The sequence below is a fragment of the Endobacterium cereale genome (assembly GCF_009617585.1).
GTDB lineage: Bacteria > Pseudomonadota > Alphaproteobacteria > Rhizobiales > Rhizobiaceae > Neorhizobium > Neorhizobium cereale.
On the sequence record NZ_WIXI01000043.1, the window covers coordinates 57,672 to 115,342 of the forward strand.

Sequence of the window (57,671 nt, forward strand, 5' to 3'; positions counted from 1 at the left end):
GACGAGCTGCAACGAAATCTGCGAATTCGGGTGCGACCTTCTCATCGAAGAGAAGATTGGTACGACTGCCGGATTTCTCCATCACCGCCAGTTTTACGCCGCTTGTTGCTTTGATCTGTTCCGGCTTTTCCTTCTCGATCTTGACCGACAGAGCCGTCATGACCTTGACGAAACGACTATCGGAATCCGACTGAAGGAATTGCGGGTTCTGCAGAAGTGCGGACAGTGCCGGCGATTCCGGCATGGCCGTCAGACGTTCCGTCAGGGCGATCCAGCGCGGACGACCTGTCTTGGGCGCCGGACCAATCGCTTCGATCAGCGAACGCGGCAGGCCATGGGCAACCGACATCAGGCGAGACAACTGGGTCTTTTCCATGCCAAGTGCCGACATGATGATACGGCGATCAAAACCCTTCTCTTCGAGAGCCAGCGCAAACAGGCCACGTTCGATATAGCTGAGGTCTGAACGGGCAGAGTTTTCCTGACCCTGAATAACGACAAGTTCTTCATCGGACAGGTTCTGAACGACAGCCTTGACCGGACGATCCAGTGCCCGAAGAACACGCACGCGACGGTGACCGAAAGCGATCTGATAATGATCTGCCTTGGTCGGATGCGGACGAACCAGGATCGGGCTTTTCTGGCCGGACTCGCGAATGGCGTCGGTCAGCTTCTGGTAGTCTTCGCCATCATCGGGAAGACGATCGTTGACGAAGGAGCCTTCGATCTTTTCCGCCGGGATTTCGATCACAGCAGAACCGGCGGCGATAAGGGCACGAGCCTGATCTGCGGCATTTGCAATCTGGCCCAGAGTGCGACCCATGGCGCCAACGGCACCGGAACGGATGTGCTGCAGCTTGGCGTCAGGTGTCGCATCCGGCTGAGCGGCATGATCGGGCGCAGAGTTGCCAGCTGGCAACTCATGATCCCGACGCGACAACATGGCTTTTAACGTATCCTTGCGGCTCATACTGCCCTACCCCAGGCCTGACGGATCAGACCTTCTATCTCGCTGTTCACGCCATCCAGCGATTCCATGGCGCGGTCATAGGTGTTTTTCGAGAAGTTCTCGCGACCGACTTCGTAAAGCGTTTGCTTGGAAAGTCCGGCATCGGAGATCGCTGTCGACTTGAGTGCAGTGTTGGTGAGGACGCGTTCGCGAAAAAGCGAACGCATGAAACCCACCATCTGTGTCTGTGGACCATCCGAAGGCTCGTAACGGGTCACGACATACCGGATGAAATCGTAATCGAGATCACCACCGGATTCCTGCACGACGCCGAGAAGATCGGAGGTCATCAGCAGGAACTGGCACATGGACATGACATCGAGCATCTGCGGATGCGCGGTGATGATCAGGCCGGTGGAGGCGCAAAGCGCGCCAAGGGTGAGGAAGCCGAGCTGCGGCGGGCAGTCCAGAACCATCACGTCATAATCATCGGCGACGGCGCCAAGCGACGAAGCAACACGGCCGAAGAAGGGCTCGGCACCGCGTTCCGCAAGCGCACGCGGCGTATCATGTTCGTATTCCATCAGCTCCAGATTCCCGGGCACGATATCGAGGCCGGGAATGTAGCTCTTGCGGATGATGTCTTTCATCGGACGACGCTGGTCGTCGTAGCGGATCGCCGCATACATGGTCTCGTTGGCGGCAATATCATATTCCGGCTGGTAGCCATGCAGGGCCGTCAGCGATGCCTGCGGATCGAGATCTACCGCCAGCACGCGATAACCCTGGAAAGCCAGATATTGCGCGAGGTGCGCGGCGGTAGTGGTCTTGCCGCTGCCGCCCTTGAAATTGACAACGGCCATGACCTGGCAATGTTCGCCATCCCGACGCCGCGGCACATATCGCTTGTTACCCTTTGCGTTCTCATCGAGAACGTTGCGGATCTCATTGATCTGGTCGAGAGTATAATAGCGCCGGCCGCCATTATTGATGGTCGGCTGGGGTCCCTTGCCGTTCAGCGACAATTGGCGAAGATAGGCATCCGCGATGCCGATCAGCTTGGCAGACTCCACCGATGAAAACGAGCGGAGCATTTTCTGCGCAACAGGAGGAAAGAGCGCAGCACGCATTGCCTGCAGCTCTTGGGACAGCGCGGCGCCATCGCCCGCGATGACTTCCGTCATCGGTCGCTTGGCTTCTTGCGCTTCCGCAGGCTGACTACGTGTCTTGGCCATAACTACGATAAATCTCCAGAGTGTCGGAATATTCCGTAGTGAACCATGGCCTGAGTCGCTCTGAGTCGCAAGGCCTTTAGGGTTAACGAAGGGTTAACGGCATTTGCTCCACGATTCGTTCAATTCGGGATGTTTGATGCTGCGAAGGATAAAGTTGCCAGCTGGCAACCGCGGCGCCCGCGATCAATACAGTTCGTTGGCTAGGCCTGGTGCGGTTTTCCGCATTTGCCGATTGCTCATAATCGCATTAGTGTGGTGCATCCGAGATTGAGCACATCATCTTAATGGTATCATCAGACGATTCTCAAGTGGAAGCCTACCGTGATTTTGCCGACCTGGCGTCGGTCCCACGAACGCGCATCTTCCACCATCATCCGTTCATCGAACGGCTGCGCCGTGCCGTTCATTTCGATTTCATCGCCGTCAGCGGCCTTGATATCGACCGCTTTCGTTTTGGCAATGGCCAGTCAATCGATACCAACCTGCCGCCGGGTTATATCGAGACCTATGCAGCGGAAAAACTCTATCTTCGCGATCCGCTTGTGGCGGCTTCGTTGGCATCCTCAGGCAATGTGCTGTGTGACGCCGATGTCTTTACCGATACGCCGCCACCCGAACGGCTGCATCAATTGATGTCCAGTTTCGGTGTACGAAACCGGACGCTCTTTCCGTTAAAGCGCGGCGAGCATCTCTATGGCGCCATTACCTTCATGCGCACCACCCGGTTTGATGCAGATGAGATCGATTTTCTAAAACGCATCTGCGAGGTCACCCATGTGGCCATGACCAAGCCGCTGATGGACCGATTTGCGACGGATACAATGCGGCTGTCTTCCGGCGAACTGATATGCCTGCGGCTTGCAAGCCACGGTCTGACGAGTGAGCGGATTGCCGCCGAAAGCGGTTATCAGGTTGATACGGTCAACACCTATATGAAGAGCGCGGTCAAGAAGGTCGGAGCGACCAACCGCACCGAGGCCATTGCAGAGGCCATTCGGCGGCGGCTCATCGAGTGATTGTGGCGACGGTCGATCTTGTTTCTGGTGCAATACGCGCGCCATGCGCCCGGAATGTGTCTGTGTGGGGAAGGGGAAAGCGGCCATCTCTTTGGAAAAGAGACCTGCGGGCGTGAGAGTGGCTGGAATTTTTTACGGTTTTCGGCTATCAATCACAGGCTATAACGGTTCTTATCTCTCGACGTGAGTCGTTCTGACTATGGCCCGAATAGGCCGAAAGATGTGAGTCTGAGTGCTGAAACCTATGGCCTCGTTCACTTTCATTTCAGATAAAATGGCCTTTTAAAACATTGCCTTCACAGTTAGCGCAAAGACAATGAAAGATACCTGATAGGGTAGGCCTTCCACAAATCTTTGAAGCGGTTTTGTCGCCCTGCCCTTCATCTCGCTCATGTCGTTATCATCATTTGACCAGTTAGCGCCGGTCATCAGCGCTGGAATTGATGAGCGTGTTCGCAGAGTTGGTTTCCGATAATGCTGGTGGACGTTGAGCGAGGATGTGCTTGGGTGAGATGTTTGGTGGGCCGAAAGGTGCTCAGGTCCCGCTCAGCTATCGCATCCAATGTGAGAATCGATTAGCGATAGTGGCCATGCGCTACGATCTCGACCGGCTTCCTTTTCAGGATTTGATGGCCCCTGTTGCAACGGCAACGGCAGTAATCGCACGGCTCGACGAGCGGCTGTTGCGTTCGCGTGAGTCCCAAGGATGGATTTCCCGATCGCATTTTTCCGATGCCTGCGCATCGCTTTGGGTGGACGGCGAGTTGGTGCATCCGGAGGATCTCATCCTGCACGATGCCGATATGGGCGCTCGCCGGCCAACGCATGAGTTGTCGATCGCCCGCGATATCTTGCGCACGCGACGACGCATTCTATCGCATCCGGCGGATTGGGCCGTTTCGTCCGACGGGCTGAGACGTTTGCGGAAGGGCGGCGACGAGAACGCCGAATTGTCCCTGGAGGTGAAATCTTTCTCTCGGCAGGCGGGCAACGAGGCGCCAGCCGACGAGGATGATCTGCTTGCGGCAGAACTCGCGGCGATCGACAACGTGTTGGCGCGCAGCGAGGCCTTGCTGTTGGAGGCAAGGAAAACCGTCTCGGGCAGGGCGGATGACGAACGCGCTCCGCTTGTATATGAACCGGATTGGGACGAAGACGAACGGCTGGCGGCATGGCTACAGGTTCTCAAACAAAGCGAGGGGCTGCCGACAGCTCTACGTGCTGCGGTGCTGCTTGATGGCTGGAATGTTCTTCAGGTGCTTCAGCACGCGCCATGGCTCGGGCGATTGCTGACGGCCAGCATCCTGCGAAGAGACGGATTGAGCAGTGGTTATCTCTTGCCGATCAGTGTCGGATTGAAGCAGATGCCACGTCAGAAGCGTGGGCACCGGGCTCGCGATGTCCGGCTTGCTGTTCTCATCGATGCGATGACGAATGCTGCGGAATTCGGGTTGAAGGAGCATGACCGGCTGTCTCTGGCGCGACAGCAGATGGAGCATCGGCTGATCGGAAGACGGGGCTCGTCGCGTCTTCCGCAGTTGGTCGATCTCGTTCTGGAAAAGCCATTCGTGTCGATGGCGATGATTGTCGATGCCTTATCGGTCACGCCGCAGGGCGCGCTGAAAATGGTCGGCGAACTTGGGCTGAGGGAGTTGACGGGCCGGGGGCGTTTTCGCGCCTGGGGTATCCTTTGAATGTGCTGATAACCGCTGCGGTCCGCGCATGATTGCGTGAGGTCAAGGACACGGTTCCTGACTGATCGCACATAGCCCTTATGAAAGCTGATCGTTCAAGAGTTGCCAGCTGGCAACTTCGCAAGAAGCGGCCCATGCAAGGTCCGATGTGGGGGGCATGACGAAGGCCGTGTTTGCAAATCGTCCCGATGTTCTCGTGATAGGCGGCAGCATGGCGGGCTTGTGTGCGGCAATCACCGCCAGGCAGGCAGGGGCGACCGTCGGGATCGTGGAGGCTTCACCGCAATATATGCGCGGCGGCAATCTCAGGCATGCTCGCAACATTCGCCTTCCACATGAGGGACCGACACACTATTCCCCCGGAATATATCGAGGGGCTGAGTTTGAGCAGGAAATAATCGAGATTGCCGAAGGAGCGGGAGACCTCGAATTGATCCGGACGCTGGCAGTTCGAGCTGCTGATCTGGCGTGCTGGTTGGCGGATCAGGGCGTTGTTTTTCAAACGGATCATCTTCCTTATTCACGCCGAACGGCATTTTTTCTGGGTGGGGGAAAGGCCGCGGCGAACGCTCTTTATGCAAGAGTGCACGCGCTCGGCATCGACGTGGCCTACGAGTGTCCGATGACTGAACTCGACATGCTCGATCTTCCGGCTCGTGCTGTCATCTTGTGCAGTGGCGCCGGGCAGGCGGGGCAAGGGCATGCTTTCATCAATCGCGGCACGCCTTTTAACTGCGGCTCCCTCGCGGACAATCTTATCCGTGCCGGGGCAGAAACCGGTGGCAGGTCGGACGCAGCTCATCTCGTGGCGATCGATGCGCGTTCGCCGCCGCATGACGGCGGCATAGTCACCCGCATCGACGGCATGGAGGTCGGCATGATGGTTGATCAAAACGGACAACGTTTCGCCGATGAGACCGAGGTGACAGGCCCCCGCCGCTTCACTCGTTGGGGGCAGCTCGTCGCGTCCCTGCCCATCCCGAAAGCGACGCTGGTTCTGGATGCCGAAGGTCGGATAAAGGTGCCCGTCCTGGCCTTCCCGGCAATGGCGGCATCCACACTTGATGTGATGGCGGGAATGATCGATGTCGATGCCACGCTACTGAGGCGTTCGGCCGAAGAATGTGGGAGGGTGAAAACGGCTCCGTTCTTTGCCTATCCGGTTGCGCCGGGCCTCACCTTTGCCTGTCATGCTCTTCGGGTCGACCGTTCGACCCGCGTGAAAATGCGGGACGGAACGGTGCGTGAAAATCTGTTTGCTGCCGGCGCAATCATGGCCGCCTGTCTTTTGAATACCGGCTATCTTTCCGGAATAGCCCTGACGATCAGCGCCGTCTTTGGGCGGATCGCGGGAGAAGCGGCGGCCCGTCATGCACTCGGATGAAACGCTGCTCGCAGAGGCCAGGCGGGTTCTGACCATCTGTGCGGTCTGTGATTATTGTAGCGGTTTTTGTGAGGTATTCCGTGCGATCGGCAGACGGACGGATTTCTTGCAAGGCGATATCAATTACCTCGCCCATCTCTGCCACGACTGCGGCAATTGCCTTGACGCCTGCCAGTATGCCCCGCCGCATGTTTTTCAGATCGATCCTCCGCAGGTTCTGGCAGAGGTGCGTTCGCAGTTCTGGCCACCGGCACAGGCATGGCTTTGTCTTGTGTTTGTACCGCTGACACCATTGCTCACCTATCTGCTCGTGCCGACGGAAATCCTGTTCGGGCATCATCGTGGTGCTGGTGCATTTTACGCGATCTTGCCTTGGTCCGTCCTGTGTCTCGGCGCGGGGTTTGTTCTTCTGGGTTCACTGGCCTCACTTTGCCTTGGCGTGTTTCGCTTCTGGAGAGACAGCGGCGGCGGCAATCCGCGAGGTGCCATCCTGATGGCGATCAGGGACATCCTGACGCTGCGCAATCTGGAAGGTGGCGGCATAAGCTGTGAGCACGGATGGGTGAGACGTTGGGCGCATCAGGCGCTTGTTGCGGGCGTCTGTTTCTGTTTCGCATCGACGTCAGTCGCAACGATCTACCATCACAGCCTCGCCTATCTGGCACCTCACCCCTATCAGAGCGTTCCGGTCTTGCTCGGTAGCGGTGGCGGCGTCCTGATGATGATCGGCTGTGCCGGCCTCTGGTGGGAGAAGCTGCGCCGACATCGTCGCAAGCGGATTTCCACTGCTGCCGAGCATCTTCTCCTCGCGTTGCTGATGACGGTGTCGGTCAGCGGCTTTGCGCTTTTGATCTGGCGGGACAGCAAAATGATGGGTGTCCTGCTCGCCTTCCATTTCGGCACTGTGCTCAGCCTCTTCCTGTTGATATGCGCAGGCAAGCTTGGGCACGGCGCTTATCGGGCGGCGGCCCTGCTGCGCGCTGCCATGGAACGCAGACCACGCTGAGGCCGATGCCGTGGAACCTTGGTACAGCCTTTTCGTTTGCGTCTAGATTGTTGCATCGCAGCGAAGGAATTCCATCATGGAACTGAATGGGCAAGTGGCACTGGTAACAGGCGCAGGGTCTGGAATCGGCAAGGCTGCAGCGATCATGCTGGCAGCCCAAGGGGCAAGTATCGGCGCTCTCGGACACACCCGGTCGGAGCTTGAAGGCACGGTTGCGGACATCCTCAAGGCGGGAGGTCAGGCAATTGTTCTGGAGGCGGATGTGGCTGCGGAAGATGACATGCGCGAAGCCGTAACCCAACTCGTATCGGCTTTTGGTCGGCTGGATATCGTGGTGGCCAATGCCGGGATCAATGGTGTCTGGGCACCGATCGATGATCTCAGGCCGGATGAATGGGACAAGACCATTTCGGTCAATCTACGTGGCACCTATCTGACGCTGCACACAACCGTTCCCCATCTCAAGGCGCAGGCTGCGGGCTCCGTCATCGTCATCTCATCCATCAACGGAAATCGAACCTTCACGACGCCGGGTGCCACTGCCTATTCCGCAAGCAAGGCTGCGCAAGTGGCAATGGTGCAGCAACTCGCTCTGGAACTCGGCAAACATCATGTGCGTGTCAACGCCGTCTGCCCGGGTGAAATCGAAACAAGCATCGACGACAATACGCGGCAACGCCATGTTGATGAGACCGCCATACCGGTCGAATGGCCGGCAGGGCAGGTGCCGATCAGCGACGGCTCACCGGGACGAAGCGAAGACGTCGCAGAGCTCATTCTGTTTCTGGCGTCTTCACGATCGAAACATGTGACGGGCGTGCCGATTTATGTGGATGGCGGGCAGGGGCTTTTGCGCTGAAAATGCGGATCGTTGCCCAAGTGGCTGCAAGCTCTTGTAGAGAGGCCCTCAAGCTCGGCGATACGGCGCTTGCCTCAACGATCCAGAAAATCCTGCCATTGCCGTTCGCCCGACAGGCAGTCCGCCTTGAGCTCGTTGGCGATGCGATGAAGCTTGGGAGAGGGGAGAATGTTGCTCACCTCCATCACCATCTTGCGTCGTATGGCGATGGCAAAGTCCTCGATCTTGTGGACCGGCAGGACAAAGGAACCTGGACCACCGGCGACACAATCCGAATAATAGCGATCAAGCCCACCTGCTGTTCCTGACGGCCTGAGCATGATGGCCAGACCATTGATGACAATGCCGGACTCAATTGCCCTGTCTCTGACTGGCAGCACCGGCACGCCGATATTGTTCGGTCCGTCTCCCGAGACGTCTATGACCTGACGCATGCCGCGGTAATTGTTGGAGATGATGGATGTCGCGCCGTAGCTGATTGCTGCGGAGATCGACGTGCGTCTCTGGGTGGCGACCGGCCGGGCGGCCAGCTTTTCGGCAAAGGCCTTGGCGTCCTCGGCGGTTTCGATGATCTGCCAGTCGATGACGGAGGCCTGATCGACTTCGCCGGCCCATTCGTAATAGCTGATGGCGATACGCCCCAGCATGCCGCCCTTGACCGCGGTGATGAATTCAGGGTGAGACAGTGCCTCCACATAGCCCTGTCGCTGTATCTGGACTTCTTCGTAGTCCATCGAACGGGAGACATCCACGGCAAGTGCCAGTTCGACATCTACTTCGCCGCCCGCTGCAGCCATGATGATGGGAGAGGCGGAAAGCCCCATGAGCATCGCAATCGTGACCAGCATTTTCACTCCGTCACTGCGTTAATCTATTAGAAGAGTAACACAGAAGACGGGCAGCGCTAATCCTCGCTGTCAGGGCCGTTTCACGAAACGGTGACTTTCGAGCAGAATTGGCGCCACTGGTTTTCCGTCGGGATTTTACTGCCGTACTTCTTCAAGGGCCTGAGGACGGCCAAGGCCGTGTTTCAGGGCTTCCAACAGGCAATCGGAAATAGCCTGCCGCAATGCATAGGTATGGTTGCTGGTACGCTTGTGGTCGAGCGACTGCGCCGCATCGACAAGGCTCAGACCCTGGTGAACCACGATCTGATGTGCTCTCTGGAAAGCCCAGGACTCAATTGTACTACTTTGCTCGTTCAAAGCAGCCTCGCTAAATCATCTAGCCAATATTGATGCGAATCATTTCGCATCTGGAAAATAACGCAGCTGTACTCTGGGGGGAACGTGATTGGTAAATATTACCAAAAATGGCGAATTACTTTTCGCAGCAAAAACAAGCATGTACAATTTATAACAGGCAATAAATGTGGCAGTTTTCGTGTTTCGCAAAAATGATATCTAATCTGTATTTTGTATAAATACGGAATTTACAAATATAGATCAGATGATTTCAGGCTGCACTCGGGCATGGGCTTTCAAAAACAAGGGCATGCCGGTGCGGCCTTGGCCACACCGGCTTCGGTTCACTTCTTCACGATGACCCAGACGGCATGGATGATGCCGGGAAAATAACCGCAAAGGGTCAAAAGGATGTTGAGCCAGAAATGCAATCCGAGGCCGACCTGTAGAAAAACACCGACAGGAGGCAAGAAGATTGCGAAAAGAATGCGGATGACGTCCACTTCAAGGTCCTTTGCTGAAACAAATTCAGACCCTTAACGCACAAGGCAGCGTTTGGTTCATCAGCGGACGATGGTGGCCGTCTCTTTATTTCTTGAGAGCGTCATCCGGATCGCGACCCGGGCGCGGTCGGTAGCGCGGGATTGTCCAGCTGTAATAGAGCGCGCCACCACGCAGCGCGAAGGCGGCGGCAAAGCCGACTGCTGCGCTGAGATAAAGCGGCACACCCTGCGCGTGGCACAGCACGAAGGCGCTGGCGCCTGCCAGTGCGGCGGTAATATAGATTTCCGGACGCAGCAGCACGGACGGCTCGTCGGCCAGGATATCACGCAACACGCCGCCACACGTGGCGGTCAGCATGCCGGTGACGATGGCGATGATGGGCGACCCCGTAGTTTCAAGACCGATCAGCGCGCCCATGACACTATAGGCGGCAAGGCCGATGGCATCGAGCCAAAGCAGAAGCTTGTAGCGCCATTCGACGAAATGCGCCGTGAAGAACACCAGAATGCCCGTGGCGACGCAGACGAGGATATATATCGGCTCCTTCACCCAGAATACCGGCAGCCTGCCAAGGATGAGATCGCGTAACGTTCCGCCGCCAACGCCGGTCACGGCCGAAAAAAACAGGAAGCCGATGATATCGAGTTGCTTGCGTGATGCGGCAAGGGCGCCTGCGGCGGCAAAAACGACGACACCCGCATAGTCCAGAAGGGTCAGCACGCCGCTCTCCTTGTTAGCCGAAACATTCGGCATTCATCTGATGGCCTGCTTTATGCGTCAGCTCGCGGATAGACAACCGGCATGCATGTCGCATGGGCACTTTGCCAAATGAAAAGGCATTTTGGGCTCCGGCGTCCGCAACGAAAAACGACCGGTGGCATGTGCCGACCGGTCGTTCGATCATCTCATTCCTGAAGCCGCTTTCAAGCGGGAGGGACAGGAATGTTATTTCGGCAGCTGGTCGGCGACCTGCTTGATGGCATTGGCGACGGTTTCGCAGAACTGCTTTTCGGTAATGTTCTGTGCCTTTACCGTCGCAGAGATTTCCTGGTTCACGCCCATGGCGGCAACGGTGCCCTTTTCGCCGGTCTTTTCGGCTTCGTCACCCTTGGCGGTGTCGGAAGGAGCCGGGATGAGAGCGATCAGCTTCGTCTGTACGGTTGCCGCTTCGCCATCGATATGACCTTCGTTCTGGCAATATTTCAGAACACCAAGCTGGTTGCGAGCCGAGATATAGGCCATTTCGATCTGCTCGTTGGTTGCCTGCGCGAAAGCCGGTGCAGCCAGTCCGAGTGTAACGAGACCGGTCAAAACAATTTTCTTCATCTTTGTTTCCTTCAAAACCCCTAGGCCGACATTTACGAGTGTATGTCAGCGGGCCGTTAATTAGGGGAATGATCGGTTTCGGCTAGGTTGTTGCCCGGCTTTTCCGGCGAATGTGCAAACCAGCGGCTGACGCGCCGTCCCATGCCGTCGAGATAGGTCAGCACAACAGGCACGAAAACCAGCGTCAGCAGGGTGGAAGAAATCAGCCCGCCGATTACCGCATGCGCCATCGGTGCGCGCTGTTCGCCACCTTCGCCAAGCCCCAGCGCCATCGGCAGCATGCCAAAGATCATGGCGAGCGTGGTCATGATGATCGGCCGCAGGCGCACCGCACCGGCATCAGCCAGGCTCTGGCGCAGTGTCTTTCCTTCCCGCACACCGAGATTGGAGTAATCAACGAGCAGGATGGCGTTCTTGGTGACGAGGCCCATCAGCATGATGAAACCGATCATGGAAAACATGTTGAGCGTCGAGCCGGTGAACAAAAGCCCGAGCAACACCCCGATCAGCGAAAGTGGCAGCGTCATCATGATCGCGATCGGCTGGATGAACGAGCCGAACTGCGAAGCGAGGATAATGTAGATGAAGATGATGGCGAGAACGAGCGGCCACCGAAGGAGATACGATAGCCGACCGGTATATCCATTTTTGCGATGGCGGCGTTGAGGTCCGTGGTGATGTCACCGAGTGCCCGGCCTTCGACATTGCTGGAGATCCGCACGTCGCGCGACAGATCCTTGCGGGTGATGGCATCGGGCGCGGTGCTTTCCACCACGTCGGCCACCTGATCGAGCAGGACGGTGATCGGCTTGCCGTCGTCGTCGGTGCGGCCGGTAGAGATGGTGAGATTGCGCAGCTGGGCTGCATCGCGACGACCTGTTGCCGGAAGGCGCAAGGTCACGTCGTAAGATTCGCCGTCCGGTGCGTTCCAGACGGATATGGCATCGCCGGCCACCAGCGGCCGCAGCGTATCGCCGATGGTGGAGATGGAGACACCGAGATCGCTCGCCGCCTCGCGACGCACCCGCACCGCCAACGTCGGCCGCACGTTTTCGATCGAGGATTCCACCTCCGTTGCGCCCGGAATGGCGGCAAGCGCCGTGGTGATTTGGTCGGAGATGCGGCGCAGTTCCTGATCGCCATCTCCGAGGATCGAAAGCTGCAGCGGTTTCGACGATCCGCCCATGCCGGAGGATTGGCCAACGGAGATTTCCAGCCCGGCGACGCGGGTAAGCCGCTGCCGGATCGGGTCGATACTTTGCGCTGTGGTGACCGATCTATCGGCGCTGGGCACAAGCTGGACCGCGACGCTTGCCTGATTGAAACCGCGTGCTCCGCCGGAATTGATGGTGGAATAGGTGGCGGAGACATACGGGAATTCGCGCAATGCCTTTTCGACCTGCGTCACCTTTGCGGCCATATAATCGAGTGAGGAACCCTGTGCGGCTTCCAGCGACACGCTGATTTCGCCTTGGTCGGCAGGTGGCAGGAATTCGGCGCCAATACGGGGCACGAGCAACAGGCTGCCGACGAACATGGCAACAACGATAGCGATGGTGGTTTTGCGGTGGTCAAAAGTCCAGTGGATCAGCGAGCGATAACGTCCGGCCAGCCCTTCGAACCAGCGGTCGAAACGTTCGACGGCGCGGCCAAGGAAACCGCGCTTGGCGCCCTTCTGGCTTTGCGGATCATACCACACGCTCGACAGCATCGGATCGAGGGTGAAAGACACGAACAGTGAGATCATTACGGCAGCCGCGACGGTAACACCGAACTGCAGGAAGAAACGGCCGATCAGGCCGCCCATGAAGGCGACCGGCAGAAAGACCGCGACGATGCAGAGCGTGGTGGCGAGAACGGCAAGGCCGATCTCATTGGTGCCGTCGAGCGCCGCCTTGATATGGTCCTTGCCCATCTGCAGGTGGCGCGTGATGTTTTCACGCACGACGATCGCGTCGTCGATCAGGATGCCGATCGACAGCGACAGCGCCATCAGCGTCATCGTGTTGAGTGTGAAGCCGAGCGCGTAGATGACCGCGAACGTGCCGATGACCGAGATCGGCAGCGTCAGGCCGGTAATCACCGTGGAACGCCAGGAATTGAGAAACACGAAGACGATCAGAACGGTCAGCACGCCGCCTTCGATCAGCGTGCGCTGCACTTCCGAAACCTGCGCGGCAATGGCGCGGGAATTGTCGCGGGTGATGGTGAGTTCGACGTTTTCCTTGGCAAGCTCGGTATTGAGGGTGGTGATTTCCTTGCGCAGTGCCGCCGCCACTTCGACAGTGTTTGCGCCCTGCACCTTGACGATATCGAGACCGAGCGACGGCACGCCCTGATAGGTGGCACGGCTGGTGACTTCGGCACCGGTATCGAGAATGCTGGCGACATCGGAAAGATAGACGGGGTAACCGCCGCTCTGGGCGACGATGATGCTGTTGAAGCCGGCAGCATCGGGGATGCGGCCTTCCACGGTGACGATGCGCTGGTTGATGCCGGAAATCAGTGTGCCGGCGGCGCGGTCCTGGTTCTCGCGGCGAATGGCATCCATGATCGTCGAAACGCCGACGCCGTAAGCTTCCAGCCGGTCGGGGTCGACAACAACGAGCACCTGCCGCTCACTGCCGCCGACCAGCGAAATCTGGCCGACACCACCGATGACATTCAGCCGGTTGGTGATGACACGGTCGGCAAGCGTGGTGATTTCCGACAGCGTGCGGGTGGGGGAGGAGGCCGCGATCGACAGGATCGGCTGATCATCCGGGTTAAAGCGGGTCACCTGCGGCGTATCCACTTCGTCCGGGAAGGAGGCTTCGAGACGCGCCACACGGTCGCGCACTTCCTGTGCCGCCACCTGGCTGTCGACATCGAGTTCGAACTGCACGACGACGATCGAACGTCCCTCGTAGGATTCCGAGGTGATCGTATCGATGCCGCCGATCGTGTTGAGCGAGGATTCGATCGGCCGCGACACTTCGCTTTCCACCGAGGCCGGCGAGGCGCCGGTATAGGTGGTGGCGACCACGACGATGGGAAGATCGGTTTCCGGGAACTGATCGACGCCGAGGCGCGAGTAGGAGAAAAGGCCGACGACGAGGATCGTCACCATCATCATGGTGGCGAAAACGGGATGGCCGACGCTGATACGGGTGAGAAACATGTCAGATGCCCTCGACGTTCACGGCAGTGCCCGCAACCAGATCCGGAAGCGGTGCCGTCACGATCGTTTCGCCCTCTTCGATGCCTGAGACCTGCACGAGGTTGCGATCCGTCCAGCTGGTGCCGAGATTGACCGGCAGGCGGCGCAGCGCATTGCCCTCGACCTTGAGGACATAAGTGCCCTCGCTGTCGTGGCGGATTGCAGCAGCGGGCAGGGCGATCACGTTCTTCTGGTCATCGACCTTGAGAATGCCGGTGGTGAACATGCCGCCACGCAGCAGGCCTTCATTGTTGTCGATGGCAATAAAGACACGCACGGCGCGGGAACCGGCAACGGCCGTCGGCGAAATGCGCATGACCTTGCCGGCAAAGGTGCGGCCGGCGAATCCTTCCACCGATAGTTCGACCGGCTGATCGAGCCGCACCAACGGGATACGGCTGGTCGGTACGCCGGCATCCACTTCCATGCGGCTGAGATCGACGATCGTCATCAGTTCGGCGTTGAGCGCCACGGTCTGACCTTGCTCGACCGGGCGGGTGGAAACGACGCCGTCGAATTCGGCGCGCAGTTCTCCATAGGCAAGCGACCGTTCGGAATCGGCGACCTCGGCCTGTTTCGACCGCAGCTGCGCGCGCAGGTTCAGCAGGTTGGCACGCGCTTCAAGCCGCGTCGCATCCGATGCCGCACCGCGTTCGCCAAGCGCCGTGTTTCTTTCCAGCACGGATTCGGCCAGCTCAACCTGCGCGTCGAGCGCATCGATTTCGGCCTTGCGGGCGGTGACGGCCGAGGCCAGAGCCTCGGTATCGAAACGCACCAGAAGATCGCCTTTCTTGACGACGTCGCCGATCTGAACCGGCAGTTCAACGATGGTCGAGGAAACCCGCGATGTCAGGTTCGAACGGCGGATCGGCGTCAGCGAACCGGCAACACGCACTTCGGTGGCGATATCCTGCCGAACGGTCTTGCTGACATCGACCGGGGCCAGTTCCAGCGGGCCATCCGGCTTCTGCTGCTGGGCGCCAGCGACATTCACGGAAAGGAGAACGGCACTGACAACGGCCGTCAATCTTGCGAGGCTGAAAATGACTTTGGTCGTCATGGTCTGTCCCTTCAGGGCGATGAATGGCTTGGTACGCCAAAAACATTGGGGGTAATCGGATCACAGATCGGCAGGGTGCTGGCCTTGCGGATGGCCTGCGCCATCTCCTGCGCGATCTGCTCGGTGGTGAATTGCTGGCCGTGTTCGATCGCAGCGATGCTGATCGTCTCGTCGATCAGGCGCATCGCCGCGGCAACGGTTGCTGCACACAGGCGAACATCGAAATCCTTCTTTGAGCGATCGAGGCGATCGGCGATGATGCCGATCATGTCCTGCTCCACCTGATGCGAGGCAGATAGCCAGACCGCGCGCAGTGCCGGTTCCGCCTCCATTCGGGTCAGCAGCCGCACCACCAGAATTCCATCGATCATGTCCTGCGGCGTCGCATCATCCAGCCGGCAACATTCGTGCAGATGCGCATCGATCGAAACATTGCGAGGCCACTGTCGCAGCTTGGTGTGAAAACGCAGGGCAGTGGACAGGAACAGCGGCTCGACACAGCTTTCCTTGCTGGCGAAATAACGCCAGACCGTACGCTCCGACAGGCCGGAAGCGGCGGCAATCTCTGCGCCACTGGTTTCTCCAAGACCGTTGTCCAGAAAAAGCCTTGCGGCATGGCGCGCCACGGTCAGACGGGCATCATCACGTCGGTTGTTCATGTCCCTGCGCCAGCATTGCCTGTTGTCACTAAAAGACGGCATTAGTGGCAGTTAATGACAATTGTGAGGCGTGCTCATTCCTACCGAAAATGGTTTTCGAATGCACTGTTCGGAGACGCCTTGGTTTGCAGTGCATCCGGCGTTTCATGCGGTATTTCTCTTTGATGTGAATCAAATCGCAGGGTCTGAATAAAATTACTGATGCCACAGCGAGTTTTAGCCTGGGAGGGGGGGGTATATTGCTGGGTATTTTCCATGACGAAACAGGACCTTTCTTCCAAAAGGCAATTTGCGCACGACCACGAGATTACATTCGACTTTGCTGAACTGTTTTTTTCGCGCACGGATGAACGCGGAAAGATACGGGCCGGAAATGACGTCTTTCAGCGCATCAGCGGGTTTCACTGGCAAGAACTTATGGGCAAGCCGCACAATATCGTGCGCCATCCCGAAATGCCGCGTGCCGCCTTCAGGCTTCTGTGGGATCGCTTACACGAGAACAAGCCGACAGGCGCCTATGTAAAGAACCGCGCCAGCGATGGTCGCCAGTACTGGGTTTATGCGATCATCACACCGATCGACGGTGGTTATCTTTCGGTGCGGATGCGGCCAAGCAGCGCTCTTCTGCCCATCGTGTCGCAGGAATATGCCGATCTGTTGAATGTCGAGAAAAGCGAAAACCTTTCGCCGCCGCAGAGCGCGCAGCGGCTGCTGCAAAGGCTGGCCGCACTCGGCTTTCCGACTTACGACACGTTCATGGGAGCCAGTCTTACGGCAGAACTGGCAAGTCGGGCCGGGCACATGCAGCGGCCTCCGCATCCGGCCGTGGCGCTTTACGGCCAGCTCATGTCGGCATCGAAGTTTTTGCTGGAGGCGGCGTCCACCATTGCCGACGGTTACCAGCGCCACCGTTTCGTGCCGCTGAACCTGACGGTGCAGGCAAGCCGGCTGGGCGATGCCGGCAAGGCGATCAGCACGATCTCCAACAATTACGAGGAGCTGTCCGGGCAGATCCGTCTCGGTCTCGACCGGTTCATCGTGGCCACCGAACGTGTCTCACGTGCCATCCATGAAGGTGCCTTCCTGCTCGCCACATCGGAAGTGCAGGACGAGATCGCCGCCATCTTCGGCCGCGAAATGCCGTCTCCGCATTTCAATCATTCGGCCGAGGCTTCCTTGCTGCGGCAGCAACGCAACCGATATCGGCGCCGTGCCGTCACCACCATCTTCGACGTGCAACAGGAAGTGCGTAATTTTGCCGAGGAGGTTTTTGAGATCAAGCGCCTCAGCGCAGGCCTTGCCGCGATCCGGGTGATGGGGAAAGTGGAGGCGGGTTACCTGGAAACGGCGGTGCTTTCCGACCTTCTTGCCGATCTCGAGGCCTTTCAGGACATTCTTCGCCGCGGGCTGGATGACATTCTTGGCCTCAACGATGCGGTCAAGCGCAGCGTGTCGCAGCTGGTCATCGAAAAACCGGTTCTGGAGGAGTTGTAGCCGTTTCGTTGGCGAAGGCTCATGCCGTGGTTTTGACGTGTGTTTGACCGCGATCCCGGTATAAGCCGAAGGCATGACCGCCTATCTCACGCTTTTCATGGCCGCTCTCGTGGCCGCGACAATCCTGCCGGCGCAGTCCGAGGCGGTGCTTGTCGGGCTTATTTTACAAGGCGGGCACCCGGTCTGGCTGCTGGTCGTGGTCGCTTCGATCGGCAATATTCTCGGCTCCATCATCAACTGGATCCTTGGTCGTGGGATCGAGCGGTTCCGCGATCGGCGCTGGTTCCCCATCAAAGGTAAGGCACTTGAGCGCGCGCAGGGTTGGTATCGGCGTTATGGAAAATGGTCGCTGCTGGGAAGCTGGCTGCCGATCATCGGCGATCCGCTGACGGTTGTTGCCGGTGTGATGCGGGAGCCATTGCCGGTTTTCATCCTTCTGGTCGCTATCGCAAAGACAGCGCGTTACGCCATTCTCGCAGCTATTACTGTCGGACTGATCTGACCGGACGGGTTTTCCCCAAACTTCCAGCGCATGCTCGCGCCTTGTTTTCCGATTGGCATTCATCAGTTATGACTTCTGTGAAGTGCATATCGGGAGGGATCATGCAGATTGTGCTGGACGAGTTGGAACGTCGCCGTGCCGAAGCGAGGCTTGGTGGCGGCGAAAAACGTATCGATGCGCAGCATGCCAAGGGCAAGCTGACGGCGCGCGAGCGGATCGAAGTCCTGCTGGACGAGGGCTCGTTCGAAGAATTCGATATGTATGTCACACATCGCTGCACCGATTTCGGCATGGAAAATCAGAAGATCGCCGGTGATGGCGTCGTCACCGGCTGGGGCACGATCAACGGTCGGCAGGTCTACGTCTTTTCTCAGGACTTTACCGTGCTCGGCGGTTCGCTGTCGGAAACCCATGCGCAGAAAATCTGCAAGGTCATGGATATGGCCGTGAAGGTCGGCGCTCCGATCATCGGCCTGAATGATTCGGGAGGCGCCCGTATCCAGGAAGGTGTCGCCTCGCTCGGCGGTTATGCGGAAGTGTTTCGCCGCAATGCCGAGGCGTCCGGCGTCATTCCGCAAATTTCCGTCATCATGGGGCCGTGTGCTGGTGGAGCCGTCTATTCGCCGGCCATGACCGATTTCATCTTCATGGTGCGCGACACGTCCTACATGTTCGTGACCGGGCCGGACGTGGTGAAGACCGTTACCAATGAGATCGTCTCGGCCGAAGATCTTGGTGGTGCGCGCACCCATACGCAAAAATCTTCGGTGGCCGATGCCGCCTTCGAAAACGATATCGAAGCGCTGGAAGCCGTACGCCAGCTATTAGATTTTTTGCCGGCTAATAATCGCAGTGGCGTGCCCACGCGTCCGTTTCATGACGATCCCAACCGCGTGGAAAATCGGCTCGATACGCTGATCCCGGACAGCGCGGCAAAACCCTACGATATGAAGGAGTTGATCCTCGCTTTGGCGGACGAGGGCGACTTTTTCGAAATCCAGGACGCGTTTGCGAAAAACATCATCACTGGCTTCATTCGGCTTGAAGGGCAGACGGTCGGTGTCGTTGCCAACCAGCCGATGGTGCTGGCGGGATGCCTCGATATCGATTCGTCGCGCAAGGCGGCGCGCTTCGTGCGCTTCTGCGACGCCTTTTCCATTCCTCTGCTGACGCTGGTGGATGTGCCGGGCTTTCTGCCGGGCACGGCCCAGGAATATGGCGGCGTCATCAAGCATGGCGCAAAACTGCTGTTTGCCTATTCGGAAGCGACAGTGCCGATGGTGACACTGATCACGCGCAAGGCTTACGGTGGCGCCTATGACGTGATGGCATCAAAACATATCGGCGCGGACATCAACTATGCCTGGCCGACGGCGGAAATCGCGGTGATGGGTGCCAAGGGCGCAACGGAAATCCTCTATCGCTCGGAACTCGGCGATGCGGAAAAGATCGCGGCGCGGACCAGGGAATATGAAGAGCGTTTCGCCAATCCCTTCGTGGCGGCCGAACGCGGTTTTATCGACGAGGTGATCATGCCGCATTCCTCGCGCCGCCGCATTGCCCGTGCCTTCGCTTCGCTGCGCGGCAAGCAGGTGTCGACCCATTGGAAAAAACACGACACGATCCCGCTTTAGAGGAGGCCGGCCATGTTCAAAAAAATCCTCATCGCGAACCGTGGTGAAATCGCCTGCCGCGTGATCAAGACGGCCAAGAAAATGGGTATTGCCACCGTTGCCGTTTATTCGGATGCGGATGCCAATGCGCTACATGTTTCGATGGCCGACGAGGCCGTGCATATCGGTGCTGCCCCCTCCAGCCAGTCCTATCTCGTCATCGAGCAGATCATCGAGGCGATCCGGCAGACCGGCGCCGATGCCGTGCATCCCGGTTACGGTTTTCTGTCGGAAAATGCGGCTTTCGCGGCAGCGCTGGAAAAGGAGGGCGTGGCTTTTATCGGCCCGCCTGTCGGTGCCATCGAGGCGATGGGCGACAAGATCACCTCGAAAAAGATCGCCGCCGATGCCGGCGTCTCCACCGTGCCCGGCCATATGGATTTGATCGAGGATGCGGATGAGGCCGTGAAGATCGCGGTATCGATCGGTTATCCGGTAATGATCAAGGCTTCGGCCGGTGGTGGCGGCAAGGGCATGCGTATTGCATGGGATGAGGCCGAAGCACGCGAGGGATTTCAGTCTTCGAAAAACGAGGCCAAAAACGCCTTTGGCGATGACCGCATTTTCATCGAAAAATTTGTTACCCAGCCGCGCCATATCGAAATCCAGGTTCTGGGCGATCAACATGGGAACATGTTTTATCTTGGCGAACGAGAATGCTCGATCCAGCGGCGAAACCAGAAGGTTATAGAGGAAGCGCCCTCGCCATTTCTCGATGAAGCCACGCGAAAGGCCATGGGCGAACAGGCCGTAGCGTTGGCAAGAGCCGTCGGTTATCACTCTGCCGGTACGGTGGAATTTATCGTCGATGGTTCGAGAAAATTCTATTTTCTGGAGATGAACACCCGTCTGCAGGTCGAGCATCCTGTCACCGAGCTCGTGACCGGCATTGATCTCGTCGAACAGATGATCCGCATTGCCGCCGGCGAAAAGCTAGGTTTTGTTCAGGATGATATCACGCTCACGGGCTGGGCGATCGAAAGCCGGCTTTATGCCGAGGATCCCTATCGCAATTTTCTGCCGTCGATCGGCAGGCTGACGCGTTACCGGCCGCCGGCGGAGGGTGAACAGGCCGATGGCTCGATCCTGCGGAATGATACCGGCGTGTTTGAAGGTGGCGAAATCTCGATGTTTTACGATCCGATGATCGCAAAGCTTTGCACGTGGTCGCCGGGCAAGGGGGAGACGGCTCGTGTCGCTGCCATCGACGCGATGGCAGATGCGCTGGATCGTTTCGAACTCGAGGGAATTGGTCATAACCTGCCTTTCCTGTCGGCGGTCATGGGCCAGGAGCGGTTTCGCTCCGGAAAACTGACGACGGCCTATATCGCCGAGGAATTCCCGCAGGGATTTGACGGCGTCACACCGGATGAGCCGTTGTCGAAAAAGCTGGCGGCCATTGCCGCGTTCGTGCATCGAACTGTTTGCGCGCGGGCTACCGAGATTTCCGGCACGCTTCCCAACCGTCACCCCACGGTCAGGCGTGATTGGGTCGTGGCCCTGCCTCATGGGGATATCGCGCTTTCCTTCGATGGCGAAGAGGTGGTGTTTGGCGATGGTTTTGTCCTGCCGATCGTTTCCATCTGGAAACCGGGAAAAACGCTGGCGGAGTTTACCGTCGGGGGCGCGGTTCTTCGGGTCAAGGTTGACCTCATCGGTTCGGCCATCCGGCTTCGTTGCCGTGGTGTCGATCTGCTCGTGCGGGTCCGCTCTCCGCGCGTTGCCGCCCTTTCTCAACTGATGCCGGTCAAGTTGCCGCCGGATACTTCGAAACTGCTGTTATGCCCGATGCCCGGTGTCGTGACGTCGATTGCCGTTCATGTCGGCGATGTCGTCGAAGCCGGCCAGCCGCTTGCCTCCGTCGAGGCGATGAAGATGGAAAACGTGCTGAAGGCGGAGCGCGCGGGCGTCATCAAGCATGTCGCTGCCGATATTGGCCAGAGCCTTGCGACGGATGATCTGATTCTGGAGTTCGAATAACCGGCGGGGCGGGCAGCGGCAATACTTGACGTTGTCGGGCATTGTTCCAACTCATCCGGAGCAAGTCGGAGGGGTATGGGGATGACGACGTCGGCATGGCTATTCAAAGGGCTGCTTGCCCTGATTGGTTCGGTTGCTGCGGCCTATGTCTTTGAGGAGGTGATCGGTGGCGGCGCGCTGGGCTGGACCGTGTGCGGCGCCATTCTCGGGGTCACGGTCGGCCCGCTTCTGCTTTCCCTGCTGGAATGGCGCAAACAACGCGATGCGGCGCGGGCTGCGGCAAGGCAAAAAGGCGGGGACACCTGAGTATCCCCGCCTTCCGATGCTTTCAGGTCTGATCCCAAAAAGGATTAGAACTCTTCCCAATTGTCGGTCGCTGCCGCCGTTGCCGCACCGCCACGGCCGCCAAAAGCCTGGGCAATCTTGCCGACCATGCTGCGGGCGGGTGAAGCTGCCGGTGCCGAGCGCGGGGAAGCGGCCATGACCGCTGCCGTCTGGCGCAGCGCCGAGGCCGGATTTGCCGAAGCGGCGTTCTGACCCAGCTGGAACTGGCTGATCAGTTCGCGCAGGCGGCCGGCTTCCGTCGCGAGCGTCGCGCCGGCGGCATTGGCCTCTTCCACCATGGCGGCGTTCTGCTGGGTCACCTGGTCCATCTGGTTGACGGCGGTATTGACCTCGGAAAGGCCGACCGACTGTTCACGCGAGGAAGTGGCGATCGAATCCATATGCTGGTTGATGGTGACGATATGCGCTTCGATGGTCCGCAGCGCTTCGCCCGTTTCCCGCACCAGCCTGACACCTGTGCCGACCTCGATCGAGGATTTGCCGATGAGATCCTTGATCTCCTTGGCGGCATTGGCGGAACGCTGGGCGAGTTCTCGCACTTCCTGCGCGACAACGGCAAACCCCTTGCCGGCTTCACCCGCACGGGCTGCTTCCACACCGGCGTTCAGCGCGAGCAGATTGGTCTGGAAGGCGATATCGTCGATCACGCCGATGATGTTGGAGATCTGGCCGGACGATTCCTCGATACGGCCCATCGCCTGCACGGCATCGGCCACGACGGCGCCAGACTGGCGGGCGCTTTCATTGGCCTGGATGGCAACCGTGCGGGCTTCTTCGGCGCGCTTGGATGAGTTGCTCACGTTGACGGTGATCTGGTCGAGGGCGGCTGCCGTTTCTTCCAGCGAAGCGGCCTGCTGTTCGGTGCGCTTGGAAAGATCGTCGGCGCTCTGGCTGACTTCGCGTGAACCGCTATCGATGGAACTGGTGGACTGGGCGACCGAGCCGAGCGTGCCGCGCAACTGGCTGACGGTCGCATTGAAATCGGCGCGCAGACTTTCGAAGTCCGGTGCGAACGGGCGATCGAGCTGGAATGTCAGGTTGCCGGAGGACAGGTGCTGCAGGCCGGTTGCAAGCCCGTTGGTGGCTTCCGCCATCTGTTCGGCACGAATGCGTGCTTCCTCGGCATTCTGGCGGCGCTGTTCCTCGGTCATGTTGCGCTGCTCGTCGGCCTGGCGCTCCAGCTCCTTTGTCTTCAGCGCATTGTCCTTGAACACCTGCACCGCGCGCGCCATGGCGCCGGTCTCGTCCGGGCGGTTTTCGCCCTCGACCGAAGCGTTGAGATCGCCGGCTGCGAGACGTCCCATGGTCGAAGTCAGGCGGCCGATGGCGTTGCCGAGCGATTTGGCAAACAGGAAGAAGGCGGTGAGCGCGATGATCGAGGTTGCCAGCGTGACGCCGAGCATGGTGAACAGGGCGGTGCGGGCGGCGGCAGTAATCTCTGTCGTGTCCGTGCCGATCTCGAAAACGCCGATCTTGTCGCCCGAGAAGGAGGTGAACGGCACGGCCTTGACCAACATGTCACGGCCACCGAGCACGGCCGGTTCAAACACCTCGGCGCCATTAAAGGCTGCCTGAATGTTTTGCGCCGGCAGGAACGGCTGACCGCCTTGCGTCGAAGACTGGTTGGTCAGCTTGCCTTCCTGCGTGACATTGACGGAAATTTCAGCGCCAAGCCGCTCGGCCAACGGGGTGAAATAGGCATTCGACAGTTCAGTGCCGACATCGACGACGCCGACGACCGTGCCATCAACCACGACAGGCGCGACAGCGTAGATGCCGATACCGGCACGCCCCGGCTCGATGCCGGCGGCAAGCTTGCCGGTCGCAACGGCGGCCTGCATCGTCTTGCGGCGGCCAATGACGTTGTCGCCGAATTTGTCGGGCGAATGCATGCGGGCGACGATGTCGCCCTTGGCATTGCCGATGGTGATGATCTGCAGGCCGCCGGCCTCCTTCATCGCGGCAATGTTCTTGGAAAACTTGTTGAGCAGCGCCTGTCGGTCATTGCCGGCGATATAAGCGGGCAGATCGGGATCGCCAGACAGGGTTAGTGCCAGCGCGGAAGCCGAACGCTGGATCGCCGCCATATCGGTCTGGATGACTTCGAAGTCGCTCGCCGCCTTGCTGGAGAGCGCCTTGTCGTTCATGGCGGCCTGACGGTACCACGCAAGTCCGCCGATGGCGGCGCTGGCGAACAGAACGGCAGCAAAGCCATAGCCGGTGATCTTGATCCACAGCGGGCTTTTTATATTCGTATCGGTCATTACACTGATAATCCTAGTACAGTGATGCGAAAAACATTGTTCGCTGAAGACCATTTGCTGAAATATTCAATTTTATATAAATTTTATTTCAAGACGAATATAAAATAAAATTTATACTCGTCTTTTGGTTGTTGCTGTTTCGGGCTTGTAAATGCCGCAATTTTGGCGGCAAATTATCTGCAACAACATTTCCTGCCTTCAGGGTCTATCCTATGGTTGCATTGCGGATGACGCGGCGTTTTCTGATTTCAGGTCTTGCCACTGCCGTCATGATGCCTGTTTCCACATCCGCCTCCGAAATTGCCGTTCCGACTCACCTGCCGTTGGAAAGGCAAGATTACGCACTGGCTAGGCACAGGTTTCAAACGCATCTTCTGCGCAAGGGGCCGTCGCCGGAAAAGTCGATGCCGCTTGGGACCCCACCCGGTGCGCGTCGCGTAACCTATGCCGGAGGTCCCGATGGTTCGATTGCCCTGGTTGCATGGCTATCGGAATATCAGCCATCCTCCACGCCAAAACCGGCGGTTCTTTTTCTCCATGGAGGCAATGCCACCGGCGACGGCCACTGGCTGCTGATGAAGGCCTATTGGGATGCCGGTTTCGTGGTGCTCCTGCCCTCCTTTCGCGGGGAAAACGAGCAATCTGGAAACTATTCCGGATTCTACGACGAAACGGCGGATGCGCTGGCCGCTGCGCTTTATCTGGAAAACCTGCCAGGCGTCGATCTCAACCGCCTTTTCATCGCCGGCCATTCCAACGGTGGAACACTGGCACTGCTGGCCGCGATGACAAAAAAATTCCGCGCTGCCGCGCCGATCTCGGCAGGCGTCAACTCCTGGCGGTATTTTCATCGCTATGCGGACGAGATGCCGTTCGATGGTGCCGATCCGAATGAGTTCATCATGCGCTCGTCGGTGTGTTTCGGCCCGAGCCTGAAATGCCCGACCCTGCTGTTGCGTGGTACCGAGGAGCGGCCCTTCGACGCCGACCATGAACTGTTGATGGAGCGCGTGCAGGCGGCAAGAACGCAGATCGACAAGATGCTGCTGCCCGGCGACCATAATGGTGTCGTGCCGGGCGCGATCGGCGAGAGCATCCGCTTCTTCAACCAGTTTGCCTGATCGGCCCATCGGGTTTTTGGGTCAGATCGAGCCGAACAGCAACGAGCGGTGCAGGCCGGCACCGGCAAGGTTTCCGTCTCCGACTGCAAGCGCCACCGACGCCATCGGGCGGGCTGCATCACCGCAGGCAAAGACGCCGGGCATGCTTGTCTCCTTCATCGGATCGGTCCTGATGACGGATCCGACCGGATTTTCCTCGAATTGCAGTCCGAGTTGCGCCGCCAGCGGGCTCGCCATCTCGTAACGGGCAAGCGCAAAAAGACCGGCGAAGGACAGCGTGCGGCCGTCCACAAGACGGATATCGGCATGGCCGGTGATTGCCGCGATCCGGCTGCGCTCCAACGTCACGCCGCGGGCGCCGAGGTTTTTCAACTGGTCGGCATCTGGCTCGAAGTTGTCATTGAGCAGCAGCGTCGTCGGCCCCCAGTCGGGCAGCATCAATGCATGATGCATGGATAGTTCTGATGCCGCGATGACCCCGATCCGACCCTGGTCGAGTTCATAACCGTGGCAATAGGGGCAGTGGAACACTGCCTTGCCCCAACGTTCCTCCAATCCGGGTATCTCCGGCAGGATGTCGCGTACGCCGGTGGCGAGCAGCAATCTCCGCGACAGATGGCGCTTGCCGGCAAGGGTCACGGCAAAACCGTCCGCCGTGCGCTCGGCCGTTTCAGCGCGACCGGCGAGCCAATTGATCGTCTTGTATTCCATCACCTGCGCGCGGGCTTCGGCCGCGATGATGGCCGGATCGACGCCGTCCTGTGTCAGAAACCCGTGCGAGTGGTCGGCAAAACGGTTTCGGCGCTTACCGTCATCGATAATCAGCACGTCTCGGCGGGCGCGGCCGAGCTGCATGGCGGCGGAAAGACCGGCATAACTGCCGCCGATGATGATGACGTCATGAATTGGATCGGTCATGGCTTGCTCCTTTCAAGATTCGTCACAACATAAGTTACATGATTTCGATGAGTCAATAGTCTCGCAACTTTTGTTGTGACGAATGGCGGCGATGTGGTATGCGAGCGGAGAAGCATGACGGCCGCCGGCCGCTGGATTGGTAGGGAAAAATGCGACAGGACAGCCGGCTTTCGCGCATGCTGCATGTGCTCATCCACATGGGACATCACGATGGTGCAATGACATCCGAGATGATCGCAAAGATGCTCGACACCAATCCGGTGGTGATCCGCCGCACCATGGCCGGCCTGCGCGAAAAGGGCTACGTGACCTCTGAAAAGGGCCACGGTGGTGGCTGGACCCTGGCGCGATCGCTGGATGAGCTGACCTTGCTCGACATCTATCGCGCGGTCGGCGAACCCTCGGTTTTTGCCGTGGGCCCGGCCTATGACATGCCGGGCTGCGTGATCGAGCAGGCGGTCAATACGACATTGAAGGATGTGTTTGCCGAGGCCGAACAATTGTTGCTGCAGCGTTTTGCGGGTGTGACGCTGGTCGAGATCGCCCGAGATTTTTCGCCACCGGCCCGCCCGGACGGGGCCGGAGACGCAAAATGCCGTGACGGCGGGGTAGATAATCCTTCGTCCTGACAATCCGAAAAATCACCAGCTTCGCGCCAGTTGCGGCCTCTAGTTTGAGCGTGACGTCATCTGCCGGAAGCGGTTCTGCCCATGTCCCAGTCTCATCTGCCTCTTCGCCGTGTGTTCGTGCTTGCCACGACACTGTTTGCGACCACCAGCCTTTCCGGCTGCCTGTTCGTTACCGATACGACGCTGATGGACCCGGCTGTTTTCGTGCAGCAGACCGCACCGGTCTTTGCCGTTCCTGAATATGCGGACCCGCCGAGCAACAATCCACCGCCGATGCCAGGCGCCATTCCGCATAAACGCCAGCTCTATCCGACCGATTTCCACCAGACCTATGGCCTGCCCGTCTCCAACCCGGTACATCGCACGATGTATGAGGTAATGCGGGACGAAGGGCATACGCTGCCCGCCATTCCCACGTCGCGTGTCGACCAGCGTTTTCTGAGGCAGGAAGTCTCCTACCAGACGGCGGAAGCGCCGGGCACTGTCGTGGTCGATACCAGGGCGCATTTCCTCTATCTCGTGCAGGAAAACGGCAAGGCGATCCGCTACGGCGTCGGTCTCGGCAAGGCCGGTTACGGCTGGACCGGGCGCGGCGTGATCCAGTGGAAGGCCAAATGGCCGCGCTGGACACCGCCGGACGAGATGGTTTCCCGCCAGCCGGACCTGCGCCAGTTCGCAGCCTCCGAAGGCGGTGCGACGCCTGGCCTCAACAATCCGCTCGGCGCGCGTGCCATGTATATCTACAAGGATGGCAAGGACACACTCTACCGCGTCCACGGCACGCCGGACTGGCAATCTGTCGGCAAGGCAACCTCTTCCGGTTGCGTGCGCATGTTCAATCAGGACGTCATCGACCTCTATAATCGCCTTCCGGCAAAAACCACGATCGTGGTGATCTGATCACGGTCGGAAAAATTGTCGTCACGATCGCGGCAAGTTTTCAGCCTTTTCGTGGCCGGGTGGCCAGGACGCGCCTATGTTCTTGACAGACGACAGGCGGCTTGACCGGTCGATAACGGCGATGTGGAACAAATCTTCACGATCCTCGTTTAAGCCGGTCCCGCCTGCTGCTTGATGCCGCATTCGCGGCCTGATGTCCCGTAACGAAGTCGAAACGGCCCCCATGACAGACACGATGATTTCCCGCCGCAACCTGCTCAGCCTGATGGCTGTGGGGACGGCCTCAACGCTGGCCAGCTGCGCCTCCTCCGGTCCGGTCACCCGCGGTTACACCATCACCTATCGTGACAACGCCACGCAGGTGGTCGATCCGTCCATGGGCGGCGGTAACAGTGAACTCGATGTCATGTATGGCCAGATCGCCGATGGCGGTTTCGTCATCCCGGCCGTGCCCTACCAGAAAATTCCGTCGCAATTCTATCGCCAGCGCGTGTCCAACTCGACCGGCCAGCCGGCAGGCACTGTCGTGGTCGATACGAAGTCGCGCTTCCTCTACCTCACAGAATCGAGCGGCACCGCCATGCGTTACGGGGTCGGCATAGGCCGCGAAGGTTTCGCATGGCAAGGCGAAGGCGTCATCCAGTGGCGTCAGCGCTGGCCGAAATGGACGCCGCCGGATGAGATGATCGCCCGCCAGCCTGAACTCGCGTCCTATTCCGCCAAGAACGGCGGCATGCAGCCCGGTCTTCGCAACCCGCTCGGCGCCCGCGCCCTCTACATTTTCCAGAACGGTCAGGACACGCTTTACCGTCTGCACGGATCGCCGGAATGGAATTCCATCGGCAAGGCCGTGTCCTCAGGCTGCGTGCGCCTGATGAACCAGGACATTATCGATCTCTTCGACCGCGTGCCGGAAAAGGCCCGCGTGGTGGTCTGGCAGTAAAAAGCTGTCTGTGGGGAGAAGTGTCTTTTCCCGGTCGACCTCACATCTTCAGGGCAGCAATCAGCGCCCTCAAGGCCGGCGGCGACTGTCGCCGGCTCGGATGGTATAGGTGAAAACCCGGAAATGCCGGGCACCAGTCGGCCAGCACCTGAACAAGTGAGCCGGCGGCAATTTCTTCGGCGACATCGTGTTCCATGATATAACCCAGCCCCGCGCCGGCACGCACTGCGGCTGCCGGCAGGTCACCGTCATTGGCTACCAAGGGTCCACTGGTGCGGATATTGATCTCCTTGCCATCCTTTTCGAACTCCCATGGCAGAAGTCCGCCTGATGTCGTCAGCCGGTAGCCGATACAGGCGTGGCGGTCGAGATCGTAAGGTGTTTCCGGCGGCGGAAACCGTTTGAAATAATCCGGCGTGCCGACCACCACCGTCCTCAAATCCGGGCCGAGTTTTACCGCGATCATGTCCTTGGCGACTGATTCACCAAGGCGAATACCCGCATCGAAACCGGAAGCGACGATGTCGGTGAGGCCGTCATCTATATTCACCTCCACACGAACATCGGGATGCGCAAGCAGGAAGGCTGGCAGTTTGGGCAGAAGCACCATGCGTGCCGCATAGGCAAAGGTGGTGATGCGCACCGTACCTGACGGGTTGTCGCGCCATTCGGCCAGCGCTTCCAACCCGCCCTCGATTTCCGACAATGCCGGATTGAGAGATTGCAGCAGGCGTTCACCCGCCTCCGTCGGCGCGACGCTGCGGGTGGTGCGCGCCAGCAGCCGCAGGCCGAGCCGCTCTTCCAGTCCGCGCATGGCATGGCTGAGCGCCGAGGGCGACATGCCGAGAATGGCGGCAGCGCGGGTAAAGCTGCGTTCGCGCGCTACCGTCGCAAATGCCATGAGATCATTGAGCTGACTGCGTTCCATTCATGCATTCTGCTCACAAGTGCATGCGGCGGGCAACGGCTAATCCGGACGAGGGCCGGGCGCTACATGCATCTCTATCACCACGAAGGAGAATGACATGGATCTCACCAGCTACCGCACACTTGGAAAATCCGGCCTGATCGTCAGCCCGCTGGCACTCGGCACCATGACCTTTGGAGCCGGCCGCTGGGGTGCCGGTGAAAAAACGTCTCGGGCGCTGTTTGATGCCTATGTCGATCTCGGCGGCAATTTCCTCGACACGGCCGACATCTATTCCGGTGGCGAAAGCGAAAACATGCTGGGCCGTTTTCTCGCCGATAGTGGTCTGCGCGATCGGCTGGTAGTCGCCACCAAATCCGGTTTTCCGCGCGGGCAGGGCACGCCGCTCTGGGGCGGCAATGGCGCCAAGAATATCCGGCTTGGCATCGAGGGCTCGCTGAAGCGGCTGCAGACCGATTATATCGACATGTACTGGGTGCATGTATGGGACCAGACAACACCGGCCGAAGAAGTCTTGCAGACGTTGTCGGATGCCGTACGGGCTGGCAAGATTCTGCATTACGGCTTTTCCAACACGCCGGCCTGGTATGTCGCCAAGGTGGCAACGCTGGCTGAAGTGCATGGCCTGCCAAAGCCGATCGGCCTGCAATATGCCTATTCGCTGATCGATCGCGGCGTCGAACTTGACCTTCTGCCGGCGGGTCAGGAATTCGGTCTCGGCCTTGTGCCGTGGAGCCCGCTTGCCGCCGGTCTTCTGACCGGCAAATATGGTCGCGAAAAAATCGCCGATGCATCGGGTGCCGGCGCTCTGCCCAATAGCGGCTCGGCGGTAAGCGAGAGCGGCAGCGATGGCCGGCTGAATGGCGACAATCCGTTTGGCGGCATGCTGTTTACGGAGCGCAATTTCGATGTGGTCGATGTGTTAAAGGCGGTGGCTTCGGAGATCGGCCGTTCACCGGCGGAAGTGGCGCTGAAATGGGTCTCGGCCCGTCCCGGCGTATCGTCGGTGCTGATCGGCGCCAGCCGGGTGGAGCAGCTTTCGCAGAATATTTCGTCGCTCGATGTGGCTTTGAGTGACGAGCAAGTGGCACGGCTGGAAGAGGCGACGACGCTGCCGCTTCTCAATCCCTATTTCATCTTCAAAATGCCGACAGAGCGTCTGTTCGGCGGCCAGGCGGTGGAAGCCTGGCCGCAACGCTGATCCAAAACTGTCGTCGCCTACCGGGCAAACCGGCGGGCGGCGGCAACGCAGCCGATGACGCCAAGGGTGGCGACCAGCATCAGCGGCGTCACGGTTTCGCCCAGCAGCGTGGCGGCCAGCGCCAGCCCGAAGAACGGCTGCAACAGCTGTAGCTGACCGACCGAGGCGGTGCCGCCTTGTGCCAGCCCGCGATACCAGAAAATGAAGCCGATCAGCATGCTGAACAGCGAAACATAAACGAGGCCGCCCCATGCTGGTGCCGGCACCTCGGCAAGGTTTTGCGGCCAGGCGAAGATCATGCCCACGGCCATGACCGGCAGCGACAGGGTAAGTGCCCAGCAGATCACCTGCCAGCCACCCAGCCGTTTGGAAAGACGCGCACCTTCGGCATAACCCAGCCCGCAGGCAATCACCGCCGCCAGCATCAGTCCGTCGCCCAGCGGCGAGGCGGTGAGATCCTGTGATACCGCAAAGCCCGCAACCAGCAGGCTGCCAAGTGCCGAAAACACCCAGAACACGGGTTTTGGCCGCTCGCCACCGCGCATCACGCCAAAAATGGCAGTCGCGAGCGGCAGAAGGCCTATGAAGACGATGGAATGCGCAGAGGTGACATGCTGGAGCGCAATCGCCGTCAGCAGCGGAAAGCCGACCACCACACCAAGTGAGATCACGGCCAGCGATACGAGGTCCGCTGCCGAGGGCCTTTTCTCCTTGAAGGCCAGCAACAGCGCGAGGCTCAAAATGCCGGCAATGGTGCCGCGTGCAAACGTCAGGAAAAACGGATCGAAACCAGCCACGGCAAGGCGCGTCGCCGGCAGCGAACCGCTAAAAATGATCACGCCGATCATGCCGTTCACAAGCCCGGCGACACGATTGTCGAAAGGACGGTCGAGGGCGGGGCTGGCTGGCTGGGTCATGATCTTGTCCTGCTGTGTCTGTCTGTTCGTCGGCGCATGCGTGTCATTGGTTTGAAGCGAAGAGTCGCGGCAGAATGTTCTATCGCCCGTCTCGGCTGGCGCGGCCATCGACAGTCTGGTACAGTTTCGTCAAACTGTTATGGTGCATCGGGCAGTACAGATGGATTTGATCAGCAAGACGCAACGGGTGGGCACCGTTCCCGATAACACCGAATTTCTCGGCGAAGTCACGACGCGAGTCGGCATGGTTATGGCGACGATCCGCAGCCGCATCGCCGCCCGCAGTCTGTCACCGGGCGCGAAACTTCCTTCGGTGCGTGGGCTTGCCGCCAGCTTGAAGGTATCGACATCGACCGTGGTCGATGCCTATGAGCGGCTGGTGGCGGAAGGGGCGATCCTGTCGCGGCCCGGTTCGGGTTTTTATGTCGCCAGTCAGGTCGCGCCGTTTTCGCCGGCCGATGTCGGGCCAAAACTCGATCGCGCCGTCGATCCGTTCTGGGTGTCGCGGCAATCTTTGGAGGCAGGCGAGGAAACACTCAAACCCGGTTGCGGTTGGCTGCCGCCTTCATGGTTGCCGGAAGAGAGTATTCGCAAGGCGCTGCGCGGCCTGTCGCGTTCGAATGGATCCGTGCTGACGGATTATGGTTCACCGCTTGGATTGGCGGGTTTACGGCAACTGATCGCCCGGCGGCTGTCCGAACATGCGGTGGAAGTGTCTCCGGACCAGATCATGCTGACGGATTCCGGCACGCAGGCGATCGATCTCATCTGCCGTCTGCTGCTGGAACCGGGTGATACGGTTCTGGTCGATGATCCCTGCTATTTCAATTTTCATGCGCTTTTGCGCGCCCACCGGGTGAAAATCGTCGGCGTGGCGTATGGCCCGGCCGGGCCGGATGTTGAGGCGTTTTCCGCTGTGCTTGGCGAGCACCGGCCAAAACTCTACATCACCAATTCCGGCATTCATAATCCGACCGGTGCCATTCTGTCGCCGGTCGTGGCACATCGGGTGCTGAAACTTGCCGAACAGTTCGATCTGACGATCGTCGAGGACGATATATTTGCCGATTTCGAACTTGTCGCCGCACCGCGTCTTTCCGCCTTCGACGGGCTGGACCGGGTCATCCAGATCGGCAGTTTTTCAAAGGCATTGTCTGCCTCGATGCGCTGCGGGTTCATCGCGACGCGCCGCGAATGGCTGGATGGGCTGACCGACCTGAAGATTGCCACCAGTTTTGCCGGGGCTTCGCTGAATGCCGAACTGGTGCGCGCGGTCTTGAGTGATGGCGGGTATCGCAAACATCTCGAAACGCTGCGCGGCCGGCTGGCAAGGGCGATGGCGGATGTGACGGCTGGATTGAAGGCGATCGGCATAGAGCCACTGCTTCAGCCGCAGGCCGGCATGTTTTTGTGGTGCCGTTTGCCCGGTGATGCCGATGCCGCCGAGATCGCCCGCTTCGCGCTGGAAAAGGGCGTTGTTCTGGCGCCGGGCAATGTCTTCAGCCTGTCGCAGACGGCCGGCAGCGCCATGCGCTTCAATGTTTCGCAGATGAGCGACCGCCGTGTTTTCGAGGTGCTGGCCGAAGCGCTCAAAGCCTGAGATACGAAAAAAGGCGCGGACAATCCGCGCCTTTGAAAAATCGGTTGTTCGGAACGCGATCAGACGAACTGGCTGAGGCCCGGAACGGAAGCGATGACCTGATCGACCACTTCGTCGCCGGCGTATTCGCGGGCAATAGTCATGGTTTCGCGGGCAAGCGCGGTGATCTCGCCCATGCCCAGACCCTGTGCCATCAACTGCTGGCCAAGCGCCATCACGCCCCCACCGAAACTCGCCATCAACCCGCCCAGAAGACCGCCGCCACCGGCACCCTCGCCGTTGAACTGGGCCACCAGTTCCGGCGCACCGGGAATGGCTTCGATCATCTTGGCCACCGCGCCGTCATCGGCTTCACGCTGCAGAAAACCGAGCATCATGCCAATTGCCTTTTCGGCGACATCGGGAGCAAGGCCGACATTGTCGGCGATGCGGGATACGAGTTCGTTCATAAACATCTCCTCGGGATAAATATTGACGTTTACGTTAAAGTCATTCGTGCCGGCGGGCAACGGGGTGACGAAAGTAAAACGTAAGAATTTTCACCCGCCATTTGCCATCCGCCGACTGTTAAAGAAAGAAGCCTGCCTGACAATAATCAGGTTCTCAGGACGCTTAGCATGGCCGCGCCATGAATGAACCATTGGCAGTGATAAACAACCGTTTCGTGAACGGGTGATTTGCCGCAGGCCCAAGTCGATAGCCGTTGCTTGTCAGCTGCGAATGTTTTCCGCAATGAAGCCGCCTGTTTGACGTTTCCACAGACGAGCAAACAAACCTTCGCGCGCAATCAACTCATCCGAGGTGCCTTCTTCTAGAATACGCCCCTGATCGATAACGACGATCCGGTCCATCATGGCAATAGTCGAGAGACGGTGCGCAATCGCGATAACAGTTTTTCCCTCCATGATCAGATCGAGCTTTTGCTGGATGGCCGCTTCGGATTCGCTGTCGAGCGCGGATGTCGCTTCGTCCAGCACGAGGATCGGCGCATCCTTCAGGAGCACGCGGGCAATCGCGACGCGTTGGCGCTGGCCGCCGGACAATTTGATGCCGCGATCGCCGACATAGGCATCGTAACCCTTTCGTCCCTCAGCATCGGAGAGTTCATTGATGAACACGTCAGCTCTTGCCGTTTTCGAGGCGTGTTCGATTTCTTCCTGTGTCGCGTCCGGCCGCCCGTAGCGAATATTGTCACCGACCGAGCGGTGCAGCAGTGATACATCCTGCGCGATCACACCGATATTGCGACGCAGGCTTGCCTGGGTGACATGCCGTATATCCTGTCCGTCGATCCGGATCGCGCCATCATTTATGTCGTAGAAGCGCAGAAGCAGATTGACGAGCGTCGTTTTGCCCGCACCGGACAGGCCGACGAGACCGACTTTTTCGCCGGGGCGGATGATCAGCGAGAGACCGTCGATGACGGGCCGACCGGCCTTGTATGCGAAACTGATGTTCTCGAAGCGGATCTCGCCGACATTGACTGCAAGCGGTTTCGCATCCGGCGCGTCGGTGATGGTCGGCGGTGTCGTCATCACCGGCATGGCGTCCTTGATCGTGCCGATCGCCTGAAAGATCTGCTGGCCCATTTGCAGGAAGGTGAACGTGTGCCCGGAGAGACGATGAAGAACATATACGGCCGCAACGAATTCGCCGATGGTCAGGAAGCCATTGAGCAGCCCTGAAAATCCAATGAAAATTACAGCCAGCCAGAGGAGCATGTTCAGCACGACAACGATCAGTTCCGATGTGCGATAGATGCGTTGCTCGCTGTTTTGTGTCTGCACGGTCTTGCCGATGATTTTCCGGATAGCGCCGGCTTCGCTATCTTCGGCGGCAAACTGTTTGATCATCTGCATGTTGGTGTAGAGATCGGTAATCGCTCCGGCCATCAAGCTGCGCAGTTTTGCGGTCTTGCGCGAACGTTCGGTGAAGATCGGTGCCATCCTGATGGCCAGCATGACGTTGAGCGCGATCCAGATGGCGACCGGAAGCGCGAGTTGCCAGGAGAGGGTACTGAGCAGGATCACCGATCCCACCATCTGCAAAATGAAGCGTGGAATGGCCTGGAAGGCGGCGATGATTTGCTGTTGCACCGCGGAGGACACCTGCTGCAGGCGCGAGGCGACCTGCCCCGCATACAGTTCGTGGAAAAAAGCAAGATCCTGCCGTTCCACCGCCTTGTGTCCCTGCCACTGGATCGCGGCCGGCATGCCGATGCCGAGCGTGTGTGAGGTCAATGTGTTGACCAGAAAGGAGACAATCGGCATGGCCGGAAAGACCATGAGGCCGAGAATGGTCAGGAGCAACCATTCGTTTTCCAGAAATGCGGCGGCGCCCTGTTCCGTCACGCCATCGACGATGACCGAAAGTCCCCAGACGATGGTCAGGTTAATGGCCTCCATCGCCATGGACACAAGCGCAAGGCCGATCAGCACACCACGAAACATCGAGATGAAATGCAGAAGAACCGTCACCGGACCTTGGGATGGCAGCGGTTGGTAGGGTATTTCAAGTGGTCGGATCAGGCTTTCGAAAGGACGATAAATCGTATCTGAAAAGGACATGGTACGCTCGGGCTCCCGGGTATCGGAGGGTGCGGACTCAACTTCTGGAATAAATCATCTTCCGGCGATGGGCTCAATTGGTTATCTGACGATGGGCGCAAACGGATCGCGACGAGGCTTATGATCAAGATCGAAATTCTTCATGATGGTGTCGTCATCGGTACGAGCGATATCGAGGCGTTTGACCCGCCGATGGGCGTGGCGACCGGCGTTTTCACGCCGACAGATGCCTATAAGCCCAGAGATCATGCCTACCGGATCGATGTGGATTACCGTGAGGCAGGCCACGAAATCGACCTTGCTGCACGATGCGTCGAATTCGGCATCATCCGGAGTGCCGGTGTGGTGATCGAAGACGCCAGCAGTCTGGGCGAGGGACGACAGGTCACCGTCCTTGGCATGTATCATGACGACTATGAGGTCGCTTTTGCTGCCGATCCTGTTTTTCGTGCCTATCATTCGGCATGAAATTGCTCACGACGTCTCGCCGATAGTATCGGCCATATAAGCCCCGCGCTCACCCATCGGCTGTTCCGGGCCGGTGGTCGAATCCCGCGCTGTCTGATGTTCCAGTTCTGCGTTGATCTCCGCACCGACCACGATGATGATCGTCGAAATCCACGTCCAGACCATAAAGCCGATCAGGGCGCCGAGGGCGCCATAGGTAGCGTTGTAATTGGCGATATGGGAAAGATAGAAGGAGACGCCGATCGAGGCTGCCAACCAGGCGAGGCTTGAAAAGACGGCGCCCCATGTCAGCCACTGGATGCGCGCGGGCTCGCGGCTCGGGCCGAAGCGATAGAGTACGGCAATGCCGGTTGTCACAAACAGAAGCATGATCGGCCAGCGCGAAAAGCGGATGATCATTTCCGACCACTGGTCCAGCCACAGGAAAGACAGAAGTGCCGGCACGAGGCCCAGCCCCGTCAGCACAACAATGGCAACCATGATCGCGCCGAGCGTGAACAGCAGCGAAATGAGGTTGAGTTTCAGGATATTGCGTTTTTCCTTTTCGCCATAAGCGACGTTCATCGCCTCGAACATCGCCTTCATGCCGGCATTGGCGCTCCAGAGTGCCAGAGCGAGACCGCCGAACAGGCCGATATTCAGCGTCGTGCGTCCCTGCTGCGTCAGGCTGCGCAACTGGTCGAGAAACAGATCGAGCGCATTCGGCGGCATGATTATGCTGAGGAACGTGATGCGTTCGGCGAGTTTCGTCGGATCGGCGACAAAACCGTAAAGCGAAACCATTGCCGTCATGGCCGGGAAAAGCGCCAGCAACAGATAGTAGGTGACGCCGGCCGCCACCAGCAGCACGCGGTCGCTTTCGATGGAGAAAAACACCCGCCAGAAAACATCCTTCAAGCCACGCGCGGGAATGTCCGCTGGCGTTTCCGCCTCGCGGCCGCGGTCCTTGTTTATGGGGGACGTGTCCAGCGGCTTTGCTTCGGCAGGCGGTGTGCTGATCTGCCCAAAACTGTCTGCCGTCATTAATCCACTCTCCCGCCTGTCCGATATTTTCAGCACGCGTGTTGTCGTTGCCGAAAGAGCGGTCTCGTCCTATACAAGTATTTCATCGACAACGCAGAAAACGAGAAGCGGTTGCATGGTTGACGCGGGAAAGCTCTTCATCGGCGGAAGCCGAAAGCCGGACGATAGTTTCAAGGAAGCCGAATATCTCGACCTGAAATTCGGCAATCGCCACGGCCTGATCACCGGTGCCACCGGCACCGGCAAGACGGTGACGCTCCAGGTTCTGGCGGAAGAGTTTTCCGCCGCCGGCGTGCCGGTGTTCTGCTCCGATATCAAGGGTGACCTGTCCGGCATTGCCGCCATGGGCGAGCCCAAGGATTTTCTCCTCAAGCGCGCCGAGCAGATCCAGTATGCCGACTACGATTTCACCAAGTTTCCGGTGATGTTCTGGGATCTTTACGGTGAAAAAGGTCACCGTGTGCGTGCCACGATCGCCGAAATGGGGCCTCTGTTGCTCGCCCGGCTGATGGATGCGTCCGATGCGCAGGAAGGTGTGCTGAATATCGCCTTCAAGATCGCCGATCAGGGCGGTCTGCCGCTTCTGGACCTGAAGGACTTGCAAGCGCTTCTCAACTATATGGGCGAACATGCGAGCGAAATTTCCACCCAGTTCGGTTTCGTGTCGAAAGCCTCTGTCGGCTCTTTGCAACGAGGGTTGCTGACACTGGAGCAGCAGGGCGCCATCCACTTCTTCGGTGAGCCCGCATTGCAGATAAGCGATATCATGCGCATCGCGCCCGACGGCCGCGGCATGATCTCGGTTCTCGCCGCCGACAAGCTGATGATGAATCCGCGCCTTTACGCGACCTTCCTGCTCTGGATGCTCTCGGAACTGTTCGAGGAACTGCCGGAAGTGGGCGACCCGGAAAAACCGAAACTCGTCTTCTTCTTCGACGAGGCCCACCTTCTGTTCTCCGAAGCGCCAAAAGTGCTGCTGGAGCGTGTCGAGCAGGTCGTGCGCCTGATCCGTTCAAAGGGCGTCGGCGTCTATTTCGTCACGCAGAACCCGCTCGACGTACCGGAAACCGTGCTCGCCCAGCTTGGCAACCGCGTGCAGCATGCGCTGCGCGCCTATACGCCGCGCGAGCAGAAGGCAGTCAAAACGGCTGCCGATACGTTCCGCGCCAACCCGGATTTCAAGACAGACGAGGCAATCACCCAGCTCGGAACCGGCGAGGCGCTGGTCTCGACCTTGGAAGGCAAGGGCGCGCCGTCGATGGTCGAGCGCACGCTTATCCGTCCGCCATCAGCCCGCATTGGCCCGCTCAGTGAGCCAGAGCGTAGCCAGATCATGAACATGAGCCCGGTGGCGGGCGTTTATGACCGTGATCTCGATCGCGAATCCGCCTTCGAGATTTTGACGGCCCGCGCCAAGAAGGCGGCAGATGCGGAAGCCGCCAAACGGCAGCCGGAAGAAGCACCGGCTGAAGACAATAGCGCTGCCGGTCGCTGGAGCCTGCCGGGTTTTGGTGACGCACAGGACGAGCCGGCCACAAAACCGGCAGCCAAGGGACGCTCCGGTTATCAGCGTGAAACGGTGATCGAAGCGGCCATGAAAAGTGCCGCTCGCTCGGTCGCCTCAAGCGTTGCCAACCAGATCGGTCGGGCGCTGGTGCGCGGCATTCTGGGCAGTCTGAAACGCTGAGAATGATGTCAAAGATCGGCTGATGCATTGATGGTGCATCAGCGGCTTCCTGTTCCCGAAACCTCTACCGGGCTGGCATATCGGCTCGGATCGTGCCCGACCTTTATCTCGAATCGGCTCGTTCTCGCCTGATTTCGACATGCGCGTTCCGGCCGAACACGTCTCCCAATTCTCGCTTCGATGGAGGTCGGGTCCGGCTGCCGGCGTGTGACCGATGGAACAGAAAACGCCCATAGTATTTAAACTGCGGCCATGGGAGTGCACCAACCGGCTACCCCGACATGACGTTCCTATAGGATTCATATTTGTTCGCTTCGCGGCACCTCTCGAATTCCTATGGTCTCAGCGCGCACATAACGCTGCCGACATTATGGATCGGCGACGTTATTTGCGAGGCTGTACAATGGCATTCGATTATATCCTGAGCGGGGGCGTGACGGTTCTGATCACCGTCTATCTCGCCTATGCGCTTTGGCGACCGGAACGGTTCTAAGGCATTCGTGATGTCATCTCTGACCGACCATTGCCGCCGATCCGTCGAGCGACTGACGGACAACAGACAACTCTGCCAGGCTTCCAGCATCATTCTGGCAATGTGCCTGGTGTCCGGGCTTGGCGTCGCCGTCCTGTCGCTGATCCTTCGCCTCACACAGGCCGTCTGACGCTTTCCAGTTTTCTCAACATCCATGGGGTCTCTTATGAGCCAGCCCAAAAGCGCGAGCATGTTCGATGCTCGCATACTCGTGCCCGCCATCGGCGGCGCATTCATCAAGCTCAATCCACGAACCATGGCCAAGAACCCGGTCATGTTCGTGGTGGCCATTGTGTCTGCCCTGACCACCATCCTCTTCATCAAGGATCTGGTGACCGGCGCCGAAGGCCTCGGTTTTTCCTTCCAGATCATTCTGTGGCTCTGGTTCACGGTCCTCTTCGCGAACTTCGCGGAAGCGGTGGCTGAAGGGCGCGGCAAGGCCCAGGCCGAGAGCCTGCGCAAGACCCGCACCGAAACCCAGGCCAAGCTTCTCACCTCGGCTGAAGGCCGCGAATGGAAGGACGTCTCCGGAACCTCACTGAAGGTCAATGATGTCGTGCTCGTTGAAGCCGGCGATATCATCCCGTCCGATGGTGAAATTATCGAGGGTATTGCTTCGGTCAACGAAGCGGCGATCACCGGTGAATCCGCACCCGTCATTCGCGAATCCGGCGGTGACCGCTCGGCCGTCACCGGCGGCACACAGGTTCTGTCCGACTGGATCAAGGTCCGTATCACGGCTGCGGCCGGCTCCACTTTCATCGACCGCATGATCGCGCTTGTCGAAGGCGCCGAACGTCAGAAGACGCCGAACGAAATCGCGCTCAATATCCTGCTTGCAGCCCTGACGCTGATTTTTGTCATGGCAACAGCCACCATCCCGGCCTTTGCCTCCTATGCAGGCGGCGCGATCCCGATCGTCGTTCTCGTTGCGCTGTTCGTGACGCTGATCCCGACCACGATCGGCGCACTTCTGTCGGCCATCGGCATTGCCGGCATGGACCGTCTCGTTCGCTTCAACGTTCTGGCCATGTCCGGTCGTGCAGTCGAAGCGGCCGGCGATGTCGACACGCTTCTGCTCGACAAGACCGGCACAATCACGCTCGGCAACCGTCAGGCTACCGAGTTCCGTCCGGTTCGCGGCGTCACCGCCGAACAGCTGGCCGATGCCGCCCAGCTTTCGTCGCTCGCCGACGAAACGCCGGAAGGCCGCTCGATCGTCGTACTGGCCAAGGAAAAATATGGCATCCGCGCCCGCGACATGACGGAGCTCAACGCCACTTTTGTGCCGTTCACCGCGCAGAGCCGCATGAGTGGCGTGGATTTCGAAGGCGCGACAATCCGTAAGGGTGCCGTCGATTCCGTTCTCAAATACCTGCAGTCGCAGTCGATTGCCGGTGGCACTGGTTCGGAAGCGACGATCAGGGAAGGGCAGGCAATCGCCGACGAGATCGCGAAGGCCGGCGGAACGCCGTTGGCGGTTGCCCGCGATGGAAGGCTGCTCGGCATCGTCCACCTCAAGGATATCGTCAAGGGCGGCATCCGCGAGCGCTTCTCCGAATTGCGCAAGATGGGCATCCGCACCGTCATGATCACCGGCGACAACCCCATGACCGCAGCCGCTATCGCTGCCGAAGCCGGTGTCGACGATTTCCTCGCGCAAGCAACGCCTGAGAACAAGTTGCAGCTCATCCGCGACGAACAGGCCAAGGGCAAGCTCGTTGCCATGTGCGGTGACGGTACCAACGATGCGCCGGCACTGGCGCAGGCCGATGTCGGCGTTGCCATGAACACCGGTACGGTTGCCGCCCGCGAAGCCGGCAACATGGTCGACCTCGACAGTGATCCGACCAAGCTTATCGAAATCGTCGAGATCGGCAAACAATTGCTGATGACGCGCGGCTCGCTGACGACCTTCTCGATTGCCAACGACGTGGCAAAATATTTCGCCATCATCCCGGCGATGTTCGTCACGCTCTATCCGGGCCTCGATGCACTCAACGTCATGGGTCTGCATTCGCCGCAGAGCGCTATCCTGTCGGCCATCATTTTCAACGCGCTGATCATCATCGCGCTGATCCCGCTGGCTCTCCGCGGCGTGGCCTACAAGGCGATCGGCGCGGGTCCGCTGCTGCGCCGAAATCTTCTCATCTATGGCCTCGGCGGTCTCGTGGTGCCCTTCATCGGCATCAAGCTGATCGACATGGCCATCGTCGCCCTCAACCTCGCCTGATCGGAGACATCCATGACCATTCTTTATCTCATTCTCGGGCTGGTCGTCTTCGGACTTCTGTTTGCCCTCGCCAACGCGCTCGATCGCGCGTGAGGCCGGAGACATTACAATGACACAGGCAATTCTCTTCGTCGTCTTTATCCTCGCCGGCACTGCGCTTCTGTCCTGGCCGCTCGGGCGCTACATGAGCTGGGCCATGGACCCGGCGCGCGGGCAGGGCGGGGCAAACGGCTTTACCGCCATCTTTCAGGCGATCGGCGGCTCCGTCACTCGGCGGGACCAGGATTGGAAACGTTATGTCGTTTCCCTTCTCGGCTTCAACCTCATCCTGTTCGTGGTCTGCTTCGCCATCCTGGCGCTGCAGCAGGTCCTGCCTCTCAATCCCGATGCAAAGGGTGCGATCGACGGCAGTCTGAACTTCAATACGACGGCCTCCTTTGTCGCCAACACCAACCTGCAACACTATTCCGGCGAAGTGGTGATGAGCTACTTCTCGCAGCTTGCCGCGCTGATGTGGCTTCAGTTCGTCTCGGCCGCCGTTGGTCTCGCCGTGCTGACCGCCGTTGCACGCGGCCTTGCGGGCCGCAAGCTCGGCAACTTCTTCGTTGATGTGCAGCGCGCCACCTTCCTGGTTCTGCTGCCGGTCGCATTCGTCATCGCCATTCTTCTGCTTCTGACCGGTGTGCCGATGACCTTCAACGGCTCGGTGGTCGCCACCACGCTGGAAGGGGTGCAGCAGACCATTGCTCGCGGCCCGGTTGCAGCCTTCGTCGCCATCAAGCAGGTCGGCACCAACGGTGGCGGCTTCTTCGGCCCGAACTCCACCCATCCGCTGGAAAACCCGAGCTTCTGGTCCAACGTCGTCGAAACCATCGCCATCATCATCATCCCGATGGCCTGCGTATGGATGTTCGGCCGCATCATCGGCCGTCTGAAACATGCCGGCGTGCTGTTCACGGTCATGCTCATCCTCATGGGCGCGCGTATCAGTGCGTCTATCGGTTTCGAAGCAGTGCCCACTCAGGCATTCACTTCGCTGCCGATCACCCAGGATGTCGGTAACCTCGAAGGCAAGGAACTGCGCTTTGGTGCCTCCGCCGGCCCACTCTGGGCAGTCGTTACGACATCCACCAGCAACGGTTCGGTCAATGCCATGCATGACAGCCTCAATCCGCTGACGGGCATGATGCCGATGATCGGCATGTGGCTGAACGAAGATTTTGGCGGTGTCGGCGTCGGCATGGTCAACATGTTCCTTTACATCGTCGTCGGCGTTTTCATTGCCGGCATGATGATCGGCCGCACACCGGAATATCTCGGCTGGCGGGTTGAGGCCAAGGAAGTGAAGTTCGCCATGCTGGCTCTTCTTTCCCACGGCTTCTTCATTCTCGTCGGCACGGCGGTCTTCGCGGTCACCCCCTGGGGTGCCGATACGCTCAACAATGTAGGCCCGCACGGTTTCAGCGAAATTCTCTATGAATTTTCGTCTGCCGCCGCCAACAATGGTTCGGGCTTCGAAGGTCTCGGTGACGCTACCACGCCGTGGAACATCGCAACCGGTATCGTGATGCTGCTTGCCCGCTTCATCCCGATCATCCTGCCGCTCGCCATCGTCGGTTCCCTGTCGGCCAAGCGTCGTGCAACGGAATCCTCTGGGACGCTTTCGGTCGAAGACGGCACGTTCGCGGGCATGCTTACGGCGACAGTCATCATCGTCGGCGCGCTCACCTTCTTCCCCGCCGCCACGCTCGGCCCTATCGCCGAACACGTCATGTTCATGAAATAAGAGGTCCCGATCATGGAAACCTTTCTCTCCAGCCTGCGCATCACCGTTGCCACCATGGCGATCTGCGTCGGCGGTTATTCCGCAGCCGTCTGGGCTGTCGGTCAGGCGATCACGCCCGGCACGGCCGAAGCCTCGATCATCACCAAAGCGGACGGCACGGTCATCGGCAGTCGTCAGGTGGCCCAGGCCTTCACGCAGGCCCGGTATTTCTGGCCGCGTCCTTCCGCGGTGGATTACAACAGTGCCGGCGCCGGCGGCTCCAACAAGTCGCCAACCAGCACCGACCTGACGGACCGCGCGAACGAAACCGTGGCCGCTTACGGTGCAACAGCGGAAAACCCGCTACCGGCGGAACTCGCCGCAGCGTCCGGTGCCGGTCTCGATCCGCATATCACCGAGCGCGCCGCCCGCTATCAGGTCAGTCGTATTGCAGAAGCCCGCAATATTCCTGCCGATCAGCTGGAAAAGCTGATTTCCGAACGGGCTTTTGCAGCGGGTGGAATGTTTACGCCGGAGAAGATCGTCAACGTGCTCGAAATGAACCTCGCGCTCGATAACGTGCAGACCCGGTAAACAAAAATCGCCCCGGCAGTGCTTGACCACTGCCGGGGCCGGTGACTGATGGCCGCAATTCCAAGGCAACCACCGGTATTGCCGTATCAAGCCCGGAAGAAAACGAAGGTCACAAGAACGAAAACAGGCACGAGAATACCGATGGACCAGGCCATGTAGCCGAAGAAGCTCGGCATTTTTACGCCGGCGTTTTCGGCAATGGCCTTCACCATGAAGTTGGGCGCATTGCCGATGTAGCTGTTGGCGCCCATGAACACCGCACCGCAGGAAATCGCGACAAGCGTTCTGGCCAGCGGCCCCATCAGTTCCGCCGGATCACCGCCTGCGAGATTGAAGAAAACGAGGTAGGTCGGTGCATTGTCTAGGAAGGACGACAGAATGCCGGTCATCCAGAAATACATGGCATCGATCGGTGCACCGTCAGGTGAGGTTACAAGAGCGACCAGCGGTGCGAACGCGCCGTTTTCAGCGGCCTTCAACATGGCAATGACCGGGATGATGGTAACGAAGATCGCCGCAAACAGCTTGCCGACTTCCAGCATCGGCCCCCATTCGAAGCCATTTTTTTCACGAAGTCCTGCTGGTGTCAGGAAAAGCGAAGCGATGGCCGCGCCGATCAGGATCAGGTCGCGGACGATATTCTGCAGTTCGAGCTGCAGACCGAAAACGGGCAGGGATATACCGGGCTTCCACGAGCCGGAAATCAGCACCGCGCCGACAACGACAAGCAACAGGATGAAGTTGATCTTGCCGGTTATGCCTATTCGTATTGTATCCGGTGTGGGATCGATGACACCACGAAAATCATGGTCACCCTTGTAGAGATAGCTGTCGACCAGCCAGAACAGGGCGAGCAGGATCAGAACGGCAAAGCCCATTTCCGCCAGCATATGCGAGGCCGTCCAGAAAAAGCTGACGCCGCGCAGATAACCGAGGAAGAGTGGCGGGTCTCCAAGCGGCGTCAGCGAGCCGCCGATATTGGAAACGAGGAAGATAAAGAACACCACGACATGAACATTGTGGCGGCGGCCGTCATTGGCACGCAGTAGCGGTCGGATGAGTACCATGGAGGCGCCCGTAGTGCCGATCACCGAAGCCAGGAACGTGCCTATGGCAAGGAAGGTGGTATTCAGTCGAGGTGATCCATGCAGGTTGCCCGTGACCAGAATGCCGCCGGAAATCGTGAACAACGCGGTCAGAAGGATCACGAAGGGCACGTAATCGAGAAGGATGGCATGGGTCATCTCGGAGGCGACAACGCCCGATGCATGGCTTGCCGCAAAGGGCACGATGAAGGTAAGCGCCCAGAAAGCGGCCACCTTGCCGAAATGATGATGCCAGAATTTTGCCGCGAGAAGCGGTGCGAGCGCGATGGAGAGGAGGATGCCGACAAAGGGAAGAGCCCAGATCGGGCCGAGCGCGGCACCATCAAGCGAAGCATGGCCTTCCGCGGCAAGTCCGGGGGTTTGCATGGTGAGGAAAGCCAGAGCTGTAATGGCAAGCCTGCCGCACCACGCCCTCTGCACAAATGCGCTTGCATCCGGTGGGGAATTACGCCCGGCATGCCGCAAATCGGGCTGTCTACGCAAACAATCTGCACCAATCAAATTCACGGTTTCCTCCATCTGTTCGCCTCTTTGGATGAGAAAAACAGGTCTGCTGTTGTCAGTGCCTCAGCTAAGTCCGGTCGGGCAGTGATGCCTTCGTCGAAAAACGATGTGCCATCTCGGCTGAGATGGCACATCTATCATGCGGCCCGGATTTGTCTGCCTGCATTCGGCTCAAATCATTGGCCAATCACCTTATCTTATCAGGCCCGCGGCCTGCGGCAGTGCCAGGGACAGGGCAGGTATGAACGTGACGACAAGAAGCATGACGGTCAGGACAAGGAAATACAGCAGCAGCGGCTTGAATACGTCCTCGATCCTGAGTTGGGCTATTCGGCACCCAACAAACAGGATTGGCCCCACCGGCGGTGTGATCGTTCCGATGCAAAGATTGAAGACCATAATGACACCGAAATGCACCGGGTCGATCCCGAGCGATATCGCGATCGGCAGGAAGATCGGCGCAAAGATGAGGATCGCAGGCGTCGGGTCCATCACACATCCCAAAAGCAGCATGATGACGTTCATCATCAACAGAATGAGGATGGGATTGTCGGTGACCCCCAGCAGCGACGAGGCGATGATGTTGGGGATTTTCGCATAGGCCATGATCCAGCCCATCACTGCCGAAATACCGATCATGAAGATGATCATGCCGGTGGTCTTGGCGGTTTCGAGAAGGAAACCCGGAATCATCTGCACGGTGATCGTGCGGTAGAAGAAGGAGAGTACCAGCACGTAGACCACCGCGATACAGCTTGCTTCGGTGGGCGTGAAAATACCGGAAATGATGCCGCCGACGATGAGAACGATCAGAAGAAGAGCTGGCATCGCTTCGATGGTAACCCGGAAATTTTCCTGGAACCTGGCAAAACCCTGCGCCTTGTAACCCGCCCGGCGGGCATAGAGGAAAGCAGGGATGATGCAGGCCAGGCCCCAGAGAATGCCGGGGATATATCCGGCGAGAAACAGGGCTGCGACCGAAGTCCCGCCGCTTGCCAGCGAATAGATGATGAAGGTGTTGCTGGGTGGGATCAGCATGCCGGACGGTGCAGATGCGATGTTGGCGGCGGCAGCGGCAGCCGGGTCATAACCGTCGTCCTTCTGCTGTGGCCCGATGGCACCGCCGATCGCGGCGGCGGCAGCCACGCCGGAACCACTGATGGAGCCGAACAGCATGTTGGCGACAATGTTGGTCTGTATCAGCGCGCCGGGAATGAAGCCGATCAGCGCCTTGGCGAAATTGATCAATCTTCGCGCTATTCCGCCGTTGGTCATGATGATGCCGGCGAGCACGAAGAAGGGAATTGCCAGCAACGAAAAGCTGTTCACGCCACTGAAAATACGCTGGGCGGCGGTGATCGCCATACGGTCGAACGTGAAGATGGTTGCCATGGCGAGCACGGAGCCGATGCCCATGCTGATGCTGATCGGCACGCCGATAGCAAGAAGAATAGGGATGCTGATGAGCATGATCAGCCCGATGTCTGCTGCGTTCGACATGGATCAGCCCTCCTGTTGCTGGCGTCCGCCCGAGATGACGGCGGCGAGACGCCTGACATCGGCGATGATATTGTTGATGCAATAAAAGCTTGAGAACAGGCCGCAGATCGGCAAAGCCAGATAGATCTGACCCGTCGTGACATAGGGCATTGCGGCGTTGGTCTGTCGCATGGTGCGACCAACGGCATCCCAGCCGCCGACCACGAGGATGGCGACGCAGAAGGCAAGAATCAGCACGCTGCTGACGATCTGCAACGAAATGTTCCAGCGGGCCGGCAACGCATCACACAGGATGCCGATATTCATATGGCCCTTTTCACCGAACAGCAGCGAGGCGGCAAAAAGTGTCAGCCAGACGAACATGATTTTTGCCAGCTCCTCCGATTGCGCCCCTGGGCTGTTGAAGAGGTAGCGCGCGACGACCTGCCAGGTGACCACGGCTGTGAGGAGGCCGCAGAGCAGGATACAGCAGAAGGCAAGGATCTGATCGACCCTCCGCTTGATGGTTTCCATTGATTCAATCCCTGTCTGTCCGGGGATCGTCGACCGCCCGGGCTTGCCAGTGTTATTGGTATGAGGCGAGGAGGTCCCGGATCGCCAATTTCGTTGGATATGACGATCCAGGCGGTTGGACGATTAGCGCAAGGCTTCGATCTTCTGGTAGATCGACTTGGTCACGTCGTTGGTCAGTTTGCTGTCGACCAGCGGTTTGACTGCGGCGCGGAAGGCTTCCATGTCGACATCGTCGCTGAACTTGGCGCCGGCCTTTTCGGCGTCGGCCCGGGCCTTGGCGGCATCGGCGGCAAAAGCGTCGAATTCGAAGGCAAAGGCTTTTGCCAGTTCTTCCTTCAGGATCGTTTTAATGCCGTCGGGCAGTTCCTTGTAGAGATCGACGTTCATGACGAGATAGTCGGGGATCATCAGGTGGCGCGTATTGGAGAAATACGGGGCCACTTCGGCATGCTTGAGAGACGAATAGACGATCTCGTTGTTTTCGCCGCCGTCCAGAACACCGGTCTGGATGGCGGTGTAAACCTCACCCTGACCCATGGCGATGCCGACACCGCCCATGTGCTTCATCATCTGTACGTTGGTGTCCGACTGCATGACGCGGATCTTTTTTCCGGCCAGATCAGCGGGCGTCTTCACGAAGCGGTCCTTCAGGTAAACGGAACGTGCACCGGCGGTAAAGGAACCGAGGACGATGACGCTCTGATCGGTCACGGAATTATAAAGATCGCCGACGATCTCGGGATTGTTGAGAACGTCTTTCTGCTCTTCGATGCTGTTGAACAGATAAGGCAGGTTGAACACGGAAAAATCAGGATTCCAGCTTTCCAGCAGGCTGGCGGCAGCGACCGACATGGCGACGGTTCCGGTCTGGGTCATCTCCACCGTTTCCTTCTGGGCACCCAGAAGTTCGTTCGGGAACACCTCGGCAGAATATTCACCATTGGTGCGGTTTTTCAGGCCCTCTGCGAACATCTGCAGCGCCTTGAACTGCGGGTGCGTCTCGGGCTGGTTGAACGCGATCTCGAAGACCACCGGTGCGGCAAAAGCCGCGCTGATCCCGACCGGGCTGATGGTGGACAGAGCGACAGCTCCGGCAATTACTGAAAAATAAGAGGTGAATTTCATGTACTTCCTCCACTTATGAAGTCGTGTTTTCAAAAAATCGGCTGGCTGTGCGCGATGGCGCAGCCGCCGCCGTTTCAGGAGCCCGCATGGCTCCCGATTCCCATGTGCCTCGTTTGAGGATCACGATCGGTTTGGTGCCCAATGGCCTCCTGAAATGCGTTCAGCTCGGCCGATAGGGTCGATGATGGCTTCATCCAACGAGGATGCGCGTCCCGCGGGTCTCCGCGAAAATAGTCCGGATTGAGATGCTGGATACCCGCCAGACTTGTGCCTAGCCAATCCAGATGCTCGCCCATGACTGTTGCGGCCATATCCTGGTTGCGGTCATCGATGGCTTCGACAAGTCTGACATGCTCCGAGAGCGCCCGCTCCATGCGATGGGCCTGCGGCAGTGTCAGTCGCCGAAACCGATCGAGCTGAACCTTTATCTCTTCCACGAACCGCCATATGCCGACATAGCCCGCCGTGCGCATGATGGCCTGATGAAGGGCCTCGTCATTCTCGTGAAATCCGTTGAAATCGCAGGATCGCAGCGCTTCTGCCTGTCGCTCCACAATGGCCTGCATCGTCAGAATGTCGCTTTTGGCGGCGAGTTCTGCCGCCATGCGCGCCGTCATCTGCTCAATGGCTTTGCGGGCAAGTATCGCCTCCGGCAAGCCATTGACAGGGATGCGCGAGACCCGCGTCCCGGACTTGGCGATGATGTCGACCAGTCCTTCTTCGGACAGGCGAAGCAATGCCTCTCGAACCGGCGTGCGGCTGACACCGCATGTCTGGGCAATATCCTTTTCATGGATCGGGTCACCCGGACGGCGCCGCATCGAAATGATCTCGTTGCGCAGATTGACGTGAATACGCTGCGAGGCATTCAGTGCATCGCTGACACCCTCCAGCCGCGCGGCACTCCATGCAGTGCCAGATACTCCCCCCGACATTCCGATCCGCCCCCAAACGAATTCTGGCATGCCTCGACACGCCGAATGCAGCAATTTCCTCGCTCTTGTATATCTGGCATATGAGGGAGGATTGCATTGCGGCAGATCAAACGTATCGACCTGCCTGTCGCAGATAAAAGCCCGTTCAAGACAGGGGATCGGTCGTCGTGTTGATGGGTGGCCCCACAGCATTCTGCGCGTGCAAATGCGCTTCTGATGGCAAAATATCGAAAGGCGATTGATCTGATTTTGGGACTGCCGAGCTGCGGGGAAGCCATGTTTATATTCGGGCGCGCTGCGGGACTGAGCCTGGAAACCCACGGCCGACCAGCTGCACCTCAAGTCACTTGCGTGCGGCGGGATATTCCGAAACTGGCGAACAGACCTCGTTTCGGCGTCGCCAAAAAATGTCTTCACAAGAGTGAAAAAACGGCAGGGAGTTAACCCTGCCGATTTCATTGTTCTTTGACCCTACACCACTGCTTCAGCAGGCGTGTTTCAACCGGACCGCAATGCTTATTGCGGGGTCAGGTCGAAGCCGAACCACTTCATCGACAGCGTCTTCAAAGTGCCGTCGGCCTTGGCGGCAGTGATGGCTTCATCGAACTTGGCCTTCAGAGCCGTATCGCTCTTGCGCAGACCAACCGAGCTGCCGGCGCCGAGGAAGCCACCCTGGAAGCGCGGGCCGACGATTTCCATTTCGTCGTTGGTTGGCTTTTCGACGGCCGTCTTCAGGTAGCCCATCGAGGCCATGATCACGTCGACGCGGCCCGACAGCAGATCAAGATCATGCTGTTCGGTGGTCTTGTATTCACGCTTCTCGACGGTGTCCTTGAGGTACTCATCGATGAAACGCGATGCGATCGATGCCGTCTGGACGCCGATCACCTTGCCTTTCAGCAGCGGCTTCAGCTCTTCGACAGCCTTGCGAGCGCCTTCCTCGTTGCTCGACAGCGAATAAAGCGCGTCCTTCAGCGGCATCTTGGAAAGATCAGTATCCTTCAGAACGGCGAAAGCCTGGCCGGTGCTGCCGTAGGACATCGAGAAATCGATGACTTCCTTGCGCTTTTCAGTGGCCGACATGCCGGCCATGATGGCATCGAACTTACCGGCGTTGAGGGCCGGGATCATGCCGTCGAAGGCCTGGGCGACGATCGTGCACTTGATCTTCATGTGGTCGCAAAGATAGTGGGCCAGTTCGACGTCGTAGCCGTCGAGCGTACCGTCCGGTTTCGTGAGGTTATAGGGCGGGAAAGCACCTTCGGTTGCGATGGTGATTTCGGTCTTTTCCTGCGCGGATGCGGCGCTTGCCAGTGCCATTGCCGCGAACGTGCCGGCGGCCAGAGTTTTCAAAAAGGTCATGTTCGTTCCCCGTCTCCTTGTTGGGTTCTTGTGATCAACCGCTGATGAATTTGCGAAAACGTTCCGACTGCGCGTTGGTGAACATTTCGCCCGGATGCCCCTGTTCCTCGATCGCGCCCTGATGCAGAAAGATCACCCGGTTTGAAACGTCGCGGGCAAAGCCCATTTCGTGGGTGACGACCAGCATGGTGCGGCCTTCGTCGGCAAGCGAGCGCATGACGCGCAACACTTCACCCACCAGTTCGGGGTCAAGTGCCGAGGTTGGCTCGTCGAACAGCATCACTTTCGGACGCATGGCAAGCGCACGGGCGATCGCTGCACGCTGCTGCTGGCCGCCGGAGAGATGCGCCGGATAATGGTTGCGCTTGTCGGCAATGCCGACCTTTTCGAGCAGTACCTCGGCTTCGGCGATCGCTTCCGCCTTGGAGCGGTTCTGCACGTGGATCGGCGCTTCGATGATGTTTTCGATCACCGTCTTATGCGACCAGAGATTAAAGCTCTGGAACACCATGCCGAGTTCGGAGCGGATGCGCTGGACCTGACGGCGGTCGACGATAGTCGCCTTGCCCTTGCCGTCGGTCTTCATGGCGATCTTTTCACCGGCGACAACGATGGCGCCGGCATCGGGTGTTTCCAGCATGTTGATACAGCGCAGCATGGTCGATTTGCCGGAACCGGAAGAGCCGAGGATGGAGATCACCTCACCCTCATTTGCCGTCAGGTCGATGCCCTTCAGCACCTCGGTCGGGCCGAAACTCTTGCGCAGGCCGCGGATTTCGATGGCCGGGGTCGTGGCAATGTCAGGCATGGTGTTCATCTCATTTCTCCTGCGGCGACGGCGGGCAGGGCAGGTGCCTGGCGCAAATGCGGGCTCAGGCGGTATTCGATCAGGGCAACAACACGGGTCAGGATGAAGTTGATCGCCAGATAGATGGCGCCGGCAACGACAAACACCTCGATCGCCCGGTATGTCTCGGAGATTATCTTGGCGGCGACGCCGGTCACTTCCATGATGGTGATGATCGAGGCGAGCGAGGTTGCCTTGACCATGGAAATGATCTCGTTCGAATAGGCAGGCAATGCCTGGCGGATCGCAAGGGGCAGGATGATGCGTCGAAACACCATGAAGCGTGACATGCCACAGGCGCGGGCCGCCTCTATCTGGCCATGCGGAACCGCCTGCAGTCCGCCGCGAATGATTTCGGCCGAATAAGCGGCGGTGCAGAGCATCAGGGCGATGATGGCGCACCAGTAGGGGTCGCGCAGGATGAACCAGAAGGCGCTGCGGCGCACCTCGCGGAATTGCCCCAGCCCGTAATAGATCAAAAAGATCTGGACGAGCAGCGGTGTACCGCGAAAGATGAAAATATAGCCGCGGGCAAACCAGTCGAGCGGCCATATGCCGGACAGACGGCAGACTGCCAGACCAAGCGCCAATACGGCCCCCAGCGCAACCGAGGTTGCGGCCAGTTGCAAGGTCAACGGAATGGCCGAGATGAGGGTGACAAAGGTCTCGTAGAGGAACGCGATATCCATCAGCCTCTCCTCACGCCGCGATTGACGCGTTTTTCGCTGAACTGCAACAGCGCGCCGGATATCGTCGATATGGCCAGATAGATGATGGCGGCGATGAAGTAGAAGTCGAATGGCCGACCGGTGGAACCGGCGGCGATCTGCGACTGGCGCAGCAGTTCGACAACGCCGGTGATGGAGATGAGTGCCGATTCCTTCAGCACGACTTGCCAGACATTGCCCATGCCCGGCAATGCATATCGGAGTGTGAGCGGTGCAATGATGCGGCGAAAGCGGATGAAAGGCGACATGCCACAGGCAATCGCAGCCTCCAGTTCACCGGTGTGGACCGCCTTGTAGGCGCCGCGAAACACTTCAGTCTGTTGCGCGCCCGAGGTGACGCCGACGGCCAGCGCACCGGCGAGAAATCCGGGAAAGCTGATGAAACCGGTTGCGCCGAACAGGTGACCAAACGCCGAAATAACCGTGCTGCCGCCGAAATAGAACAGATAGATTACCAGCAGATCGGGAATACCGCGCAACACCGTCGTATAGGTGCCGGCGACGCCGCGCGCGATTGGCCCGCCCGCGATCTTGGCCCATGCGCCGAGCGCTCCGAACAGCATGCCGACCACGTAACCGGCAAGCGCGATCAGGATCGTCATCAGCGCGCCGGCGGCAAGGGCGGGTCCCCAGCCGTCAGGCCCGCTGCCGATCAGATCGAGGAAGGAGGGTTGTGTCATGCGGCGTCCTGAGCGGGCGGGATCGGTGGATCGACATCATCCGGGATCGGATTGACGAAGGGCGTTCCCTCAAGCCGGAAGTCAAAATCGGCCTTCGCTTCGGCGATCCTTTCCGGGTTGGCAAACAGGTCGGCAGCCGTCGATGCCATCACCTTGGCGGCATGCGTCATGCCCTTGTGAGCGGCGGGCAGCTTGCCCTGTGCAACCAGTTGCCATGAATGGCCGGGCGTACCGATCGCATAGGTGGCGCCGCGTACCTGCACGGTGGGAACGACCCAACTGACGGTGCCGACATCGGTGGAGCCGATGATCGAGGCGTCGCCGCTTTCAGGCGGGAAGATCACGTCGCAAAGCGATACGCCCGGACGTGGTTTGAGGCCGAACCGCTGGAAGGACGATTTGATGTCGGCCGGCGTAAACGTCTTCTGGAATTCGGCAGCGGCGGCGCGGTCGGCATCGTCGAAATCCGGGAGGCCAATACGCTCGATATGGCCATGCATCAGGGTTTCGAGCGGCGTATTGCCGACGAGATTGGCGTCACCGCTGATGATTTCGCTGCGCACCGTCGTGCCGGTCATCAGTGCGGCACCGGCGGCAACATCCTTGACGCGATCGACGAGTTCCAGGAGATCCGGCAGGTCACGGGCGCGCACCAGGTACCGCACGGTGGCGCGGGCCTGCACGACGTTCGGCGCATGGCCACCGGTGTCTGTGACGGCGTAATGGACGCGGGCGCTCGACGGCATGTGCTCGCGCAGATAATTGACGCCGACATTCATCAGTTCGACCGCATCAAGCGCGCTGCGGCCGAGATGCGGCGTGGCGGCGGCATGCGAGGCGCGGCCGGAAAAATGGAAATTCAGTTCGTTGCAGGCGAGCGAAACCGGATTGTTGACGCCGACAAAAGCGGCGGGATGCCAGCAGATGGCGATGTCGACATCATCAAACACGCCGGCACGAACCATGAAGCCTTTCGAGGAGCCGCCTTCTTCGGCCGGGCAGCCGTAATAGCGGATGCGGCCGGGAATATTGTTGGCGGCAAGGTAATCCTTTACGGCGGCAGCCGCGAGCATCGAGCCGGACCCAAGCAGGTTGTGCCCGCAACCATGGCCATGACCGCCCACAACAAGCGGGCGCTCTTCGGCCACGCCGGCTTCCTGGCTTAGGCCGGGCAGGGCGTCGTATTCGCCGAGTATGGCGATGACCGGGCCGCCTTCGCCAGCCTCACCCATGATTGCCGTCGGCATGCCTGCGAGATTGCGGGTGATGCGAAAACCTTCCGCTGCCAACTGTGCGGCATGCGCCTGCGACGAGGAGAATTCCTCGTAATTGACTTCCGGCGTATCCCATACCTGATCGCTCAGCCGAGTGTAATCGGCGGTCTTCGCATCGATGAGTTCCCAGACGGCATCTGAATTTTTCATGCTTGGTATTTCTTATGTTCACCAAAATTGGTACCAATCGTATTGAGGGTGCAAGATTTGCGCAATAGAAATTTTTGCTTATTTATTACGCAGTGTTCGATCCGAATTTGATGAGAGCCAAGTATGACGGAACCGGTTGTGATCACCGAAATCGACGTGATGCCGGATGTGACCCAGCTGATCCTGCAGGATATTCAGTCCGGCATTTATGCACCGGGTGCGTGGCTCAAGCAGATCGATCTGGAAAACCGCTATGGGCGTGGACGCAATGAGATTCGCCGAGCGCTTGATCGGTTGGCTCTCAAGCGTGTTGTCGTTCACGTTCCCAACCGCGGTTACCACGTCTACCAGAGTGACGGTCAGCAATGGGACGACATCGCCGAAATCCGCATCATGCTCGAGACCGGAATCACCGCCAAGGTCATTGCCTGCGCAACTGTAGCGGACATCGCCAATCTGCGTGACCTTGCCCTCAAGTTTCAGGATCTGACGGTGTCCGGTACCTTGCTGGAGCTTTACGAAGCAAATTTGAGCTTTCACCGCGCCTATGTGGATCTGGCCGGGAATGAAGAACTGCACACCGTCATTGCCGAACTGAGGCAGCGCACTTCGTCGGCGCCTGTGTCGCAATGGCATACGCGAACGCGGGTGGAAATGTCGGCCATGCAGCATTGCCGCATGGTGGATTGTATTGAAGCCGGAAATGAGCCGGAGCTCAAACGGTTGATCGAGCAGCATATTCGCCAGAATTAGGTGACTGCCGCAAAATCGATCTGTCTCCGATCGGCCTCACCGATATGACAAGGCCGATCGTTCCATACGAGTTTACCAGGTGTATTTGAGTGTTGCCCTGATCGCGCGCCGATCTCCGTAAAATGCGGTGTCGGGGGTGCTAAAGGTCTCTATGTGGCTGATGTAGTCCTTGTCGAACAGGTTCGTGACATTGACGGAAAGCGATGCGCTGTCCGTGATGGCGTAGTTCAGTGCAGCGTCGAAAAGCGTATAGGAGGCAAGTCTTACCCTGTTGTTGTTGTCCGCATACCGTGATCCGACAAAACGGCCGCCAATGCCGACGGTCAGATCGCCGAGAACTCCGTTGCCAGGAACGGTATAATCGATCCATGCAGACGCGGAATGCGCCGGAATGAACTGCATGCGGTTGCCTTCCTGGCCAGTTCCTTCACCCTCGATGATTTCGGAATCCGTATAGGCATAGGCGAAGGTCATGTTCATGCGGTCCGTGATTTCCGCCTTCGCCTCCAGTTCAATGCCGCGCGCATCCACCTTGCCGACCTGAAAGCGCTGGAAACCACTGTAATAGGGCACATTTGTCTGCGAAATGTCGAAGATTGCCGCCGTAAACAGCGCATTCATGCCGTCTGGCCGGTATTTGACGCCTGCCTCATACATGACGCCCTCTACCGGTTTTGCAGTGCCAGCCAGTGATGGCATCCCGATCGCGCCGTAAAGGCTCGGAACCGGCGGTATCGGAGCAAACGATTCCGAATAGGTACCGTAGACCGATAGTTCGTCCGTCGCTTTCCAGGTCAATCCAACGCGTGTGGTAAAGGCGTGATCATCAATGGACTGGCTATCGGTTGCCGCGAAACTGGTGAAGAGGCTTTCCGCTTCGCTATAAACCTTGTCGTAGCGACCGCCCAGGGAAAGGATCCATCGATCATCCAGTGTCAGTTCTTCCTGGACGTAAAGGCCAAGTGTCCTTTCCGATCCCGACGAGATCATCGAGGGTAACGTCAGGGACGGGGTCACAATGCAATTGGGGCTGCAATAAGCAGGATTGCCCAGTCGGCCAACGCCGACACCCGGGATCGTGCCGCGAATATCGCTTTGTTCTTCCTTGGTCCGGGAATAATCGATGCCGACCAGAGTGCGGCTTTCAAAACGGTCGAAGCTCGTATCGTATTGCAGGTTGCTGTCGATCGCGAAACGCTGAAGTTCGCCATCCACCAACATCGCCATGCGCCGGTTTTCGACGCTCATATAGTCTGTCGGATAGACATTGCGGTTGACGAGATCGATATCCGTATAACGCGCTGTCTGGTTGAATTTCAGTCCGTTGCCGAAATCATGATCGAAGACGTAACCGATATTTTTCTCGATTGTATCATTGCGGTCGAGCGACTTTTCTCCGAGGAATGTATCCGGATCGAGGCCCGATCCCAGCGGGATTCCGTAGCGGTTCGCCCCCTTGCGCTTGTTGTAGTCGGCCAGAAGCGTCAGGCTGGTGGCATCCGTCAGTTTCCATGTCAGCGCCGGCGCGATGTAGACGCGGTCATCCTTTGCCCATTCAAAGCCGTCCTCGGCATTCTGCCACTTGCCGGTAAGGCGATAGGTCCAATCGCCGTCGGCATCGATCGAACCACCGAAATCCGTGCCGGTTTCGACATGATCCTCACCGACGGTCGTGTAGACTTCACCGAACGGCGTGTCCTGCGGACGCTTGGTGATCATGTTGACGAGGCCGCCGGGCGCGTTCAGTCCATACAGCGTGGAGGTCGACCCCTTCATCACTTCCAGGCGCTGCATGCCGTAAGGCTCGATCCGGCTGCCGGTAAAATTGTTCACCC

51 protein-coding genes and 1 pseudogene (2 of these 52 cut by a window edge) are annotated in these 57,671 nt (G+C 58.9%); 24 read left to right on the forward strand and 28 right to left on the reverse strand.

The annotated features are described in order from the left end of the window. Together repB and repA are read right to left on the reverse strand one after the other, a co-directional pair. On the reverse strand, window positions 1-970 hold the 5' portion of the coding sequence (gene repB / locus GAO09_RS12900) for a plasmid partitioning protein RepB (protein ID WP_153354413.1). It extends 53 nt beyond the left edge of the window; 970 of the gene's 1,023 nt are visible here — the first part of the coding sequence; it begins with the start codon at window positions 968-970; the stop codon falls past the left edge of the window. Beyond that, window positions 967-2,184, reverse strand: coding sequence for a plasmid partitioning protein RepA (gene repA / locus GAO09_RS12905; RefSeq protein WP_153354414.1), 1,218 nt, complete (start codon window positions 2,182-2,184; stop codon window positions 967-969). Before repA ends, repB begins: the two co-directional genes overlap by 4 nt. Window positions 2,185-2,492: 308 nt before the next feature. Between repA and GAO09_RS12910 the strand changes: the two genes are divergently transcribed. The 5 genes from GAO09_RS12910 to GAO09_RS12930 all read left to right on the forward strand — a co-directional run bounded on the left by GAO09_RS12910 (window position 2,493) and on the right by GAO09_RS12930 (window position 8,143). Continuing rightward, window positions 2,493-3,200, forward strand: coding sequence for a helix-turn-helix transcriptional regulator (locus GAO09_RS12910; RefSeq protein ID WP_324184885.1), 708 nt, complete (start codon window positions 2,493-2,495; stop codon window positions 3,198-3,200). Between the two features lie 590 nt (window positions 3,201-3,790). Next, window positions 3,791-4,894 carry an RHE_PE00001 family protein gene (locus GAO09_RS12915; RefSeq protein ID WP_153354416.1) on the forward strand — a complete coding sequence of 368 codons (1,104 nt, stop codon included), beginning with the start codon at window positions 3,791-3,793 and terminating at the stop codon, window positions 4,892-4,894. 157 nt (window positions 4,895-5,051) lie between these two features. Beyond that, on the forward strand, window positions 5,052-6,278 hold the full coding sequence (locus tag GAO09_RS12920; RefSeq protein ID WP_153354417.1) for an FAD-binding protein: 1,227 nt from the start codon (window positions 5,052-5,054) through the stop codon (window positions 6,276-6,278). Continuing rightward, window positions 6,265-7,284 (forward strand): tricarballylate utilization 4Fe-4S protein TcuB, encoded by a 1,020-nt coding sequence (tcuB, locus tag GAO09_RS12925; RefSeq protein WP_153354418.1) that lies wholly within the window; start codon window positions 6,265-6,267, stop codon window positions 7,282-7,284. The genes GAO09_RS12920 and tcuB overlap by 14 nt, the downstream gene beginning before the upstream one ends. Before the next feature lie 76 nt (window positions 7,285-7,360). Further along, entirely contained in the window at window positions 7,361-8,143 is a 783-nt protein-coding gene (locus tag GAO09_RS12930; protein WP_153354419.1) for an SDR family oxidoreductase, read from the forward strand. 74 nt (window positions 8,144-8,217) lie between these two features. Here GAO09_RS12930 and GAO09_RS12935 read toward each other — a convergent pair whose 3' ends face one another. The 8 genes and pseudogenes from GAO09_RS12935 to GAO09_RS12970 form a co-directional block, all read right to left on the reverse strand. Then, window positions 8,218-8,991 (reverse strand): DUF1194 domain-containing protein, encoded by a 774-nt coding sequence (locus GAO09_RS12935; RefSeq protein WP_153354420.1) that lies wholly within the window; start codon window positions 8,989-8,991, stop codon window positions 8,218-8,220. Window positions 8,992-9,126: 135 nt separating this feature from the next. Further along, window positions 9,127-9,291, reverse strand: a complete 165-nt coding sequence (locus tag GAO09_RS12940) for a hypothetical protein (protein ID WP_324184886.1) — start codon at window positions 9,289-9,291, stop codon at window positions 9,127-9,129. A 380-nt stretch (window positions 9,292-9,671) separates the two neighbouring features. Next, window positions 9,672-9,830: a YqaE/Pmp3 family membrane protein gene (locus GAO09_RS12945; protein ID WP_324184887.1), complete on the reverse strand. Its 159-nt coding sequence runs from the start codon at window positions 9,828-9,830 to the stop codon at window positions 9,672-9,674. An 85-nt stretch (window positions 9,831-9,915) separates the two neighbouring features. Beyond that, window positions 9,916-10,551, reverse strand: coding sequence for a trimeric intracellular cation channel family protein (locus GAO09_RS12950; RefSeq protein WP_324184888.1), 636 nt, complete (start codon window positions 10,549-10,551; stop codon window positions 9,916-9,918). Window positions 10,552-10,776: 225 nt separating this feature from the next. Next, complete coding sequence (locus GAO09_RS12955; RefSeq protein WP_153354423.1) at window positions 10,777-11,157, reverse strand: pore-forming ESAT-6 family protein; 381 nt, start codon at window positions 11,155-11,157, stop codon at window positions 10,777-10,779. A gap of 56 nt (window positions 11,158-11,213) precedes the next feature. Then, a pseudogene (locus GAO09_RS12960) lies at window positions 11,214-14,317 on the reverse strand (efflux RND transporter permease subunit). A 1-nt stretch (window position 14,318) separates the two neighbouring features. Next, window positions 14,319-15,416: an efflux RND transporter periplasmic adaptor subunit gene (locus tag GAO09_RS12965; RefSeq protein WP_153354424.1), complete on the reverse strand. Its 1,098-nt coding sequence runs from the start codon at window positions 15,414-15,416 to the stop codon at window positions 14,319-14,321. Window positions 15,417-15,427: 11 nt separating this feature from the next. Further along, a complete protein-coding gene (locus GAO09_RS12970; RefSeq protein WP_209018703.1) occupies window positions 15,428-16,075 on the reverse strand; it encodes a TetR/AcrR family transcriptional regulator in 648 nt (215 codons plus the stop codon). Between the two features lie 255 nt (window positions 16,076-16,330). On the opposite strand from GAO09_RS12970, the gene GAO09_RS12975 reads away from it, so the two are divergent. From GAO09_RS12975 to GAO09_RS12995, 5 genes are all read left to right on the forward strand, one after another. Next, window positions 16,331-17,569: a PAS domain-containing protein gene (locus GAO09_RS12975; RefSeq protein ID WP_209018704.1), complete on the forward strand. Its 1,239-nt coding sequence runs from the start codon at window positions 16,331-16,333 to the stop codon at window positions 17,567-17,569. Window positions 17,570-17,642: 73 nt separating this feature from the next. Further along, window positions 17,643-18,071, forward strand: coding sequence for a YqaA family protein (locus GAO09_RS12980; protein WP_153354427.1), 429 nt, complete (start codon window positions 17,643-17,645; stop codon window positions 18,069-18,071). A 101-nt stretch (window positions 18,072-18,172) separates the two neighbouring features. Next, window positions 18,173-19,705 carry an acyl-CoA carboxylase subunit beta gene (locus GAO09_RS12985; RefSeq protein WP_153354428.1) on the forward strand — a complete coding sequence of 511 codons (1,533 nt, stop codon included), beginning with the start codon at window positions 18,173-18,175 and terminating at the stop codon, window positions 19,703-19,705. Between the two features lie 12 nt (window positions 19,706-19,717). Continuing rightward, the gene (locus GAO09_RS12990) at window positions 19,718-21,724 is read left to right on the forward strand and encodes an acetyl-CoA carboxylase biotin carboxylase subunit (protein WP_153354429.1); all 2,007 of its coding nucleotides are present in this window, start codon (window positions 19,718-19,720) and stop codon (window positions 21,722-21,724) included. A gap of 81 nt (window positions 21,725-21,805) precedes the next feature. Beyond that, window positions 21,806-22,030, forward strand: a complete 225-nt coding sequence (locus GAO09_RS12995) for a hypothetical protein (RefSeq protein WP_153354430.1) — start codon at window positions 21,806-21,808, stop codon at window positions 22,028-22,030. 44 nt (window positions 22,031-22,074) lie between these two features. Here the strand turns inward: GAO09_RS12995 and GAO09_RS13000 are convergent, their stop codons facing one another. Further along, on the reverse strand, window positions 22,075-24,333 hold the full coding sequence (locus tag GAO09_RS13000) for a methyl-accepting chemotaxis protein (RefSeq protein WP_153354431.1): 2,259 nt from the start codon (window positions 24,331-24,333) through the stop codon (window positions 22,075-22,077). A 227-nt stretch (window positions 24,334-24,560) separates the two neighbouring features. Between GAO09_RS13000 and GAO09_RS13005 the strand changes: the two genes are divergently transcribed. After that, window positions 24,561-25,454, forward strand: a complete 894-nt coding sequence (locus GAO09_RS13005; RefSeq protein WP_235938108.1) for an alpha/beta hydrolase family protein — start codon at window positions 24,561-24,563, stop codon at window positions 25,452-25,454. Window positions 25,455-25,475: 21 nt separating this feature from the next. Here the strand turns inward: GAO09_RS13005 and GAO09_RS13010 are convergent, their stop codons facing one another. Beyond that, entirely contained in the window at window positions 25,476-26,372 is an 897-nt protein-coding gene (locus GAO09_RS13010) for an NAD(P)/FAD-dependent oxidoreductase (protein ID WP_153354433.1), read from the reverse strand. A 149-nt stretch (window positions 26,373-26,521) separates the two neighbouring features. Here GAO09_RS13010 and GAO09_RS13015 point away from each other — a divergent pair, with 149 nt between their 5' ends. The 3 genes from GAO09_RS13015 (at window position 26,522) to GAO09_RS13025 (ending at window position 28,844) form a co-directional block, all read left to right on the forward strand. Next, a complete protein-coding gene (locus GAO09_RS13015) occupies window positions 26,522-27,001 on the forward strand; it encodes an Rrf2 family transcriptional regulator (protein WP_153354434.1) in 480 nt (159 codons plus the stop codon). Window positions 27,002-27,082: 81 nt separating this feature from the next. Then, the gene (locus tag GAO09_RS13020; RefSeq protein ID WP_153354435.1) at window positions 27,083-27,901 is read left to right on the forward strand and encodes a L,D-transpeptidase; all 819 of its coding nucleotides are present in this window, start codon (window positions 27,083-27,085) and stop codon (window positions 27,899-27,901) included. Window positions 27,902-28,124: 223 nt separating this feature from the next. After that, entirely contained in the window at window positions 28,125-28,844 is a 720-nt protein-coding gene (locus GAO09_RS13025) for a L,D-transpeptidase (protein WP_153354436.1), read from the forward strand. Between the two features lie 40 nt (window positions 28,845-28,884). On the opposite strand, the gene GAO09_RS13030 is transcribed toward GAO09_RS13025, so the two are convergent. Then, window positions 28,885-29,772 (reverse strand): LysR family transcriptional regulator, encoded by an 888-nt coding sequence (locus tag GAO09_RS13030; protein WP_153354437.1) that lies wholly within the window; start codon window positions 29,770-29,772, stop codon window positions 28,885-28,887. Window positions 29,773-29,869: 97 nt separating this feature from the next. Here GAO09_RS13030 and GAO09_RS13035 point away from each other — a divergent pair, with 97 nt between their 5' ends. Further along, entirely contained in the window at window positions 29,870-30,973 is a 1,104-nt protein-coding gene (locus GAO09_RS13035) for an aldo/keto reductase (protein ID WP_153354438.1), read from the forward strand. Between the two features lie 17 nt (window positions 30,974-30,990). Here GAO09_RS13035 and GAO09_RS13040 read toward each other — a convergent pair whose 3' ends face one another. Beyond that, window positions 30,991-31,890, reverse strand: coding sequence for a DMT family transporter (locus tag GAO09_RS13040; RefSeq protein WP_153354439.1), 900 nt, complete (start codon window positions 31,888-31,890; stop codon window positions 30,991-30,993). A 244-nt stretch (window positions 31,891-32,134) separates the two neighbouring features. Here GAO09_RS13040 and GAO09_RS13045 point away from each other — a divergent pair, with 244 nt between their 5' ends. Next, a complete protein-coding gene (locus GAO09_RS13045) occupies window positions 32,135-33,490 on the forward strand; it encodes an aminotransferase-like domain-containing protein (RefSeq protein ID WP_235938130.1) in 1,356 nt (451 codons plus the stop codon). A 59-nt stretch (window positions 33,491-33,549) separates the two neighbouring features. On the opposite strand, the gene GAO09_RS13050 is transcribed toward GAO09_RS13045, so the two are convergent. Next, entirely contained in the window at window positions 33,550-33,939 is a 390-nt protein-coding gene (locus GAO09_RS13050) for a hypothetical protein (protein ID WP_153354441.1), read from the reverse strand. A gap of 261 nt (window positions 33,940-34,200) precedes the next feature. Next, window positions 34,201-36,057, reverse strand: coding sequence for an ABC transporter ATP-binding protein (locus GAO09_RS13055; RefSeq protein ID WP_153354442.1), 1,857 nt, complete (start codon window positions 36,055-36,057; stop codon window positions 34,201-34,203). 120 nt (window positions 36,058-36,177) lie between these two features. Between GAO09_RS13055 and GAO09_RS13060 the strand changes: the two genes are divergently transcribed. After that, window positions 36,178-36,525, forward strand: a complete 348-nt coding sequence (locus GAO09_RS13060) for a hypothetical protein (protein ID WP_153354443.1) — start codon at window positions 36,178-36,180, stop codon at window positions 36,523-36,525. A gap of 6 nt (window positions 36,526-36,531) precedes the next feature. On the opposite strand, the gene GAO09_RS13065 is transcribed toward GAO09_RS13060, so the two are convergent. Continuing rightward, complete coding sequence (locus GAO09_RS13065) at window positions 36,532-37,548, reverse strand: YihY/virulence factor BrkB family protein (RefSeq protein ID WP_153354444.1); 1,017 nt, start codon at window positions 37,546-37,548, stop codon at window positions 36,532-36,534. Between the two features lie 115 nt (window positions 37,549-37,663). On the opposite strand from GAO09_RS13065, the gene GAO09_RS13070 reads away from it, so the two are divergent. The 6 genes from GAO09_RS13070 to GAO09_RS13095 all read left to right on the forward strand — a co-directional run bounded on the left by GAO09_RS13070 (window position 37,664) and on the right by GAO09_RS13095 (window position 44,359). Next, on the forward strand, window positions 37,664-39,235 hold the full coding sequence (locus GAO09_RS13070) for a helicase HerA-like C-terminal domain-containing protein (RefSeq protein WP_153354445.1): 1,572 nt from the start codon (window positions 37,664-37,666) through the stop codon (window positions 39,233-39,235). Window positions 39,236-39,638: 403 nt separating this feature from the next. Then, on the forward strand, window positions 39,639-39,728 hold the full coding sequence (locus tag GAO09_RS13075) for a potassium-transporting ATPase subunit F (RefSeq protein WP_153354446.1): 90 nt from the start codon (window positions 39,639-39,641) through the stop codon (window positions 39,726-39,728). Between the two features lie 10 nt (window positions 39,729-39,738). After that, window positions 39,739-39,897 (forward strand): hypothetical protein, encoded by a 159-nt coding sequence (locus GAO09_RS13080; protein ID WP_153354447.1) that lies wholly within the window; start codon window positions 39,739-39,741, stop codon window positions 39,895-39,897. A gap of 36 nt (window positions 39,898-39,933) precedes the next feature. Beyond that, window positions 39,934-42,000, forward strand: a complete 2,067-nt coding sequence (gene kdpB, locus GAO09_RS13085) for a potassium-transporting ATPase subunit KdpB (protein WP_153354448.1) — start codon at window positions 39,934-39,936, stop codon at window positions 41,998-42,000. Window positions 42,001-42,109: 109 nt separating this feature from the next. Next, window positions 42,110-43,786, forward strand: coding sequence for a potassium-transporting ATPase subunit KdpA (gene kdpA / locus GAO09_RS13090; protein WP_153354449.1), 1,677 nt, complete (start codon window positions 42,110-42,112; stop codon window positions 43,784-43,786). A gap of 12 nt (window positions 43,787-43,798) precedes the next feature. Then, window positions 43,799-44,359 carry a potassium-transporting ATPase subunit C gene (locus tag GAO09_RS13095; RefSeq protein WP_153354450.1) on the forward strand — a complete coding sequence of 187 codons (561 nt, stop codon included), beginning with the start codon at window positions 43,799-43,801 and terminating at the stop codon, window positions 44,357-44,359. An 86-nt stretch (window positions 44,360-44,445) separates the two neighbouring features. On the opposite strand, the gene GAO09_RS13100 is transcribed toward GAO09_RS13095, so the two are convergent. The 10 genes from GAO09_RS13100 to GAO09_RS13145 all read right to left on the reverse strand — a co-directional run bounded on the left by GAO09_RS13100 (window position 44,446) and on the right by GAO09_RS13145 (window position 55,083). After that, window positions 44,446-45,831, reverse strand: a complete 1,386-nt coding sequence (locus GAO09_RS13100) for a sodium:proton antiporter (protein WP_153354451.1) — start codon at window positions 45,829-45,831, stop codon at window positions 44,446-44,448. Window positions 45,832-46,161: 330 nt separating this feature from the next. After that, complete coding sequence (locus GAO09_RS13105; RefSeq protein WP_153354452.1) at window positions 46,162-47,469, reverse strand: TRAP transporter large permease; 1,308 nt, start codon at window positions 47,467-47,469, stop codon at window positions 46,162-46,164. 3 nt (window positions 47,470-47,472) lie between these two features. Next, entirely contained in the window at window positions 47,473-47,982 is a 510-nt protein-coding gene (locus GAO09_RS13110; RefSeq protein WP_153354453.1) for a TRAP transporter small permease, read from the reverse strand. A 123-nt stretch (window positions 47,983-48,105) separates the two neighbouring features. Next, entirely contained in the window at window positions 48,106-49,107 is a 1,002-nt protein-coding gene (locus GAO09_RS13115) for a TRAP transporter substrate-binding protein (RefSeq protein WP_153354454.1), read from the reverse strand. Between the two features lie 74 nt (window positions 49,108-49,181). Further along, window positions 49,182-50,501, reverse strand: coding sequence for a GntR family transcriptional regulator (locus GAO09_RS13120; RefSeq protein ID WP_235938110.1), 1,320 nt, complete (start codon window positions 50,499-50,501; stop codon window positions 49,182-49,184). A gap of 57 nt (window positions 50,502-50,558) precedes the next feature. Next, the gene (locus GAO09_RS13125; protein ID WP_153354455.1) at window positions 50,559-51,404 is read right to left on the reverse strand and encodes a transporter substrate-binding domain-containing protein; all 846 of its coding nucleotides are present in this window, start codon (window positions 51,402-51,404) and stop codon (window positions 50,559-50,561) included. Between the two features lie 34 nt (window positions 51,405-51,438). After that, entirely contained in the window at window positions 51,439-52,221 is a 783-nt protein-coding gene (locus GAO09_RS13130) for an ABC transporter ATP-binding protein (protein WP_410767785.1), read from the reverse strand. Further along, a complete protein-coding gene (locus tag GAO09_RS13135; RefSeq protein ID WP_153354456.1) occupies window positions 52,218-52,940 on the reverse strand; it encodes an ABC transporter permease in 723 nt (240 codons plus the stop codon). Before GAO09_RS13135 ends, GAO09_RS13130 begins: the two co-directional genes overlap by 4 nt. Then, window positions 52,940-53,659: an ABC transporter permease gene (locus GAO09_RS13140; protein ID WP_153354457.1), complete on the reverse strand. Its 720-nt coding sequence runs from the start codon at window positions 53,657-53,659 to the stop codon at window positions 52,940-52,942. Before GAO09_RS13140 ends, GAO09_RS13135 begins: the two co-directional genes overlap by 1 nt. Then, a complete protein-coding gene (locus GAO09_RS13145; RefSeq protein ID WP_153354458.1) occupies window positions 53,656-55,083 on the reverse strand; it encodes a M20 family metallopeptidase in 1,428 nt (475 codons plus the stop codon). Before GAO09_RS13145 ends, GAO09_RS13140 begins: the two co-directional genes overlap by 4 nt. A gap of 123 nt (window positions 55,084-55,206) precedes the next feature. Here GAO09_RS13145 and GAO09_RS13150 point away from each other — a divergent pair, with 123 nt between their 5' ends. Continuing rightward, window positions 55,207-55,836, forward strand: a complete 630-nt coding sequence (locus GAO09_RS13150; protein ID WP_153354459.1) for a GntR family transcriptional regulator — start codon at window positions 55,207-55,209, stop codon at window positions 55,834-55,836. Window positions 55,837-55,908: 72 nt separating this feature from the next. Here GAO09_RS13150 and GAO09_RS13155 read toward each other — a convergent pair whose 3' ends face one another. Beyond that, window positions 55,909-57,671, reverse strand: partial view of a TonB-dependent siderophore receptor gene (locus GAO09_RS13155; protein WP_209018705.1) — the 3' portion only. It continues 673 nt past the right edge of the window; the window shows 1,763 of its 2,436 coding nt (coding positions 674-2,436); its start codon lies off the right edge, out of view; the stop codon is at window positions 55,909-55,911.

What these genes read in the sequence shown, in the direction of transcription:
- repA (WP_153354414.1), bottom strand. Translation starts at nt 2,184, where the DNA reads ATGGCCAAGACACGTAGTCAGCCTGCGGAAGCGCAAGAAGCCAAGCGA.
- GAO09_RS13030 (WP_153354437.1), bottom strand. Translation starts at nt 29,772, where the DNA reads ATGGAACGCAGTCAGCTCAATGATCTCATGGCATTTGCGACGGTAGCG.
- GAO09_RS13055 (WP_153354442.1), bottom strand. Translation starts at nt 36,057, where the DNA reads ATGTCCTTTTCAGATACGATTTATCGTCCTTTCGAAAGCCTGATCCGA.
- GAO09_RS12955 (WP_153354423.1), bottom strand. Translation starts at nt 11,157, where the DNA reads ATGAAGAAAATTGTTTTGACCGGTCTCGTTACACTCGGACTGGCTGCA.
- GAO09_RS13080 (WP_153354447.1), top strand. Translation starts at nt 39,739, where the DNA reads ATGTCATCTCTGACCGACCATTGCCGCCGATCCGTCGAGCGACTGACG.
- GAO09_RS12990 (WP_153354429.1), top strand. Translation starts at nt 19,718, where the DNA reads ATGTTCAAAAAAATCCTCATCGCGAACCGTGGTGAAATCGCCTGCCGC.
- GAO09_RS12975 (WP_209018704.1), top strand. Translation starts at nt 16,331, where the DNA reads ATGACGAAACAGGACCTTTCTTCCAAAAGGCAATTTGCGCACGACCAC.
- GAO09_RS13125 (WP_153354455.1), bottom strand. Translation starts at nt 51,404, where the DNA reads ATGACCTTTTTGAAAACTCTGGCCGCCGGCACGTTCGCGGCAATGGCA.
- GAO09_RS13075 (WP_153354446.1), top strand. Translation starts at nt 39,639, where the DNA reads ATGGCATTCGATTATATCCTGAGCGGGGGCGTGACGGTTCTGATCACC.
- GAO09_RS12965 (WP_153354424.1), bottom strand. Translation starts at nt 15,416, where the DNA reads ATGACGACCAAAGTCATTTTCAGCCTCGCAAGATTGACGGCCGTTGTC.
- GAO09_RS13150 (WP_153354459.1), top strand. Translation starts at nt 55,207, where the DNA reads ATGACGGAACCGGTTGTGATCACCGAAATCGACGTGATGCCGGATGTG.
- GAO09_RS13065 (WP_153354444.1), bottom strand. Translation starts at nt 37,548, where the DNA reads ATGACGGCAGACAGTTTTGGGCAGATCAGCACACCGCCTGCCGAAGCA.
- GAO09_RS13050 (WP_153354441.1), bottom strand. Translation starts at nt 33,939, where the DNA reads ATGAACGAACTCGTATCCCGCATCGCCGACAATGTCGGCCTTGCTCCC.
- kdpA (WP_153354449.1), top strand. Translation starts at nt 42,110, where the DNA reads ATGACACAGGCAATTCTCTTCGTCGTCTTTATCCTCGCCGGCACTGCG.
- kdpB (WP_153354448.1), top strand. Translation starts at nt 39,934, where the DNA reads ATGAGCCAGCCCAAAAGCGCGAGCATGTTCGATGCTCGCATACTCGTG.
- GAO09_RS13005 (WP_235938108.1), top strand. Translation starts at nt 24,561, where the DNA reads ATGACGCGGCGTTTTCTGATTTCAGGTCTTGCCACTGCCGTCATGATG.
- GAO09_RS13035 (WP_153354438.1), top strand. Translation starts at nt 29,870, where the DNA reads ATGGATCTCACCAGCTACCGCACACTTGGAAAATCCGGCCTGATCGTC.
- GAO09_RS12970 (WP_209018703.1), bottom strand. Translation starts at nt 16,075, where the DNA reads ATGAACAACCGACGTGATGATGCCCGTCTGACCGTGGCGCGCCATGCC.
- GAO09_RS12915 (WP_153354416.1), top strand. Translation starts at nt 3,791, where the DNA reads ATGCGCTACGATCTCGACCGGCTTCCTTTTCAGGATTTGATGGCCCCT.
- GAO09_RS13140 (WP_153354457.1), bottom strand. Translation starts at nt 53,659, where the DNA reads ATGACACAACCCTCCTTCCTCGATCTGATCGGCAGCGGGCCTGACGGC.
- GAO09_RS13095 (WP_153354450.1), top strand. Translation starts at nt 43,799, where the DNA reads ATGGAAACCTTTCTCTCCAGCCTGCGCATCACCGTTGCCACCATGGCG.
- GAO09_RS13070 (WP_153354445.1), top strand. Translation starts at nt 37,664, where the DNA reads ATGGTTGACGCGGGAAAGCTCTTCATCGGCGGAAGCCGAAAGCCGGAC.
- GAO09_RS13130 (WP_410767785.1), bottom strand. Translation starts at nt 52,221, where the DNA reads ATGAACACCATGCCTGACATTGCCACGACCCCGGCCATCGAAATCCGC.
- GAO09_RS13100 (WP_153354451.1), bottom strand. Translation starts at nt 45,831, where the DNA reads ATGCAAACCCCCGGACTTGCCGCGGAAGGCCATGCTTCGCTTGATGGT.
- GAO09_RS13145 (WP_153354458.1), bottom strand. Translation starts at nt 55,083, where the DNA reads ATGAAAAATTCAGATGCCGTCTGGGAACTCATCGATGCGAAGACCGCC.
- GAO09_RS13040 (WP_153354439.1), bottom strand. Translation starts at nt 31,890, where the DNA reads ATGACCCAGCCAGCCAGCCCCGCCCTCGACCGTCCTTTCGACAATCGT.
- GAO09_RS13015 (WP_153354434.1), top strand. Translation starts at nt 26,522, where the DNA reads ATGCGACAGGACAGCCGGCTTTCGCGCATGCTGCATGTGCTCATCCAC.
- GAO09_RS13110 (WP_153354453.1), bottom strand. Translation starts at nt 47,982, where the DNA reads ATGGAAACCATCAAGCGGAGGGTCGATCAGATCCTTGCCTTCTGCTGT.
- tcuB (WP_153354418.1), top strand. Translation starts at nt 6,265, where the DNA reads ATGCACTCGGATGAAACGCTGCTCGCAGAGGCCAGGCGGGTTCTGACC.
- GAO09_RS13060 (WP_153354443.1), top strand. Translation starts at nt 36,178, where the DNA reads ATGATCAAGATCGAAATTCTTCATGATGGTGTCGTCATCGGTACGAGC.
- GAO09_RS13045 (WP_235938130.1), top strand. Translation starts at nt 32,135, where the DNA reads ATGGTTATGGCGACGATCCGCAGCCGCATCGCCGCCCGCAGTCTGTCA.
- GAO09_RS12980 (WP_153354427.1), top strand. Translation starts at nt 17,643, where the DNA reads ATGACCGCCTATCTCACGCTTTTCATGGCCGCTCTCGTGGCCGCGACA.
- GAO09_RS12920 (WP_153354417.1), top strand. Translation starts at nt 5,052, where the DNA reads ATGACGAAGGCCGTGTTTGCAAATCGTCCCGATGTTCTCGTGATAGGC.
- GAO09_RS12930 (WP_153354419.1), top strand. Translation starts at nt 7,361, where the DNA reads ATGGAACTGAATGGGCAAGTGGCACTGGTAACAGGCGCAGGGTCTGGA.
- GAO09_RS13120 (WP_235938110.1), bottom strand. Translation starts at nt 50,501, where the DNA reads ATGAAATCGGCAGGGTTAACTCCCTGCCGTTTTTTCACTCTTGTGAAG.
- GAO09_RS13025 (WP_153354436.1), top strand. Translation starts at nt 28,125, where the DNA reads ATGACAGACACGATGATTTCCCGCCGCAACCTGCTCAGCCTGATGGCT.
- GAO09_RS13000 (WP_153354431.1), bottom strand. Translation starts at nt 24,333, where the DNA reads ATGACCGATACGAATATAAAAAGCCCGCTGTGGATCAAGATCACCGGC.
- GAO09_RS12985 (WP_153354428.1), top strand. Translation starts at nt 18,173, where the DNA reads ATGCAGATTGTGCTGGACGAGTTGGAACGTCGCCGTGCCGAAGCGAGG.
- GAO09_RS13115 (WP_153354454.1), bottom strand. Translation starts at nt 49,107, where the DNA reads ATGAAATTCACCTCTTATTTTTCAGTAATTGCCGGAGCTGTCGCTCTG.
- GAO09_RS12995 (WP_153354430.1), top strand. Translation starts at nt 21,806, where the DNA reads ATGACGACGTCGGCATGGCTATTCAAAGGGCTGCTTGCCCTGATTGGT.
- GAO09_RS13135 (WP_153354456.1), bottom strand. Translation starts at nt 52,940, where the DNA reads ATGGATATCGCGTTCCTCTACGAGACCTTTGTCACCCTCATCTCGGCC.
- GAO09_RS13105 (WP_153354452.1), bottom strand. Translation starts at nt 47,469, where the DNA reads ATGTCGAACGCAGCAGACATCGGGCTGATCATGCTCATCAGCATCCCT.
- GAO09_RS13010 (WP_153354433.1), bottom strand. Translation starts at nt 26,372, where the DNA reads ATGACCGATCCAATTCATGACGTCATCATCATCGGCGGCAGTTATGCC.
- GAO09_RS13020 (WP_153354435.1), top strand. Translation starts at nt 27,083, where the DNA reads ATGTCCCAGTCTCATCTGCCTCTTCGCCGTGTGTTCGTGCTTGCCACG.
- GAO09_RS12935 (WP_153354420.1), bottom strand. Translation starts at nt 8,991, where the DNA reads ATGCTGGTCACGATTGCGATGCTCATGGGGCTTTCCGCCTCTCCCATC.